Source organism: Myxococcales bacterium (assembly GCA_016717005.1).
GTDB lineage: Bacteria > Myxococcota_A > Polyangia > Haliangiales > Haliangiaceae > UBA2376.
Map to the genome: position 1 here is coordinate 57,672 of JADJUF010000007.1, position 57,028 is coordinate 114,699.

Consider the following 57,028-nt stretch of genomic DNA (forward strand, 5'->3'; position numbering starts at 1 on the left):
GCCGTCGAGGCCGGGGTGCGCCAGCCGGGCGATCGTCGCCTCGGGCTCGCCGCCGGTGGCCTGCCACACGTCGATGATGTGGTCGGCCTCGGTCCGACCGGTCTCGGCGATCGCGACCAGTGGCCGCAGGAGGTCGACCGCGTCTGGGGCCTGGCGCGCCAGCCCCGCGGCCGCGATCGTGACCAGCTCGCGCGCGAGCACGCCGACGGTGGTGCCGCCGACCGGCGTCGCCAGCCCGGCGCGCGGCACCAGCTCGGCCAGCTCCTGGCGAGCGTCCCAGTCGAGGCCCGCGGTCAGCGCGATCGCGGCCGCGCGCGCGTCGGTGTCGTACAGGAGGCCGCGGCACAGCGGCGCCAGCGCCGCGACCATCGGGAACGAGCCGCAGTCGCAGCCGCGCACCTCGAGGTACCGCTTCATGCGCGCGTCGGGGAACAGCGTCGACAAGTGCAGGGCCCAGTCGGCGTTGGTGGCGCGCGCGCCGTCGTAGCCCTCGCGCAGGAACCGCCGGAAGGTCAGGTCGGTCACCGTGCGGTAGCCGCCGCGATACAGGAAGTACATCGGCACGTCGAGCGCCCACTCGACGTAGGCCCGGTAGACGTCGTCGCGCTCGAACGCGAACCGCAGCAGCCCGGCGCGGGCGTTGTCGGTGTCGCGCCAGATGTGGGCGCGGTAGCTCTGGAAGCCGGACACCTTGCCGTCGACGATCGGCGACGACGCGAACAGCGCGGTCAGGATCGACGACACGCCCAGCAGGCAGCGGAGCTTGGCCGCGGCGTCGACCTCGTCCGACCAGTCGAAGTTGGCCTGGACCGTGGTCGTGCGCTGCATCATCTCGAGACCGCGGCTGCCCACCGTCGGCATGTACGCGCGCATGAAGTCGTAGCGGTGCTTGGGCATCCAGGGCACCTCGGCACGGGTGCCGAACGGCCGGAACCCGATCGCCAGCCAGGCCAGGCCCAGCGGCCGGCTGATCTCGGCCAACGTCGCCTGATGCTCAGCCAGCGCGGTCACGAGCTGCCGGTCATCGGCCAGCGGCCGCGACGCCAGCTCGAGCTGGCCGCCGGGCTCGATCGTGATCTGATCGTCGCCGCGGGTGAGCGCGATCACGTGGCCGCCCTCCTCGACCGGCGTCCAGCCCCGGGCCGCGAACCCGGCGAGGACCGCGCCGATCCCGTCGGCGCCGTCGTACGCGGGCGCCGTGCCGGCCGCGGGGCCCCGGGCCCGGACACCGATCAGCTCGTGCTCGCTGCCGACCCGCCAGGCCGCACGCGGCTTCTCGGCGTCGCGGAAGTAGGCGACGAGCTCGTCGACGTTGGCCAGGGGGACGGCGTCCGATTCGTCGACGAGGTGCACGGGGGCCGCACTCTACCCTGACCGGCTCGTCCGTCAACCGGACGCGCGCCCGCCCACGGCCGCCCGCGCGCGTAGCGCCGGCGTGGCTTCCGGGATAGCGTGTCCGCGTGTTCGACCGCGCGACCGTGTTCTCCGAGCCGGCGTTCGCCCACGGGCGCGACCGCCTCCTCGCGCTCCTGCGCCAGCACGCCTTCGCCGAGCGCGAGGTGGTGCTGGCCTCGGGTCAGCGCTCCAACTTCTACGTCGACTGCAAGCGGGTCAGCCTCGACGCCGAGGGCGCGTTCTGGATCGGCCTCTTGATCCGACGCGTCATCGACGAGCTGGTGCCGGACGCCGGCGCGGTCGGCGGCCTGACGCTGGGCGCCGACCCCATCGCCACCGCGATCGCGGTCGCCAGCTACCAGGCGGCGCGCCCGCTGCATGCCTTCATCGTGCGCAAGGAGCCCAAGGGCCACGGCACCGGTCAGTGGCTCGAGGCCGCGGCGCGCCTCGACCCCGCGCGCCCGGTGGTGATCATCGAGGACGTCGTCACCACCGGCGGCTCGACGATCAAGGCGATCGAGCGCGCCACCGCCAGCGGGCTCACGGTGGCGGCGGTCGTGGCCCTGGTCGATCGGCTCGAGGGCGGCCGGGCCGCGGTCGAGGCCCACGCGCCGATGTGCGCGCTGTTCGATCGCCGGGACTTCCTGCCGTGATCCGATCGGGATCGATCGCGCGCTGGCCGCTGGCGCTGGTGGTGGCGGCGGCGGCGTGCGCCCGCGCCCCTGGGCCGGTCGATCTCACGGGCGCGTGGCCGACGCAGGCCGGCGACTACGACGCCGTCAACCGTGCCTGGACCCGGCGCGCCACGCTGCGCGCCGACTTCTCACAGATGCTCGAGGTGATCGCGACGTTCCACGCGCCGCCATGGCACGCGGCCCGGGCCGCGCGCGCGGCCCGCCAGCGCGGCGGCCCCACCGACGAGATCACCGCGGCGGCCCGCGCCGACGCCGAGGGCGAGCTCGAGTTCGCGCTGGTGGTCACGACCCACGATCGCGACGAGAACGACCTCGACCGCGGCGAGCGCTCGGTGTGGCGGCTGGCGCTGGTCGACGAGCGTGGCGTCGAGACCCCGCCGAGCTCGATCGTGCGCGACAAGCGTCCGCCCACGGTGCTGCGCGCCGAGCTGCCGGAGTTCGGCGACTTCGCGGTCGCGTACCGGGTGCGGTTCCCGCGCACCGCCGCGGCGCTGGGCGCCGACGTCCGCGCCACCACGCTGCGCATGTGGAGCAGCCGCGGCGCGGTGTCGCTGCAGTGGCGCGCGGCCGGCCGCTAGGGCTGCGGGCGCGCTACTTCTTGCGCGGCGTGCCGCCGGGCCGGCGCGCCTTCTTGGGCTTGCGGCCGAGCATGCGATCCCAGAACGACTGCGGCTGGTAGCCGTCGTCGAGATCGGCGAACGACTCGGGGCTCGCGCCGGTCGGCTCGTGGCCGGCGCGGAAGAACGCCTCCTCGTCATCGGAGAAGGTCGCGGCGATCGAGCCGGCGGTCGCCTGCGCGTCGGCCCGGACCTTGTCGACCTCGCGATCGCGGCGCGGCGCCTCGGCCACCGGGGTCGTGCTCGTCACGGCCATCGCGGCGGCGACCACCGCGCTGGCGTCGCTCGCGGTCTGGGTCACGCTCTCGATGAGGATGCTCGGCCCGGCGGTGGTCCTGGGTGCGGCGTCCGCCTGCTTCACCGGGATCTCCCCCGACGCCCGGCGCTCGCGACGCGGGCGGGTCAGCTCGCCCGAGGTCGACGCCCCGGCCCCCGAGGCCTCGCCCTCGACGGCGTCCTCCTCTGGCCGCGCCTTGGCCTCGGCCTTCGTCTCCGCGGTCGCCTTCGCTTTGGCCTCGGCCTCCGTCTTGGCCTCGGCCTCCGCCTGGACCTTCGCCGCTTCCTCTGCCCGCACGGCGACCTCCGCCGTGGCCTTCGCGTCCTCCTCGGCCTTCGCCTTCGCGACTTCCTTGGCCTTCGCCTCTGCGTCCTCCGCGGCCTTCGCCTTGGCCGCTTCCTCCGCCTTGGCCTTCGCCTTCGCGTCTTCTTCCGCCTCGGCCTTCGCCTTGGCCTTCGCATCTTCCTCGGTCTTCGCCTTCGCGTCTGCCTCCGCCTTCGCCTCGGCCTTCGCCTTCGCGTCTGCCTCCGCCTTGGCCTTGGCCTTCGCATCTTCCTCGGCCTTGGCCTTGGCCTCTTCCTCGGCCTTGGCCTTCGCCTCTTGCTCCGCCTTGGCCTTCGCATCTTCCTCGGCCTTGGCCTTGGCCTTCGCCTCTTCCTCGGCCTTGGCCTTCGCCTTCGCCTTCGCCTCTTCCTCGGCCTTGGCCTCTTCCTCGGCCTTCGCCTTCGCCTCTTCCTCGGCCTTGGCCTTCTTCGCCTCTTCCTCGGCCTCGGCCTTCGCCTTCGCCTCTTCCTCGGCCTTCGCCTTCGCCTCTTCCTCGGCCTTCGCCTTCGCCTCCGCCTCGGCCTTCGCCTTCGCCTCTTCCTCGGCCTTGGCCTTCGCCTGGACGGCCGCCGCAGCCGCGGCCGCCGCGGCGTCCTCGCGCTCCTCGGCCTCGAACCCCGACAGATCGATCGTCGGCCCGCTGCCGGGGAAGAGCCGGTCGCGCTCGCCCGCGTCGGTGAGCGTCTCGAGCTTCTCCCGCGACTCGTCCCGCGACGCCCGGGGGCTGATCTCGCCGGCGAGGATGGCCGACGGCACCACCGGCGACAGCGCGCCGGTGTCCATGCCGATCGTCCGCGGCACCAGCGCGGCCCAGTCGACCTCGACGATCGCGTGGCCGCGCGGCTCGGTCGGACGCTTGCCCTTCTTGCCGCCCTTGCCCTTGCTCTTGCCGCCCCCGACCTTCTCCGAGCCCTCGCGCAGGATCGGCGTCGCGACGACGCCGGCGCCGCCGACCAGCCACTCCTCGAGGGCCAGCATCGCGCGGTGCGGCGTGCGCGGTCGCCCGGCCTCGCGTCGGCGCAGGATGCCGACCTGGGCCGCGCGCTCGGCGATGCGCAGCGTCTCGAACACCCGGTACGGGCTATCCTCGAGCGCGTCGGCCACCGTGCGGTGGCCGTCGAACAACCGCAGCACGCCGTGCACCTCGGTCGGCAAGGCCTTCGAGTAGACCTTCATGACCTCGCCGTCGTGCTCGTAGACCGCGGCCGGCGACAGCACGCCCGAGGCGGCGCGCAGATCGATCAGGAAGCGCTCGGCGCCGACCAGCAGCTCGTCGGAGCTCATCGGGATCTGCTGGCGCCGCACGACCAGCTCGTTGCGCAGCTCGAACCGGGCCTCGGTCCACAGGAGCAGCTGGTGCAGCGCGCCCTGCCCGTGGAGCCCGCCGACCTGCGCCGAGGTGACCTCGCCCTCGAAGAACCGGATCTCGCCGCGCCGCAGCCCGCGCAGCATCAGCAGCGTCCCGGTCGCGCCGATCGCCGCCAGCGCGCGCACCAGGTAGAACACGCCGAAGCTGTCCCCGAGATCGCCGTCCATCACCGAGCGGTTGCCCGGGCGCCGGCCGGCCAGGATCCGGCCGATCGTGACGACGTCGCGCACGAACGCCGGCCCGGTCATGACCGCGGTCGCGCCGGCCGACAGCGCCTGCTCACGCGAGACGCCGTTGCCGACGTAGAGGACCGGCGGCGCGCCGCGCGTGGCGCCGGCGGCGACGAGCCGCACGAGCATGTCGCGGGCCGCCTCGGCGCCCGCGGCGCCGGCGATCACGACGGCGGCGTGCTCGAGATCGGGCAGCACCGCCTCCACGTCGCCCGCGACCACCGGCATGCCCTCGCGCTCGAACCCCAGCCGCACGCCGTCGGCTGCGCGCGGATCGCCATGGACCACGATGACTTTGGGAGTATCGGTCATGACCTCGGAAACCGGCCTGGAGTATAACCACGGGGCCGGCGACCGCACTCGGGTTCGCGCGCAAAACCACCGCCGTCCGTCGACGACCCCCGTGCTCACCCTCGAGATCATCAGCGGCACCTCGCCCCGGCCCAGCTACGAGCTCGCGGCCGCGGTCGTGACCCTCGGTCGAGCCACCACCAACACCGTGATGGTGACCGACTACCACCTGTCGGGTGAACACGCCCAGCTCGTCCGCGACGGCGCCGGCTACCGCTTCCGCGACCTGCGCTCGACCAACGGCTCGGCGGTCGAGCGCGCCGGCGTCCGGACCACCGTCGACGGCAAGATCGGGCACGAGCTGGCGCTGGCGCCCGGCGACCTCCTGCTCCTGGGCGATCCCAAGAGCCCCGTCGTCATCCGGGTCGGGTTCGCCGAGACCGCGGCCGAGGAGCCGTCCGCTGGCGACGACGAGCTGGCCGATCGCCTGATCGCGTCGCGCTCGATCATCGACCTGCCGGCCGTGCGCGATCAGATCGAGCACGATCCCGGCAGCGCGCTGCGCATCTACAAGGCGCTGCAGCCCCTGTCGGGCCGGCTCGAGCACGCCGCGGTGCTCGAGGCCATCACCGAGGCCACGTTCGAGATCCTGACCCGCGCGACCCACGTGACGATCCTGCTGCGGTCCGAGGCCGACAAGGATCGCTTCACCCTGGCGACCCAGCGCGCCCGGCACGAGCAGCGCCCGAGCGACCCCGGCATCGATCCGATCCGCGCCAGCCGCGCGATCCTGCGTCGGGTGCTCACCGACCGCGCCGCGATCCTCACCGCCGACGCCCAGCACGAGATCTCGTCGTCCGAATCGATCATGGGCGGCCACATCAAGAGCGTGATCGCGGTGCCGCTGTGGCGCGGCGACGAGATCACCGGCCTGCTCGAGGCCGACCACCGCCAGGCCGCGGGCATGTTCGACGAGGGCGACCTCGAGGCGGCGCTCTTGATCGGCGCCCAGGCGGCGCTGGCGCTCGACAACGCCGGGCTGGTGTCGCGCCTCAAGCTGGCCGAGGAGCGCGCCCGGGGCGAGAACACCTACCTGAAGAAGCGCGAGGAGCGGCAGCGCTTCCCCAACATCATCGGCGACTCGCCGGCGATGCGGGCGGTGTTCAACCAGCTCGACAAGGTCATCGACACCCGCGCCACGGTCTGCATCGACGGCGAGACCGGCACCGGCAAGGAGCTGATCGCCTCGGCCATCCACTACAAGTCGGGCCGCAAGGACAAGATGTTCGTGGCCCAGAACTGCGCCGCGCTGCCGGAGAACCTGCTCGAGAGCGAGCTGTTCGGGCACAAGCGCGGCGCGTTCACCTCGGCGGACGCCGACAAGAAGGGCCTGTTCGAGATCGCCGACGGCGGGACGCTGTTCCTCGACGAGATGGGCGAGATGCCGCTGGCGCTGCAGGCCAAGCTCTTGCGGGTGCTGCAGGAGGGCACGATCCGCGCGGTCGGCGCCACCAGCGAGAAGCAGGTCGACGTCCGGATCCTGTGCGCGACCAACCGTGACCTCGCCGCCGAGGTCGAGAAGGGCCGGTTCCGCCAGGACCTCTACTACCGCCTGATGGTGTTCCCGATCCGGCTGCCGCCGCTGCGCGAGCGCAAGGAGGATATCCCGGCCCTGGCCCGTCACTTCCTGGCCCGCTACGCCGAGGAGTATCGGGTCGAGCTGACCGGGTTCACGCCCGAGGCGCTCGACGCGCTCACCACCTACGGCTGGCCCGGCAACATCCGCGAGCTCGAGAACGAGGTCCAGCGGGTCGTGATCCAGGCCGAGCCCGGCGTGCCCATCGAGGCCACGGATCTGTCGCCGCGGCTGCGCAAGATCGAGGGCACGGTCGCCAAGGCCCAGCCCAAGAAGGGCACGCTGCGCGAGATGATGGATCAGGTCGAGCGCTGGCTGATCACCGAGGCGCTCCGCGATCACAACGGCAACAAGACCCGGACCGCGGTGACGCTCGGCATCACCCGCGAGGGCCTGCACAAGAAGCTCGACAAGCTCGGCCTGTAGCGGCCCGGGCGCGCCAGGCCGACGGGCCGCGCGCCGATGACGGTCACCGTCACGGCGGGTCGTCGGGATCGGCCTGCATCGTGACGCGCGCGAGGCCGGCGCCGCGCAGCAGATCGAGCACCTCGACCACGCGCGCGTACGGCAGGTCCGACGACGACCGCACCATCGCCTCGGCGGTGTCGTCGGCCCGCGCGCGCGCCCGGGCCAGGTCGCGCAGCTCGTCGTCGGCGTACCAGGTCCCCGCGACGACCGCGCCGTCGTCGCGGACCTCGACCGTGAGCACGTCGTCGTCGTCCTCGTCCGGTGGCGGCGGCAGATCGATCGCCACGTCGCCCGCGCGCGCCTGGTGCGCCCGCGCCTCGGTCCGCGCGTACCGCTCGAGCGCGTCGCCGTCGTCGCGGTCACCGCTCGCGCCGCCGCCCGCGAGCAGGCCGATCGCCAGCGCCAGCCCGGCGATCCCGAGCGCGACGTACCCCGGCCAGCGCGCCGCGATCACGGCGACGCGCCGATCGCCAGCGCCAGCCCGGCGATCCCGAGCGCGACGTACCCCGGCCAGCGCGCCGCGATCACGGCGGCGCGCCGATCGCCAGCGCCAGCCCGGCGATCCCGAGCGCGACGGAGCCCGGCCAGCGCGCCGCGATCACGAGCCGCCGGCCGTGCCGATCGCCAGCTTGGTCAGCCCCGCCGCCTTGGCCCGCTCCATGATGTTCACGACCCGGCCGTGGACCGCGCCCTTGTCGGCCTGGAGCACGACCTGCGTGTTCTTGTCGCGCGTGAACGCGGCCCGGAACAGGTTGTCGAGATCGGCGTCGCGCACGATCTTGCCGTCGACGGCGAGGTCGCCCTCGACCGGGATGACCAGCACCAGGCTGGCCTTGGTGACGTCGATCTCCTGGGCCGCGCCGGTCGGGAGGCTGACGTTCAAGCCCGAGCGCTTCTCGGCCTCGACCTTCTCGCTGACCTCCTGGGCCTTCTTCTTGTCGTTGTTGGCCTCGGCCTGGACCGCGAGCGCCGACACCATGAAGATGATCACCATCACCAGGAACACGTCGGTGAGCGGCGTGATGTTGATCTCGGCGAACAGGCCGGCGCCGTCGTCGTCCTCGGCCGCCGCGTCGTCAGGCAGCTTGACGGCCATCGTCCTTGCCCTTGGCGGTGGTGCGGGTCCGGGCCTCGCCGTCGCCGACCTCGGTCGACTCGGGCGGCGCGTCGGTGAGCAGCTCGAGGAACTCGTCGGTCAGGAGCTTCAGCTCGGTGCCGATGCGCCCGGCCCGCTGGTTGAAGTAGTTGAACAGGATGACCGCCTCGACCGCGACCAGGATGCCGGCGGCGGTGACGACGAGCGCCTGGGAGATGGGCTTGGACACCATCCCCATCGTGACGACCTCGTCCTTCTTGAAGCTGCCCATCGCCGCCATGATGCCGATGACGGTGCCGAACAGCCCGACGAACGGGGCGGTCGCGCCGATCGTGCCGAGCATCCACAGCCGGGTGCGCAGGTCACCGGCGACCCGCTGGCGCTCGCGGTGGACCGCCGGGGCGAGGTGCTCGAGCTTGCCGCGCCCGAGGCGCTCGTAGCCGACCAGGAACACGTCGGCCAGCGGCGACGGCGACCGCTCGCACGCGCTCCGGCCCTCGTTGACCGCGCCGCGCACCAGGCACCGGTTGACCGCGTCGGCCAGGGCCCGGGCCCGGGTCGTGAACTGCCACTGGGCGATCGCCCGCTCGATGGCGACCGCCATGGCGACCACCGAGAACGCCACGATGAGCCACATCGCGTAGCCGCCATGGCCCATGAGCTCCCAGACCGAACTATCCATCTCGCAGATCCTGCGTCGTGGTCATGGCAGATGCAAGCTTGGACGCGGGCGACCCGGGTCGGGTTGCCCGGCCCCGCGGCTCACATCGGCGAGAACGGGGCGCGGTAGCCGTTTCCGTCGAAGTCGATGAACACCGGGGCCGCGAACGCCGTCGCCGGCACGCCGCCGGTCGACAGGATCGCGTCGACCTCGGCCGGGGTGCCGCTGACCAGGACCGGCAGCGTCGTGTCGTCGATCAGGTCGCCCTGGAGCAGCGGGAACACCGCCTTGGCGCCCCGGGCCCGGAACACCAGCCACGCGTCGGTGCCCGTGGCGCCGGTCATGCGCGGGATGTCGCCGACGTCGATCGTCACGGTCACGGTCGCGCGCAGGAACCGGGCGTTGCCCGGCCCCGGCACGGTCACCGACTGCACCGTCATCGCCTGCGGCGCCAGCGCCGCTGCGGCGCACGGATCCGTGGCCGGCAGCCCGCCCAGCGCCCGGGTGGTCCAGCACGCCACCGGGGTCAGCGCGCTGGTCACGCCGTCGGGCACCGGCGAGATCGGCGCGGCGTTGGCGAACACCTCGAGCGTGTCGACGTCGGCCCAGGTCGGCGACGTGACCGTCACCGTCAGCGTGACGGCGCCGCCGACCGCGGCGACCTGGCGCCCGATCGCCGGCATGCCGCTCGACGTGATCGCCATCATCGGTCCGTTGGTCACGACGATGTCGCGGGCGGTCTGGCTGCCCTCGAGGGTCTGCATGACCTCGTCGATGGCGCTGCCGTCGACCAGGGCGGCGCCGCTGTCGTCGGGCACGCGCACCATGTTGCGGGGTGACCGAGAAGCCGTTCCAGATCTCGAGCGCGTTGAAGCCGTCGTTCCAGAGCGACTGGTCGGGCAGGCGCAGCCACGAGTTGGGGACGCTGGCGCCGTTGAAGTCACCGTCGACGGTGCGGGTCGTGTAGTCGTACTTGAGGTTGGCGCGGTCGAAGTACTGCTGGAACGTGCCGAGCGCGCCGGTGCCGCGCGGGTGGTTGACCTCGACCACGCGCGCGCCGCGGGCCCGGGCCGCGCTGAAGATCTCGCCCGGCGTCATCGCGAAGCCGGCGCCGCTGCCGCGGCCCCAGTCGATCGCGCCGCCGTTGGCGTTGGGCAGCGGCGTCATCGGGTAGGCGTTGAAGTGGCCGTAGGCGAACGGCGTGACCTCGATGCCGGGCACGACCCGCAGCAGGTCGTCGGCGGCGAGGTTCTCGACGTACGGCTGCAGATCGCTGACCACGTCGTGGTCGGTGACCGCGAACAGCTCGACCCCGGCCGACAGCGCCGAGCGGACCCGCTCGTCGGAGCCGACCGGCGAGTCGGGCGAGCCGACCTGGTGGACGTGGAACTCGGCGGCGAGGTAGCCGGCGGTGTCGATGACGTGCTGCAGGTGCAGCGTGACCGAGCCCGACGCGGTCCCCGCGAACGGCGCCGACGTCATGCTCCACTCGGTGCCGCGCGACGCGTAGACCTTGTAGGTGCCGCCGGCCGGCAGGTACACCGGCGGATCGGCCAGGGTCCCGGTCGACGTGCCCTGGACCGCGTGCACCGACCGGACCACGCCGGCCAGGCGATCGTAGGTGTCCCAGACCCGCTTGTCGGGGAACGCCGGGTGAGTGCCGATGACGAGGACGCGGCCGGGGATGGTATTGCCGGTGGCGTCGTCGACGATCTGGTAGTCGAGCCGGACCGGGGCCGGGATGGCGAGCGCGCGGCCCGCGCCGGCCGGGGCCACGTCCGAGCGCCCGACGTCCTTGACCTCGGCCCGCAAGAGCAGCGCGCCCGCGGCCGGGACCTTGCCGGCGAACGCGCCGGTGGCGTCGACGTCCAGGTAGCTCAGCACGATGTCGGTGTCCTCGATCGTGCCGTTGCCGTTGTCGTCGAGGAAGACCCCGACCCGGGCGCCGGGCGCGGGCGCGGCGTCGGAGTACGCGACGGTGCCCGAGACGTCGGTCAGGCTCTCGCCCTTGCCCGCGCGCCAGGCCTGGTCGACGTCCTCGGCGTCGGTGCCGAGCACCACGTCGACCCGCTGCAGCTTGCCGGCCTTGGGGGCGAGCACGAGCTGGTAGGTCGGGATGTCGAAGATGTCGAGCAGGTTCTCGGCGCCGAACAGCACGATCGAGACGCCGGCGATGATGAAGCCGGCGCTGCGGGTCGCGTCCTCGAACCGCGGCACGATGCCGTAGGCCGGGCCCGGGCCCTGGTAGACCACGTAGTCGATCGGCGCCGGCTCGGACAAGGACGCCAGCGCGCCGATGCCCGCCCGCTCGAAGCCGCGGCCGTTGGACCAGGCCTCGGTCTCGCCGCCGGTGTCGTTGAGCATGCCGAACGGCGCCGACACCTTGAGCGTGGTGCCGTTGAACACCGACCAGTACACCTCGAGCTCGGTCGCGCCCGGCTGCAGGATGTACGTGGTCGCGCAGTCGAGGTTGTCCTCGATGTCGGGGTTGATGTCGTCGTTGATCGGCAGGATGCCGATGCCGCGCATGTTGATGAAGTCGTTGTTGCCCGACGTGCCGATCGCGCGGACCACGGCGGCGCCGCCGGCCGAGCCGTCGGCGACGATCTCGAGCCGGGTGTGCTCGCAGGTGCGGCCGGCCTTGTAGATCATCGACAGCTCGCCGAAGTGATCGGGCAGCGGCTGGCCGTCGACGATCAGCGCCGCGTCGATGACGTTGCCGCCCTGGGGCACGACCCCGAGCACGCGCGCGGGCGCGCTGATGACGAAGCGCGCCCGGTCGTTGCGCAGGTAGAAGTCGCCGATCTGCCCCTGGGCCGCGGGCCCGGTGAGCAGCTCGCCGGCGGTGGCCGCCGTGATCTCGCCGGTCCACACGCCCTGGGCGCCGCCGGTGGGCGGCAGCGGCGGATAGAAGTCCTCGAGCGAGGGACCGCTCGATCCGTCGTCGCCGCAGGCGACCGCAAACACGAGGGCGCACAGCCCCCCGACGCGAAGCATGCTCATCGCGGCAGCGTACTCCAAGCCGTCTCGATCCCGTCACCGAACCGACACCGAGGTGGGACGGACGCGTGACCGCCGCCACGCCTTGCGGACCGCCGCAAAGGCTGCTCAAGTCGGCCCATGCCACGCATGGTCAAGTGCCAGAAACTAGGCGGCGAACACCCGGGCCTACCCTACAAGCCGTTCGCCGACGCGCTCGGCCAGCGCATCTTCGAGAGCATCTCGGCCGAGGCCTGGCAGCAGTGGGTCGAGTTCTCGAAGAAGCTCGTCAACGAGTAACGGCTCGATCTCACGCTCAAGAAGTCCCACGAGGTCCTCAAGGAGCAGTGCGAGCAGTTCCTGTTCGGCGAGGGCGGCGCGCTGCCGCCGGACTACGTGCCCGAAAAATCCTGACCCGCCGACGCGCCGTCAGGGCCTGAGCCGCCGGGGCCGCTCCGCGCCCAGACCACGCCCCGAGCCCCGACGACACCGACGCCGGCCCCCGCGGCGCGGTGGCGGTGTTCGACGCGATCCCGGCGCTGGCGGCCCGGGTGCCCTGGGTCCGCCTCGGCCAGTGGCCGACCCCGGTCGAGCGGATCGCCGGCCCCGGCGAGATCTGGGTCAAGCGCGAGGATCGGACCGCGGCCAGCTACGGCGGCAACAAGGTCCGCACGCTCGAGGCCGTGCTCGGGCGCGCCCGCGCGGCTGGCGCCACGCGCATCTGGGCGACCGGCGCCTACGGCTCGAACCACGTCGTCGCGACGCTGATCCACGCGCCCGCCGCGGGCCTGACCGGCGGCGCGCTGCTGTTCCCGCAGCCGCCGAGCGCGCCGGCCCTCGCCAACGCGCGCGCGATCATCGCCGCGGACCCGGCCTTCGCGCTGATCTCGTCGGTGGCGCTCTTGCCCCTGGCGATGCGACGGCTGCGGCGCCAGCCCGGCGCCTACGTGATGCCGCCCGGTGGCGCGACGCCCGAGGGCGCGCTCGGCGCGCTGTCGGCGGCGTTCGAGCTGGCGAGCCAGGCCCGGGCCGGCGCGCTGCCGTGGCCGCAGGTCCTGGTGGTGCCGGTCGGCAGCGGCTGCACCACCGCGGGCCTGCTGGCAGGTCTCCACCTCGCCCACCACCTCGGCCTGGCGCCGCCGCCGCCGAAGGTCCACGCGGTGCGCGTGACGCCGTGGCCGGTGACCAGCCGCTGGCGCCTCGCGCTCCTGGCCGCGCGCACGGTCGCGCTCGTCGACGACCTGCGCGGGCGCGCGAGCGGGATCGGCGCGGTGGCCCTGCGGCGCTCGCTGGTCGTCGACGGTCGGTTCCTCGGCGCCGGGTACGGCCACCTCACCGCCGCCGGCGAGGCCGCGGCGGCGCGCCTGGCGACCGCCGGGCTGCCGGCCGTCGACGGGGTCTACGCGGCCAAGGCCGCGGCCGCCCTGCTCGACCTCGCCGACCGAGGCCACGCCCCGCTGCTGTTCTGGCTGACCAAGTCGTCGACGCCCCTGCCCCAGCCCACCGGCGACCAGCTCGCGCGCGCGCCGGCGGTCCTGCGCCGCTGGCTCGGCGCCTCCGCTACTTCGAGTTGACCGAGTCCTCGAGCGGCGAGTCGGGCTCGGTCGCGACGTTCTTGGCCTTCGCCGGCTGCTTGGCGCGGCGGGCCTGATCGACGTAGGCCTTGCAGCTGCGCACCGCCCGGTCGTTGGCGACGGCCGACGCGTAGTAGTCCGGCGCCTTGCGCGCGATCTCGGCGCCGATCTGGCCGGCGTCGGTGCAGCGGCCCTGGTTCACCAGCTTGACCATGCGCGCGTGCTGATCGCGGGCCCAGGCGAGCATGGCGTCGTCGGTGGACCGCTTCGGCACCGCCGCCGTGGGCGCGTCTGCCGGCGGCTGGGCCAGGCCACCGCCGCCGCTGGCGATGGCCTGCTTGCCGACCGGGGCCGCGGCGCCGGTCGCGACCGACTCGTTCGCCGGCGCGCCGTCGCCGTCCTCGGCGTTGCGGAGCGCGACGTTCTCGCCGCGCGCGGCCTTGTCGACCTCGAGGAAGGCGTTGTCGGCGCCCTTGGTCGCGGCGCCGCGGGCCACGCCCGTCGAGCCGGTGCCGCCGGTGGGCTTGGCCGCGCGGGTCGCGTCCTTGGCCGACTCGCGCTCCTTCTTGAGCGCGCGGCCGTCGAGCTTGGCGGTGAGCCCCTCGACCTCCGCGCCCTGGGCCCGGCCCTCATCGGCGGCCGCCGCGGGACCGCGCTCGTCGAGCGTGACCGCGTAGCCGTCCGCGGCGCCCGGGGCCGCCTGCACCGGCGGCGGCGGCGCGATCGCCGGCGCGGCGCTCGAGACCGTCGGCGCCGGCGGCTGCACGACCTCGAGGGTCCCGCGCCGCATCATCAACGTGCCCGCGCCGATCACGATCAGCATCGCGGCGGCGGCCGACATCGCCGGGTGAGCGGCGATGGGCCGGAACAGGCCGGCCAGAAATCCGAACACGCCGCCCGCGGCGATGCGCGGCGCCGGTGCGCGGCGGGCCGCCTCCTGGATCAGCCGCGCCGAGATCGCGCTGGGCGGCTCGGCGGCGCCGAGGAACTCCCGGGCGCCGTGGTCGACCAGCAGCGCGCGGGTGCTGCGCAGCCCGTCGAGCGTGGCCCGGTCGGCCGGATGGCTCGCGAGGTGAGCGTCGAGCCGGGCGCGGTCGTCGCCGTCGAGCTCTCCGTAGAGAGCGCCGATCAGCAGCGCGTCGATGTCCAGGCGGTCGCCCATGGCTCTTGGTCCTTATACTACGTCGGGTGAGATTTGCCTCCGACGCGAGACCGGGCCACGAGCACACTACGTTAGCTGACGCGGACTTCGCCGCGCTTTGCGTGTGCCTCGTGACGGTTCGTCGTCGGTACGAGTACACACGCAGGAGCTGACACGGCGATCTATCGATTCGCTGTCCCCCGCCGCCGCCACTGCCCAACCACTTGAATTCGTATCACTTACCGATGGGGGCGCGCCGGGATAGGCGCGCGCTCCGCTCACGGGTTCGTCGGGGCGGCCGCCGGCGGCTCCGGCTGACACGACCACAGCACGTCGTCGATCACCCAGCCGTCGTTGCCGCACACCGCGGCCGAGGCGTTCGCCGCCTGGGACTGCGTGGTCGCCAGGGCGAACGCCGAGCCGTGCTGGTGCCGGTGCGCGCGCTTGGTCCCGGGCGCGCAGGTCACCGTCCAGCTGACCGAGCACGCCACCGCGACCTCGCAGGTGTTCGCGATCACGAGGTCGACTGACTCGTCGACCCGGTCGACCTGCTCGAAGCTGGTGCAGTCCGCGATCGACGCCCGCGGCGCGCGCGCCTTCTTCTTCTTCCTGTCGGCGAGGGCGGGCTGAGCGGCGAGGGCGAGCACGAGGGCGCACGCGGCGCCTCGCGCCCAGCGGTTGGGCTGCGACATGACATTTCCTCCGGGCCGAGGGCGAGCGGGCGCGACGGACCTCCGGCGCGCGCCGTCGCCGCGATCGCCGCGCCCTCGCCGTCACCGGCTCGAAGGGCGCCGCGTCATCGTCGGCACGTCTCCATGACACCAGCCCGCGCGGTCGGTTTCGTTTTTCTGCGGGCGGGTTACCGTCGCGCCATGACCAGCCCCGACCCGCTGTCGCTGTACCGCCCCGACGCCCTCGCCGGCCACGTCGCGATCGTCACCGGCGGCGCCACCGGCATCGGCCGGGCGATCGCCCGCGGGTTCGCGCGGCTCGGGGCCGACGTGTGCATCGCCAGCCGCAAGGCCGACGTGCTCGAGCGCGCGGCCGCCGAGCTGTCGACCGAGACCGGCCGCGCGGTCCTGGCCGTGCCCGCGGACGTCCGGAACCCGGACGACGCCGCGCGGGCCGTCGACGCGACCGTCGCGCGGTTCGGCAAGCTCGACACCGTCGTCAACAACGCCGCCGGCAACTTCCTGGCCCCGGCGGCGACGTTGTCATCCAACGGCTTCCGCACCGTCGTCGACATCGACCTGGTCGGCACGTTCCACATGTGCCGGGCCGCGTTCGCGGCGCTGACCGCCAGCGGCGCCGGCGCGATCATCAACATCACCGCGACGCTCCACTACCACGGCACCCCGCTGCAGCTGCACGCGTCGGCGGCCAAGGCCGGCGTCGACGCGCTGACCCGCAACCTCGCGGTCGAGTGGGGCGGCGCCGGCATCCGGGTCAACGGCATCGCGCCCGGGCCGATCGCCGACACCGAGGGCATGCGCCGGCTGGCGCCCGGCGACGCCGCGGCCCGGGCGCGGACCGGCATCCCCCTGGGCCGGTTCGGCACCACCGACGAGATCGCGGCCGCGGCGGTGTTCCTGCGCTCGGGCGCCGCCAGCTGGGTCACCGGGACCGTGCTGGTGGTCGACGGCGGCCACTGCGTGAACCAGCCGATGATGTTGATGACCAGCCCGCCGAGCGCGCCGACCGGGTGATCGAAGGCCGCTTACGGCGCCGAGGCGCGCCAAGGGCATGACCGGGCGCGAGCGATCAACTCGCCAGTGATCCTGGCAACTTGCACGATTGCGCGGGACCGACGCGTTTTGACGTAACCGACCCGAACCGATCGCGCACCATCTGAGCGGTGACTCAGGCCGCCTACCTGGAGGACGTCAACCTGGTCGAGCGCTGCCTCGGCCGGGTCAGCGGCGCCCAGGAGGCCGCGGCGCGGGATCTGTTCCGGCGCTACCGCGGCCGGGTCCACGCCGCGCTGTTCCGCATCCTCGGCGGCAACGCCGACATGGAGGACCTGCTGCAGGAGACCTTCGTCCAGGTGTTCGCGTCGCTCAAGTCGTGGCGGGCCGAGGCCAGCCTCGCCACCTGGATCGATCGCATCGCGGTGCGCGTGGCCTACCGGGCGATCGGGCGCCGCCGGGCCCGGCCCGAGCACCTCGCGCTCGACGGCGAGACGCCCGAGGTGGTGGTCGCCACCGACGGCCCGGCCGCGGTGCTCGCCAAGGACGGCGTGCGCCGGCTCTACGCCGCGCTCGACCGCCTGCCGCCGGCGGCCCGGGTCGCGTTCGCGCTGCACGAGATCGACGGCCGCTCGATGGCCGAGGTGGCCGAGGTGACCAACGCCACCGTCACCGCGACCAAGCTGCGGGTGTGGCGGGCCCGGCGCACGCTCGAGGCCGCGGCCGCCAGGGACCCGGTCCTGCGCGAGTTCCTGCGCGACGACGGAGGAGCCCGATGAGCCTGCGCGAGCGCGTCGTGGTCGAGGACCTGGAGCCCGAGGCGTGGCGGCACCTCGAGCAGCGGGTGGTCGCGCGCGTCGGCGACGCGGTCGCGACCCCGACGCCGCGGCGGTGGTGGCCGGCCCTGGCGGCGGTCGCGGCCGCGGCCGCCGTGGTCGTGGCGATCGTCGCCACCCGCGGCACCACCGCGCCGGCCCGGCCGATGGTCGTCGCCGCCGACGGCCGCGGCGCCCACGTCGATCTGGGCGACGCCGTGATCGACGCCGAGCCCGGGACCCGGTCCGAGGGGACGCGCCCCGACGGCGGCGTCCGGATCGCGCTGGCGACCGGCGCGATCGCGCTCGAGGTCGCGCCCCGGCGCGGCCGCCCGCCGCTGTGGGTGGTCGCCGACGACGTGACCGTGCGGGTGATCGGCACCGCGTTCACCGTGCGTCGCGCGCCGGCGATCGAGGTCGCGGTCAGCCACGGCGTGGTCCAGGTCGAGCGCGGCGGCGCGCTGGTCGCGGTCCGCGCCGGCGAGCGCTGGTCGACCGCCGACGGCGTGGTCGCGGTCGCGCGCGCCGCGAACGCGGGCGCGGGCACGGGCGCGGGCGTCGGCCCGGCCGGCACCATCGGCGCCACGACGCCGGGCGCGGGCCTCACCACCGGGCCCGGGGTCGCGTTCGACCCCCTCGCCGAGGCCCACGTCGCCGCGGCCCCGCCGACCTCGCCGACCGCCCCGCCCCCGCCTGCCGTCGCCACCGGCCACGACCACCCGCGCCCGGGGCGGCCGCGGCCACCCACGCCGCCCGCCGACGCCGCCACCGATCTGCGCCGCGCGCTGGCCGCGCAACCCGTCGCGGCCGCGCCGCCGACCACCGCGACCACGGCCGCCGCCGCGATCGCCGAGTTCCAGCGCGCGTCGGTCACCAGCCGCGGCGCCGCCGCCGCGAGCGCGCAGTGGGGCCTGGCCCGCACCCAGTGGTCGTCCGGCCGCGCCCGCGACGCGCTGCGCAGCCTCGACGGCTACCTGCGGCGCTTCCCGACCGGCGCCGAGTCCGACGCGGTGCACTGGCTGCGGCTCCGGCTGCTGTGCGCGCGCAGCTTCGACGACACCTGCCGCGCCGCCGCCCACACCTACGCCGACCGCACCACCGACCCGACCCGCCGCGCCCTCGCCCTCCGCGTCACCGACACCCGCTGAGCGTCACGGCGCCGCGACGACCCCGTCGCGATCACGGCACCAGCGGCGGGCCGATCGGCGCCGCCGGCGGCTGGGCCGGGTTCCAGATGATCGCGCTCTGGTACTGGTTCGAGTCCATCAGCGCGAACCCCACGAACAGCGCCGCCGCCAGGATGCCGCCGGCGACCATGACGCTGTGGAACAGCTTGTCGTAGCGCAGGTGCATGAAGAACAGCAGCACCAGCGTCGCCTTGACCGCCGCGATCGCCATCGCCAGCGCGAGGTTGTAGCTCGCGCCGAGGTCGATCTTGGTGGCGCCCACCGTGATCACGGTGAGGACCATCAGGATGCCCCAGGTCCCGAGCAGGACCCGGACCGGGGCGACGTGGGACAGGCCGTGCTCGTGGTCGTCGTGGTGTGCGTGGTCAGCCATGGTGGGCTCCGATGGAGGCAGCGCGCCAGCGCGGCGCGGGGTGAGGTTCGACTCGGGGACCCGGCTCAGTGGATCAGGTACAGGAGCGGGAACAGGAAGATCCAGATCAGGTCGACGAGGTGCCAGTACAGCGCCGCGTAGTCGATCGGGCCGAAGTACTCGGGCGTGAAGTCGCCGCGGATCGCGCGGATCAACAGCCAGATGAAGACGAACACGCCCACCAGCACGTGGATGCCGTGGAGCCCGGTCATCGCGAAGTAGATGCTGAAGAACATGTTGGTGTGCTCGGGCGGCGGGCCGCTCGCGAACAGGTGATCGCGCTCGTGCTTGGTCGGCTTCGTGCTCGGCGCGAAGGTCCGCGCGCCCGCCGCCGGCGCGTGGACCGGATCGGCGAAGGCGTCGGCCGGGCCCGCGGGCGCCGCCGGCGCGGCCTCGCACGAGACCTCGACCTTGTCGTGGTGGTGGCCGTGATCACCGAACTGCACCAGCGCGGCCGGGCCGGCCGGGCAGACGTAGTGGTTCTCGACCAGATCGAAGCACGGGAACCCCTTCGGGCGGCTGTGCGGATCCTCGCCGTCGCGCTCGCAGGCGCCGATGCCGACCCCGTTGGCCGAGACCTGGCACGAGCCCTGGATGCCGGGGCGATCCGGCTCGAGATCGTAGTTGCCCTCGAGGCAGCCGCTCGCGGCCTTCTTGGCGCCCGCGTCCCACTCGACCGACGACCGGACGCCCGGGCAGTTGTTGCCCTTGTTGAGCAGGTGGTTGCCGGCCGACGCGACGCACGGGTCGAAGTACTTCCCCCACAGGATGTGCTCGTGGATCTTGTGCGTGTACTCGATCGTCTTGATGCCGAGGAACCCGAGCGCGCACACGATCGTGATCGCGAGGCACGCGATCAGGCCCTTGCGCTGGTTGAGCTGCGCGCACCGCACCGCCCACGCCGCCGACAGCGACGACACGATCAGCACCGCGGTGTTGATCGCGCCCCACTTCACGTCGAGGTAGTGGTGGGCGTAGGCGTAGATCTCGGGGTGGTGGTGGCGGTACAGGATGTACGCGACGAACAGCGCCGAGAAGAACAGGATCTCCTGGACCAGGAAGAACCAGATCCCGAGCTTGCCGGCGTCGAACTGGTGCTGGCCGTCGTCGTAGTGGTGCTGGATGAACCGCGAGCCGTGGTGGCCGTGGTCGTCGTGGTCGTCGTGGTGCTCGTCGTGGCTGGGCTGGCTCATGCGCCCCTCGGCAGGCTACGGAGGTGGATCGAAGCGGGGATCGACGTCGGCATCGGTCAGTGGTCCGCCGGCGGCTTGGCGCCGGTCCGCGGCTTGCGCACGAACCCGCCCTCGGGGAGCTCCTCGAGGTCGTCGTAGTTGTAGAGCTCGTGCAGCTCGGGCGGCTCTGGGAAGTTGAACACCGTCGGCGGCGTCGGCGCGTCCCACTCGAGCGTGGTGCCGCCCCACGGGTTCTGCGGCGCCTTGGTGCCGTACTTGAGCGACCACATCAGGTAGCAGACCACCGAGAACAGCGACAGGCCGAGGATGAAGGCCCCGACCGTCGACAGCTGGTGGAAGATCTTGAACTCGGGGTCGTAGTCCCAGTAGCGGCGCGGCATGCCGCGCGAGCCCATCACGAACTGCGGCAGGAACGTCAGGTTGAACCCGATGAAGACGCCGACCGCGGCGATCTGGGCGACCCGCTCCGGGTACATCTTGGCGGTCAGCTTCGGCCACCAGTAGTGCAGCGCGCCCACGAACGCGATCAGCGTCGAGCCCATCATCACGTAGTGGAAGTGGGCCACGACGAAGTAGGTGTCGTGGAGCTGGACGTCGATCGACAAGATCGCCAGGAAGATGCCGGTCAGGCCGCCGATCGTGAACATGATCAGGAACGACAGCGTGTAGAGCATCGGCGTCTGCAACCGGATGTCGCCCTTGTAGAGGGTCGAGGTCCAGTTGAAGACCTTGATGGCCGACGGGATGCCGACCGAGAACGTCAGCGCCGAGAACACCATGTTGGCGAGCTTCGACTGACCCGACACGAACATGTGGTGGCCCCAGACGAGGAACGAGAACAGCGCCAGCGCGATGCTCGAGTACGCGATGAAGCGGTAGCCGAAGATCGGCTTGCGCGAGAAGGTCGTGATCATCTCGGAGATCACGCCCATCGCCGGGACGATCATGATGTAGACGGCCGGGTGCGAGTAGAACCAGAAGAAGTGCTGGAACAGCACCGGGTCGCCGCCCAGGGTCGGGTCGAAGATGCCGATGTGCATGAAGCGCTCGACGAAGAGCAAGAGGAGCGTGATGCCGAGCACCGGCGTCGCCAGCACCTGCATCAGCGCGGTCGAGTACAGCGCCCACAGGTTGAGCGGCATCTGGAACCAGCCCATCTGCTTGGGCCGGAACTTGTGGATCGTCACCAGGAAGTTCAGGCCGGTGAAGATCGACGAGAACCCCAGCACGAACGCGCCCATGACCGCCGGGATGACCGCGGTCTTGGTCTCGAGGCTGTAGGGCGTGTAGAACGTCCAGCCGGTGTCGAGGCCGCCGGACGCGACCGACACCAGCAGCAGCGTGGCGCCCAGGCACCACAGGTAGAAGCTGGCGAGGTTGAGCTTGGGGAACGCCACGTCGGGCGCGCCCAGCTGGATCGGCAGGACCATGTTGCCGAGCGCGGCCGGGATGCCTGGGATGATCACCAGGAACACCATCACGGCGCCGTGCAGGGTGAAGAACTTGTTGTACATGTCCTTCCCCGCGATGGTCTCGCCCGGCGACCACAGCTCGGCGCGGACCAGGAGCGCGAAGGCACCGCCGAGGAGCAGCGCCCCCAGGATGCCGAACAGGTACATCATCCCGATCCGCTTGTGATCGAGGGTGAAGAGCCAGCTCTTCAGCCCCTTGGTCGCGGTCAGGTAGGAAGCGTTGGTATCGACGGCGGCGGACATGTCGGCCTCGCTACTTGAGCGTCTTGAAGTACTCGATCACACCCTCGATCTCCTTCGGGGAGAGCGGCGTGACCGGCATGCTCGGCGGGAAGCCGGCGTGGATCTGGGACGTGGGGGCCTCGATCGAGCGCTTGATGTAGGCCTCGTCCATCTTGACGGTGCCGCCGCCCTCGAGGGGGATGTCGGTGCCGAACGAGCCCTTCCAGGTCGGGCCGATGCGCGGGCTGCCGTCGATCGAGTGACAGGCGATGCAGCCCTTCTTCTCGTAGATCGAGGCGCCGAGCTTGTCGCCCGACAGCGCCGCCTTCTTGGCGTAGGCGTCGGCCAGGTACTTCTCGTACATGCCGGGCGCGTGCACGACGACCTTGGTCTTCATCTGCGAGTGGTCGGTGCCACAGTACTCCGTGCAGTAGACGCGGTAGACGCCCGGCTTGGTGGCCTGGAACCACAGGTACGTGTAGCGGCGCGGCACCACGTCCTGCTTGACCCGGAACACCGGGATGAAGAACGAGTGCAGCACGTCGCGCGAGGTCATCACCAGCTTCATCGGCTGATCGACCGGCGCGTGCAGGGCGTTGTCCTCGAGGCCGTTGTAGTACCGGAAGCTCCAGTTCCACTTCGAGCCCTCGACGTAGACCACGTTCTCGGCGCGCGGCTCGGGGACGGTCACGTTCTGCAGGTAGGTGCGCCAGCCGTAGACGAACAGGATCACGCAGATGATCGTCGGGATGACCGTCCAGGTGATCTCGAGCGCGTCGCTGTGCGACGGCGACGGCTGCGCCTTGTGGCCCGGCCGGTGCCGGTACTTGATGACCAGGTAGATGATCGCGCCGGTGATCGCGAAGAAGAAGAACGCCGACATCCCGATCATCGCGATGTAGAGCATGTCGGGGCCGTGGGCCCCGGTCGACGCCGACGGCGGCAGCCAGTAGTTGCCGTTGTGCTCGTACTTCGCGTCCTTGATGTCGCCGACGAGCACCTCCCACCACGGCGTGGCGCCGGGCGCCTCGGCGGCGGGCGCGGGCGCCGCGGGAGGCGCAGGCGGTGCGGCCTGATCGGGCGCCGCCGCCGCGGGATCGGGCGCCGCCGCCGCGGCCGCAGCCGCGGTGGGATCGGGCGCCGCCGCCGCCGCGGGATCGGGCGCCGCCGCAGGTGCGGGGTCGGGCGCGGCCGCGGCTGGCGCGGCCGCGGGATCGGGCGCCGCCGCGGGCGCGGGGTCAGGGGTGGCAGGGGCCGCCGGCGCAGGTTGCGCCGCGCTCGAGACCGCGAGGCCGGCGAGGAGCGCGAGCGGCAGCAGCGTCTTCGTGACGATCTTCATTATAGCTTCACTCCAGGTCGGCGGCGGTTCCGCGCGACCAGCACGCCCGCGACGGTGGCGCCGAGGACGAGAAACATCAGGGCCGCAAACTTCATCACGGTCCCGCCCCAGCGATGGCTGTTGGCCTTCGCGTCCCAGTGCAGGCACGCCATCACGAACCCGGTCGCGCTCGACGGCTCCGCCAGCCCGGCCCGGGTGATGGTCTCGTCGAGCTCGTCGGGGACGACGTCGACGCCGTGGATGTATCGGGTGACCACGCCGGACGGCGCCAGCGCGATCGTCACCGCGGGGTGCGCGTACTCGCGCTGGGTCTCGATGTAGCGGTAGCCGAAGCCCACCGCCTCGGCGACCCGATGGATCTGGCGATCGTCGTCGGGCTGCTCGGCGACCAGGAACCTCCACCCGTCCGGCTCGACCTTGGCGCCGAGGTCGGCGAGCGCCTCGAGGTAGTGCCCGCGGGTGCGCGCGGCCTCGGCCGGCGCCTCGTCGGGCGCGAGCACGATCGTCACCAGCTGGACCTGCCGGCCCAGCACGAACCGACTGGCCGCGAGCGCCTTGACCAGGCCGTTGAGCTGCAGGCTGCACAGCGACGGGCAGTTCGAGTAGTTGAACGTCAAGAGCGTCGGCAGATCCCCCGCCAGCACGGCGCGCAGGGTGGTCGGCCGACCGTCGGCGTCGCGGAAGCGCGCGTCGAGCGGCACCACGGCGCCGAGCCGCTCGTCGACCTTGATCGCCTCGGTCAGGGCCGCGGGCGGCCGCGCCAGCTCGGACTCGCCCGAGGGACGGCCCGGCGCCAGCTGCGCCGAGGCTGCGCGGGCCAGCCCGAGCAGGGCCACGCCTGCGACGACGATCGTGAGCGAGCGAGACAACATCGTGCGCTATTACCGTGAGCCGCTCGCCGCGGGAACGGTCGGCGTTGTCGCAGGGGCCGGCGCCGCGGCGGGCGTGGGCGTGGCACCGTCGGCGGGCGTGGGCGTGACACCGTCGGCGGGCGCCGGGGTCGCGCCGTCGGCGGGCGCCGGCGGATCGACCGGCGGATCGACCGGCGGCGGCGCGCTGTGGCCGATCGGCTGCGGCGCCGACAGGTTCTGCGGGCGGCCGAACGCCGGCTTGATCGTCGTGAACTCCGACCGCGACACCGCCGGCACCAGGTTGGCCGGATCGACCGCGACGTCGCGGAGCACGAGCTGCTTGGCCGTGTCGATCGGCACCACGTACAGCTGCGTGCCGTTGGGCGCCTTCGGGCCCAGCCGCGGCTCGGTGATCTTGCCGATCTGCTCCGCCTTGAGGGTCTTCTTGGTCTCCTCCTGGCGGCCGAACTGGGCCGTCTGGTCGACCCGCGACGACTCGTTCAAGTAGATCGCCTCGATCCCGATGATCGACAGGTACACGACCGCCGCGCCCGCAAAGCCGACGGTGGCGATGCTGACGGTGTTGAGCTTGTCAGGGTTCTTCTTCTCGCCGTGGGCGCTCATAACAACCTCGATGGTGCAGTCGTTCGCTCGGTATCAACAACACCGCGCGCAGGAGTCAGGAGTCAGGAGTCAGGAGTCAGGAGTCAGGAGTCAGGAGTCAGGAGTCAGGAGTCAGGAGTCAGGAGTCTCTAGGCTTCCGAGTCCGCCCCACCGCGCGGGGCCATCAGTCTGATCGTTTCGGGAGGGGGGCCCCACCGTTTGGGGTCGGGAGTCTCGCGTCTTGGAGGGGGGCCCCGTCGGGGCTTGCCCCCGGCGGGGGGAGGGCTGGCGACAGCCCTCCAAGGAATTCAGTAGTTCTCGAACCCGAGGCACGCGCCCAGGGTCGGGTCGTTGACCGGGACCAGGTTGCCCTTCATCGAGCGCCCGACGCCGGCCAGCCACAGGCCGATCAGCGCGAACAGCAGGGTGAGATCCATGAAGTGGAACCCGACCTTGTACATCTCGGGATCGCCCTGGAGCGGCCCGCGGTTCCAGCCGGCCTCCATCGTCCAGGTCTGGTTCGGCATGATGTTCCAGTACAGATCGATGTAGTGGAAGACGAGCTGCCACACCGCGAAGAACGCGAGCAGCGGCAGGATGCGCTTGGTCCACCGCGTCACGAGGGCGGTGTACGGGAACGCCCAGTGCCCGACCAGGACCAGGATGCTGACGATCTGCCAGCCGCCGAACAGCCGGTACGTGTACCAGACCGTCTCCTCGGGCATGTTGCCGTACCACTGCAGCATGAACTGCGAGAAGCCGGTGTAGATCCAGAAGAACGTCCATCCGAACATGTACTTGCCGATGTCGTGGTAGTGCTCGACGGTGATCGAGTGCTGGAGCCGGCCGCTGCGCTGGATCGCCATGCTCATCAGCGCCAGCGTGCAGTAGGTCGCGAGCATCGCGCCCGAGAAGTAGTTGACCGAGTAGATGGTCGAGAACCACATCGGCTGCAGCGTCATGAAGAAGTCCATGACCGCGAACACGGTGGTCAGCGAGTAGATCAGCACCGCCAGCCCCGACCAGACGCGCTGCTTCTCGGCGCGGCCGTTGTCGCCCTCGGTGTCCGACGCCAGGCTCTGCTTGCGGAACCACGTCGACATGACGATGTAGACCGCGAAGAAGAAGGCGTAGCGACCGGCGAAGAACACCGGATCGAGCCACCCCAGCTTGTTGTGCATGTGGTGGTGCAGCGGGTGGTTCGGGTCGTGGAGCTGGTGGACGTTCCAGAAGTAGAGCTGCTCGCTGCCGGCCAGCACCGGGATCAGGAACACGAGGCCCAGGATCGCCACGAGCGGGAAGGCGCCGGTGATGAACTCGGCCTGCCGGCGCAGCACGATGCCCCACTTGGCGCGGGCGAGGTGGTGGACGATCACGAAGAACAGCGAGCCGACGCAGATCGAGAACACGAACGACCACGCCGTCAGGTAGGCGTGGAGGAAGTGCCGCCAGTGGTCGCCCTTGTTGGCGCCCAGCGCGATCGAGATGCCGAGCAGGACGGCGCCAGCGGTGGCGCCGACCTTGAACATCTGACCGCCGAACTTGTCGGCCTTGATCTTCTCGTCGGGATGAAGCTTCTTGGTCGCGCTCATGGCTGCCTCACCGGACCTGGGCGCCGGCCGGGAGTTCGGCCTGGGTCGCGTTCTGGCCGCGCTGCAGGGCGCGGACGTACAGGAGAATGGCCCACCGATCCCGGACCGGGACCTGGGCGGCGTAACCCATCATCGTGTTGTAGCCGTTCGAGATCGTGTTGAAGAGCTGCCCGTTGGGCATCTTGATCACGACCGAGTCAGACGAGACCAGGTTGCGCGCCTCCCAGGCGCCGCCGCGCAGCGCGACCCGCTCGGGCACGACGCCGTGGCCGGCGCCGTCGAAGCCGTGGCACGGCGCGCAGTAGATGTTGAAGCGCTCCTGGCCGCGATCGAGCAGCTTGGCGTCGACCTCGAGCGTCGTCGGCAGCTCGGTGATCCACTGGCCGTCGCGCAGGCCGCGGTAGTAGGCGTCGTCGGCGTTGAGGCTGCCGCGCGCGATCGTGCCCTCGATCTCGCCGCGGTTGGCGCGGCCGTCGGCGAACTCGGCGAAGGCCTGGTCGCTCTTGGCCTTGGGCTGGAAGTCCATGTCCGAGAAGACGTGCCAGTGCGGGTCGCTCGACTTCGAGGCCCGGGCCTTGAAGGCCAGCGCGAACGGGATGATCGCGACCACGGTGGCGACGGTCATCGCGCCGTAGATCCACTTGGGCACGGTCCGGGCCTCGGGCCGCGTGTCGACGTGGCACTCCTCGACGTGGGTGGCGCCGGCGGCCACGAGGAGCTGCTTGGTCTGCTCGAGCTCGAAGCGCTGGTCCGAGGCCTCGATGCCCAGGAACATGCCGTCGTCGGTGACGCGCGCGAATCGATCGAGCCGGAAGAACGGGTGCCAGACCTGCGGCAGCTTGTTGGCCGCCCACATCCCGAAGAACGTGGTGAGCACCGACAGGAGGATCGTCGTCTCGTAGGCGATCGGGACGTTGGCCGGGATGCTCCACGTCGGCTTGCCGCCGATGTTCCACGGCCAGTTGTGGGCGTTCATCCACCACTGCATCAGCACGCCGCCGGCGAGGCCGGCGAGGCCGCCCGCGAACACCACCAGCGGCAAGCGCGTGCGCTTGATGCCCATGGCGTCGTCGATGCCGTGCACCGGGAACGGGCTGTAGCAGTCGAACTCGGTGTAGCCGGCGTTCTTGACCTTGCGGGCGGCCGAGATCAGCGCGCCCGGGGTCTCGAACTCGGCGAGCAGGCCGTGCAGCTCGGTGTCGGGGCCGCCGTGCGCACCCTCGGCGTCGCCGCCGTGCGCGCCGCCGTCGCCGTGATCGGGGTCGCCGCCGTGATCGCCGCCGTCGCCGGGATCGGCGGGGCCAGCGCTGGCCGCGTCGTCATGCTCGTCGTTGGTGTGGGTGTCAGCTTCCATGAGCTTGTCTCCGCATGAAGCGGTCAGAGTCGCTGGGTGGTTCGGGAGGTACGGGGCACGGCTCGGACATGGGCCGGGGCGCGGCGCCGGGGCGCCGCGTCGTCAGCTCAGTGATCTTCCTTGCCGGCGTGGGCGGCGGGCGAGACCGCCTTGACCTCCGCGATGGCGACGACCGGCGCGAACCGGACGAACAGGAGGAACAGCGTGAAGAACAGGCCGAAGCTGCCGAGCAGCGTCAGGAAGTCCCACTTGGTCGGCGAGAAGTAGCCCCAGGCGCCGGGCAGGTGCTGACGGGCCAGCGAGCTCACGATGATGACGAAGCGCTCGAACCACATGCCGACGTTGATGAACCCGCACAGGATCCACACGAAGATCAGGTTGGAGCGGAACCGCTTGAACCAGAAGAACTGCGGCGCGATGACGTTGCAGCTCACCATGATGAAGTAGGCCCAGGCGTACGGCCCGAGGATGCGGTTGCGGAACGTGAACCACTCCCACAGGTTGCCGGAGTACCAGGCGGTGAACAGCTCGATGCCGTAGGCGCCGCCGACCATCGTGCCGGTCGCGACCGTCACCTTGCACATCGCGGAGATGTGGGCCTCGGTGATGATGTGCTCGAGCTTGAACAGCTTGCGCAGCGGGATCATCAGCGTCATCACCATCGCGAAGCCGCTGAAGATGGCGCCGGCGACGAAGTACGGCGGCAGGATCGTCGTGTGCCAGCCCGGGTTCTGGGAGGTCGCGAAGTCGAACGACACGACCGAGTGGACCGACAGCACCAGCGGCGTCGACAGGGCCGCGAGGATCAGGTACGCGCGCTCGTAGCGGTGCCACTGTCGGGCCGAGCCGCGCCAGCCCAGCGACAGGAGCCCGTAGACGACCTGGCGGACCTTGTCCTTCGACCGGTCGCGCAGGGTCGCGAGGTCGGGGACCATGCCCATGTACCAGAACAGGATCGAGGTGGTGGCGTACGTGGAGATCGCGAACACGTCCCACATGAGCGGGCTGCGGAACTGCGGCCACATGCCCATGTCGTTGGGGTGCGGGATCATCCACCACGCGAACCACGGGCGGCCGGTGTGGATGATCGGGAAGATGCCGGCGCAGGCCACGGCGAAGATCGTCATCGCCTCGGCCGAGCGGTTGATGCTGGTGCGCCAGTCCTGCCGGAACAGGTAGAGCACCGCGCTGATCAGCGTGCCGGCGTGGCCGATGCCGACCCAGAACACGAAGTTCGTGATGTCCCAGGCCCAGCCCTGGATGTTGTTGTTGCCCCACACGCCGATGCCGTTGCGGAACAGGTGCGTGACCGCCACGACCAGGCAGCCGAGCATCAGCAGGGCCACGCCGAAGGCGGGGTACCACCACTTGCCGATCGGCTTGAGCGCGACGTTGGTGACGTCGTCGGTGATCCCGCGGAAGACCTCCCGCGCCGACTTGCCGTCGCCGTGACCGTGGTCGTCACCGCCGGAGGCGTGGGCTTCGATCTCGCTGGCCATGGCTCAGTGATCTCCGTGCGTGCCGGCGGCGGACGCGAGGGCCGGGTTGGGGTTGCGGACGCGGGCGAGGAAGCGCGTCCGCGGCTTGTCGTTGAGGTCGCTGAGCAGCTCGTACTGCCGGCGATCGCCGTGCAGCTTCGACACCCGGCTCTCCGGGTCCGACAGGTCGCCGAACACGATCGCCTCGGTCGGGCACGCCGCCTGGCAGGCGGTGGTGATCGTGCCGTCGGGGAGCGGCCCGCGGTTGTGCGCGTTTTTCGCGTTGATCTTCGCGGCCTGGATGCGCTGCACGCAGTACGTGCACTTCTCCATGACGCCGCGCTCGCGCACGGTCACGTCGGCGTTGAACAGCAGCCGGCGGACCTTGTTGCGCGCGTCCTTGAGGTCCTTGTGCCAGTCGAGGAAGTTGAACCGGCGCACGCGGTACGGGCAGTTGTTGAGGCAGTAGCGGGTGCCGACGCAGCGGTTGTAGACCATCTCGTTCAGGCCCTCCGACGAGTGCAGCGTCGCACCCACCGGACAGACCTGCTCGCACGGGGCGTTCTCGCAGTGCTGGCACGCCACCGGCTGCGACACGACCTCGGGATCCGCGACGTCGCCCTTGAAGTAGCGGTCGATCCGGATCCAGTGCATCTCGCGGTTGCGGTGCACCTCCTTCTTGCCGACCACCGGCACGTTGTTCTCGGACTGGCAGGCCACCATGCAGGCGTTGCAGCCCATGCACGAGCCGAGGTCGATCGCCATCGCCCACTTGCGCCCGTTGTAGTGCTTCTCCTCGAACGGGGAGTAGCCACGGTGGTGCTCGTGGTCGTGGAAGTACGGCTCCTCCTCCTGGGCCTTGTAGGTCGCGCCCCGGTAGGTGCCGACGTCGGTCTCCTTGATGATCCGGTCGATGCGCTCGCGGATGCCCTTGTCGCCGACGCCGGTGATGGGCGCGTCCGACAGCGCGTGGCCCTGGCGGATGTCCCAGTGGTCCTGGGTGGTGGCGATCGTGTAGCTGCCGCCGGTCTTCTCGACCCGGGCGCCGGTGGCGATGTCGAGCGCGCCGACGGTGCGGAGCGCGTAGGTGTTCCAGCCGCCGCCCTTCCACTCACCGCCCTTGTTGCCGACCGAGCCGGCCTTGGTGCGGCCGCCGCCGAGCATGATCGCGATCGAGCCGCGGGCCTGGCCGGGCATGACCAGCGCGGCGCACTCGAGCTTGCGGTCGCCGACGGTGATCCGGACCATGTCCTGCGAGTGGATGTGGAGCGCGTCGGCCGTGTCCTTGGCGATCAGCGCGACGTTGTCCCAGGTGACCTTGGTCAGGAAGTCCGGGGTCTCCTGCAGCCAGCTGTTGTTGGCGAACCGACCGTCCCAGGTCTGGCTCGACGGGCTGAACGTCACCTCGAACGAGCCGTTGGCGCCGTTGCTCGGGGCCTTCTGGCTGTCGGTGAGCGTGGACGGCGGCAGCGCGCCGACCGACGCCGTCGTCGGGGTCCAGGCCGAGCGCGCGACGAAGCCGTCGTGGACCGAGGCCCGCCACTGGCCGCCGCCGGCCTCGACCTGCTCCCGCACGAGCTGCTCGGCCGAGCGGGTCTCGCCGAGGAGCTCGGCCAGGAGCTCGATCGTCGAGATGCCGCCATAGAGCGGCAGGATCAACGGCTGCTGGACGCTCCAGGTGCCGTCCCAGGTCCGCGCGTCGCCCCAGCTCTCGAGGAAGTGGGCCTTCGGGACGTGCCAGGTGGTCTTGGCCGAGGTCTCGTTGGCGTACTCGGACAGGTGGACCGAGGTCTTGGCCTGCGCCAGCGCCGCGCCGAAGTCGAGGTCGGCCGGCGCGTCGTAGACCGGGTTGCCGCCGATGATGATCAGCGTCTCGACCTGGTTGGCCTTGAGGTCGCGGACCAGCGCGCCGATCGCGTCGGCGTGATCGAGCCGCTGCGGCTCGGGGTCGTCGAAGTACGACACCAGCGCGCCGCCGAGCGCGCTGTTGATCTTGGCGACCAGGGCGTGGACCGCCGCGGGCTGGCGACGGCCGGCGACCAGCACCGCCGCGCCGCGGGTGGCGTTGAGGTCGTCGGTCAGCGCCTTCAGGAAGGCGGCGACCTTGGCCTCGCGCACGACCTCACCGCTGGCGGCGCCGCCACCGGTGAGCCCGGCGTCGAGCGCCTGCAGGAACGTGAGCACGTGCTCGGACCGGATCGGGAGGCGGTGATCCGCCAGCACGCCGGTGTGGGTGTACACGCTCTCGATCGCGTACAGCCGGTTCATCTTGCCGGGGCCGAGCGAGCCACCGTCGGGCTTGCGGCTCCGGCCGAAGTCGCGGGCGTAGGCCGCCGCGGCGGGGTGCTCGGTGAAGATGTCGCAGTCGAGCGAGACGATGGTCTGGGCGCGGTCGAGGTGGGCCATCGCCCGCATCGGCCGACCGAACGCCTGGCGCAGGCCGGCGCGCTCGTTGTCGAACGACACCGGCTCCCACTCGTACCAGGCGGCGCCCGGGAACTGGCTCTGCATCCGTCGGCGCAGCTCGGCCACCGTCGGCGACGACGACGCCTCGGCCAGGATCCGCACGCCGTTCCAGTTGGGGTTCTTGCGCAGGCCCTCGGCCACGAGCTGCCAGTCGGCGAACGTCGCGCCCTTGCTGCCCTGCTGCACGCCCTGCGACCGATCCGGGTCGTAGAGGTGGAGGATCGAGCCCTGGGCGAACACCGACGAGCCGGCGTGGCGCGCGGTGCCGGCGACGATGCCGCCGCCCGCGAACGGGTGCTCGGGGTTGCCGTCGATCTTGATCGGACGGCCCTCGTACGAGGTCACCACGACCGCCTGGGTCATGCCGCCGAACTCGAACACCGAGGCGTACTGCTGCGTGACGCCCGGGACCATGTCCTCGGGGCGCCGCGACAGCGGCACGATCTCCTCGCGGTCGTAGCGGTGGCAGCCGGCGCCGGCGACGCCGGCGAGGGCCATCGACGCCCCCATGAGCTGCATGAAGTTGCGCCGGTTGAGCGGGTCGACCGCGTCGCCGCCACCGTCGTCGGCGGCGGGCGCCACGTCGGCCGGCTCGAGCTCGGCCATGCTCATCCAGTAGCCGTGCTGCGGGCTGGCCGCGGCCCCGTCGGCCAGCGTCCCGTCGGCCAGCGGCACGTCAGGGCTCGTCGTGTTGTTCAGCGATGACATGTGGAGCAATCCGTCGGCGGGTTGATGCGGAGATCGGCCTTCACCTTCGCGCCCTCACCGGGCTGGGGCTTGTACCCCATCACGGTCACGTTCTCGGGGTTGCGCAGGTTGGGCTCCGGGTTGCGGTGGCAGTCCAGGCACCACTGCATCGTCAGCGGCGCGGCCTGGAACACCGTCGGCATCTGGTCGATGCGGCCGTGGCACGACTCGCAGCCGATGCCGCGGGTCACGTGCGCGCTGTGGTTGAAGTAGACGTAGTCAGGCAGGTCGGTCACCCGCGTCCAGCGCACCGGGATGTTCTCGAAGAACGCCTGGCGCACCGGAGTGAGCTTCTCGCTCTTGGGCAGCACCGTCTGGTGACAGTTCATGCACGTCGCCGCCGGGGGGACCGCCGCCTTCGCCGACCGGTCCACCACGTTGTGGCAGTACCGGCAGTCGAGGCCGAGCTCGCCGACGTGCAGCGCGTGGCTGTACGGCACCGGCTGCTTCGGCATGTAGCCGATGCGCAAGGTCTGCGGGTCCTTCACCACCGCCGCGAGCGCGACGATGTAGACCGGCCCCAGCAAGGCAGCCGGTGTGATGACGTACTTCTTGAGTGGTTGGGTCCACTCCGGGAACAGGAAGCGAGCCATATCGGTTCCTACAAGACCGCCCCGCCGGGGGAGCTGTTGAACGAGGGCGCGTACGGGTTGTACGGGCGTGAGGTTTTCATCACGAACAGGAGCGTTATCGCAAGGTTCGGAGGCAGTCGATTTGTCGCGGAGGATCTGCTGCGCCTGGGCCGGCCGGGGAGGCCGCCCGGACGACGAGATGCATGGAGTGCCAGAACTTCCGCACGATTGGGCTGCGGCAGTAGAGCGCAGGAAGCAGATCCTGCGCGAGGGTTCGCAGGCTTTGCGATCGCTTCGCGACAATACGCCGCATCCGATCGGCGCTCGCCAATGCGGTGGAATGACGCAGGTGGATGCGCGAAGCTCGAACGATGACCACCACGAAGCCACCGGCAGACGACGCGGCCGAGGTCGTGGTGGTGCGCCCCGAGGACGCCCCGCCCGCCCCTGGCGGCGCGATCGATCGTCAGCCCGGCTCCCGCGCGCTGTCGAGCGACGACGACCTGCCGGTCGTCGCCAGGCTGGTGATCGAGATCCGCTCGGACGGCACCCGCACCGTGGCCCGCGGCGCGATCGAGGACGCCGCCACCGGCCAGAAGACCGCCGTGATGGCCCGCGGCGGCTCGCCCCTCGCGCTCGCCGCGAGCCTGACCCGCGGCCTCGCCCGCGGCCTCACCGCCCTGCCCCTCGCCGCGACCTCGGCCGCCCTGCGCCGCCTGCTGCGCCGCTGAGCGGCGCCTGGCGCCGGGTGCCGGGTGTCAGCCGATCGGGCGCCGGCCGCGCCCGAACCCTGGCGTACAAATGCCGACGGGCGCCGGTTGAAGGGCGCCCGTCCAACGTCAGGGCCGCGTGGGCGGCCCATCGACTGCGTCGACTACTCGTTCGCCTCGTCGATGTCGCGGTCGCCCCTGCCCCCGCCGCCCTTCTTCTTGGGACCGGCGATCTTGCCCAGCTTGCCGCGCATCAGGTCGCCGAGGGTGGCGCCGCCCGCGTTGGCACCGGCGTAGCCCTGCGCCTCCGACATCTCCTTGGCGCGGTTGGCGCCCTTGATGGAGAGGGCGATCTTGCGCTCGGCCGCGTCGGTCGCGAGGATCTGGACCTTCACGTCCTGGCCGGGGTTGAGCACCGCGCGGGGATCCTCGACGTGCTCCTCGGAGATCTCCGAGACGTGGACGAGCCCCTCGATGCCCTTCTCGAGCTCGACGAAGGCGCCGAAGTCGAGGACCTTGAGGACCTTGCCGTCGACGACCTTGCCGATCGGGAACTCGTACGGGATGCGATCCCACGGGTCCGCGACCAGCTGCTTGATGCCGAGCGAGATCTTGGGCTTCTCGCCGTCCGAGGTGTCGATGTTGAGGAGCACGGCCTCGACGTCGTCACCCTTCTGGAACAGCTCCGACGGGTGCTTGACCCGCTGGGTCCACGACATGTCGCTGATGTGGACCAGGCCGTCGATGCCCTCTTCGATCTCAACAAAGATACCGAAGTCGGCGATGTTCCGGACCTTGCCCTTGACCACGGTACCCGGGGGGTACTTCTCGGTCAGCTGCTCGTACGGGTTCGGCTCGAGCTGCTTCATGCCGAGCGAGATCCGGTTCTGCTTGACGTCGACGTCGAGCACGACCGCCTCGACCATGTCGCCCACGGCGACCATCTTCGACGGGTGCTTGACCCGGCGGGTCCACGACATCTCGGAGATGTGGACGAGGCCCTCGATGCCCTCCTCGAGCTCGATGAAGGCGCCGTAGTCCTTGAGCGAGACCACCTTGCCGCGGACGACCGTGCCGGGCACGAACTTCTCGGCGGCGCGGCTCCACGGATCCTCGGTGATCTGCTTCAGGCCGAGGCTGACGCGCTCGGTGTCGGCGTTGAACTTCAACACCTTCACGCGGACGTGGTCGCCGACCTGGAACAGCTCGGACGGGTGGTTGACCCGGCCCCAGCTCATGTCGGTGATGTGCAGCAGGCCGTCGATGCCGCCGAGGTCGATGAACGCACCGTACTCGGTGAGGTTCTTGACGATGCCCTCGACGATCTGGCCCTCCTTGAGGCGCTCGAGCGTCGACTCCTTCAACGCGGCGCGCTCCTTCTCGAGGAGCACGCGGCGCGACAACACGATGTTGCCGCGCTTCTTGTTGAACTTGATGACCTTGAACTTGAAGGCCTGGCCGAGGAACGCGTCGAGGTTGCGGACGGGGCGGAGGTCGACCTGCGACCCCGGGAGGAACGCCTTCACGCCGCCGCGGATGGTGACCGAGAGGCCGCCCTTCACGCGCGCGGTGATGGTGCCCTCGATCAGCTCGTCGCGCTCGCACGCGGCGCTGATCTCGTCCCAGACCTTGAAGCGATCGGCCTTCTCCTTCGAGAGGACGCACATGCCGGCGTCGTTCTCGCGGGACTCGAGCAGGACGTCCACCTGGTCGCCGACGACGACCGCGATGGTGCCGTCTGCGCCGCGGAACTCCTCGAGCGCGACCTGACCTTCGGACTTGTAGCCGATGTCGACGATCGCGAAGTCCTTGCCTACCGAGATCACAGTGCCACGGAGGATCTCGCCCTCCTTGGCATTCTCTTGCGCGATGCTCTCGGCGAACAGCGCGGCGAAGTCGTCATCCTGAAACGTGGCGGCGTCAACCATGATGGAAAGTGGCTCCTCGGACGAATTTGCGACGGGCTCTCCCGGCGCAGGGGCGAAGGATTACTAGCGGGCGCCCCCCGTTGTCAACGGCTGGTTTGGCCGCTCGGGATGGATTTTCGGGGGGGTAGCGGCCCCTACCCGCCGTCCAAGGCCGGTTCCGGCTCCGCCTCAAGGCGCAAGGTCCCCGCGCCCGCGATCGCAGATCAGCGGATCCCCTCGCCCACCCGGCTCCGGCTCGGCCCGACTCGACCCGACTCCGGGCCCGCGGCGCCCCGCCCGCCCGGCTCCGCTCCGGCTCCGGCTCCGGCTCCGGCTCCGGCTCCGCCCGGCCCCGGCTCCGCCGGCTCCGGCTCCGCTCCGGCGCGGCTCCGGCTCCGGCTCCGGCTCCGGCTCCCTGTTCAGGTCGCGCGGCGCGAGACCTCGGCCGCGAGGCGGTCGATCACGTCGTCGAGGCCGACGTCGGAGCTGTCGACGAGGACCGCGTCGTCGGCCGCGCGCATGGGCGCCACGTCGCGGCTGGCGTCGCGCTCGTCGCGCTCGCGGATGTCGCGCAGGGTGTCCTCGAAGCTGGGGGCGTCGCCGCCGTTGGACTCGAGCTCGGCGTGCCGCCGGCGGGCCCGCTCCTCGTCCGAGGCGGTCAGGAAGAACTTGGCGCCGGCGTCGGGGAACACCACCGTGCCGGTGTCGCGGCCCTCGACCACGACCCCGCCGGCCCCGCCGAGGCGCCGCTGCAGCTCGAGCAGCCCGGCCCGGACCGCCGGGTGGCGCGAGACCCTCGACGCGCCCTGCGAGGCCTCGGGGGTGCGGATCGCGGTGGTCACGTCGGCGCCGCCGAGGCGCACGTGGTTGACGTCGCCCTCGAAGTGGAAGTCGATGTCGAGGCCGGCCGCGATCGGGGCCAGCGCGGCCTCGTCGTCGAGGTCGATCCCGCGCGCGAGCGCGGTGATCGCGACCGCGCGATAGATCGCCCCGGTGTCGAGCAGGCGGTAGCCGAGGCGCCGCGCCAGCCGGCGCGCGACGGTCGACTTGCCGGCGCCGGCGGGACCGTCGATCGTGACCACGAGAGGAGTCGACATCGCGCGGACACTACACACTGCGGTTACCGGCGGCCAGTGCTACCGTGGCGCCATGGCGACGCCCGCCGCACCGGTCCCGGAGCGCCGCTGGCGCCGGTTCGCCGACGTGGTCGCGCTGACCCTGGGCGTGAACGTGTGGCTGTCGCTGGTCGTCATCCCGTCGGCCCAGGTCGGCGCGCTCGGCACGACGACGCGGATCGCGCTGGTGCTCCTGCCCCTGCTGGTGCTCGGGCTCGGCATCGCCGCGCGGTCCGAGCTGGTGCTGCTCGGCGTGTTCCCGTCGACGCTGCTGGTGCCGATCTCGATGACGCCGGCGATCGCCGCCCCGCACCTGTTCGGCCCGGTCCGGTTCTTCGTCGTCGCGCTGGGCGTCGTCGCCTACCTGCTGGCCGGCTCGTTCTTCATGTCGTTCCACGAGCCGGCGACGCCGCGATCGGCGCGGCCGCTGGCGTCGTCGACCGAGCCGCGGGCCGACCGATGGCGCCGGCGCGAGCGGCTGTACTGGGGGCTGACCGCGCTGTCGATCGTGTGCCCGATGCTGGGCCTCTACTGGGTCAACTACGACCCGGCGATCAACGCGTTCCTGGCCCAGATGTACGCCGGGCGGGTCGCCTCGATGTCGACCCTGCTCAACGTCACCGTGCTGGCCCTGTGGCTGGTGCTGTACCTGCACGTGTTCCTCGGCGTGCTCAAGCCCCACCGCACCGGCGACCGCGCGCTGGTGACCGACCTCGCGATCACGCGGACCCAGGCCCGCAGCGGGCGGCCGCGCCTGCGCTTCCACCTGGCGGTGGCCGCGGCGCTGGTGCTGATGGCGGTGCTGATCGTCATGCGCCGCGGCTGATCCAGCGCGCGATCGCCCGCGCGGTCGATGGCAGGGGCCGACCATTCACGCTACGCTCGGGCCACTCGTGAGGCGCTACTTCTTCGAGGTGCTGGCGCTGGCCTTGATCGGCGGCAGCATGTTCTTCTTCAAGGAGTCGATCGACTACCTTGCGCGGCGCGACTACGTGGCGTCGCTGATCGTCATGCTCATCGGGTTCGCGGTGATCACGGTCGGCAAGGAGATGGCGCGGCTGGCCCTGGTCCAGCGCGACTAGTGCTCCGACCGCGTGATTCTGAACCGCCACGCCGCCGACCCCCCCCCGGGGGCGGTGTTCCCCCCCCCCGAGCGGGGGGGGGCGGGCCGCGGCCGCTGCGCTCGCCCTGGGGCGCCTCGACGCCGTGGACGGATCACAATCACCCGGTCGGAGCACTAGGGCCATGCGCGCCTGGCCCCGGATCCGGTCGTCGGCCCTGGTGGGCGGGCTCGCGCTGATCGCCGTCATCGCGGCGGCCGGCTGCGGCGGCGGTGGCGAGGCGCGGCCGGCGCCAGTGGCGGGGCCGCCCGACCTGACCGCGCAGCCAGCCGGCCCCGACGATCTGGTCGTGGCGCGGGTCGACGGCCGACCGGTCTACGGCTCGTGCGTCGCGGCCCAGGCCGCCGGTCGCCACGTCGATCGCGCGACCGCGCTGGCCGACTGCGTCGACCTCGAGCTCCTGGCCGGCGCCGCGCTGGCCCGTGGTCTCGATCGCGATCCGGCCGTCGCCGCCGAGGGCCGCGCCGCGGCCGCGACCCGGCTGGTCGACGTCGAGCTGCGCGCGCGGGTCCAGCGCTGGGCCGACCTGCCGCGCGACTTCCGCGATCCGCTGCTCGAGAAGAACCGCGTCCGCATGAACCGCCCCGAGTCGCGGGCGTCGTTCTACGGGCGGATCAAGGTGGCCAAGGACGACGTCGGTGGGCCGCGCGACCAGCTCGCCGAGCAGGCGAGCCGCGCCGCCTACGCCCAGCTGGGGCCCCGCGACGACCTGTTCAAGGCCGACCTCGACGCGGTGGTCCACGCCGCCGCCGCCGCCGCCGACCCGACGCTCGAGGTCGAGATCGGCCGCGGCGCCCCCACCGAGCAGGACTTCGGCCTGCGCGAGTACTACCGCCAGGCGCTGTTCTCGGTCGACCGGCCAGGGCAGGCGGCGGCGCCGGTGCGCAGCCCGTGGGGCTGGGACATCATCCTCTACTCCGACTTCCGCCGGCCGCCGGCGCTGACCGAGGACGAGTTCACGGCCAAGCTGTTCCCCGCGGCGCGGCTCGAGTACTGGAACCGGTGGTCGGGCGGCCTGGCCCGCGGCCACCAGGTCTCCGTCGCCGACCCGGCCGTGCTCGATCGCCTGTGGGGCGGCGCCGTCGACCCGCGCGAGGACCGGCGATGAGCCCGTTCGCGCGCATCCTCGAGCGCGCGATCGCCGAGACCCCGGGCGCCATCGGCGGGGCGTTCGCGGCCTCCGACGGCGAGATGGTCGACTTCGTCGCGTCCGGCGACCCCACCGACCTGGCGATCCTCACCGCCCACTACGGCGTGATCCTCGCCAACCTCGAGGCCCTGCTCGACACCCAGCACTTCGGCGGCGCCGAGTACTTCGTGATCGAGAACAGCGGGCTCGACGTCGTGGTCCACACCGTCGACGACGGCTACTACGCGCTCCTGGCCGTGCCGCCGCCAGCGCCGATCGGCCAGGCCCTGGGCGCGCTCGCGACCGCCGCGATCGCGCTGCGCCGGGAGATGCGCTAGTGCGCGGCCGCGCGCGCGCGGCGGCGCTGGCCGTGGCGCTGGGCCTCGTGCTCGCGGCCGGGCCCCCGGTCAGCGCCGACGAGCCGCCCACCGGCGGCGGCGCCGCGCTGGCCGACTACGATCCGTCGAGCAAGGCCTGGAACGGCATGGCGACGTTCGTCAAGCTCGCGGCCGGGCTGGGCTACGAGGTCATCCCGGTCGGCGCGCTCGAGTGGGGCGACCTCGACGAGCGCGACATCCTGGTGCTGGTGTACCCGCTGCAGCGGGTCGATCCGTCGAACCTCGCCGCGTTCATCCAGGCCGGCGGCCACGCGGTCGTCGCCGACGATTTCGGCGACGCGTCGGCGGCGCTGTCGCGCCTGGGCCTGCTGCGGGCCGAGGTCAACACCGCCGAGGCGCCGCGCTACTACCGCTCGCGCATGTACGCGCCGATCGCCACGCCGATCGCGACCGGCCACCCGCTCACGCGCGGCGTCGTCGAGGTCATCACCAACCACCCGGCGGTCCTGACCGAGGTCTCGGGCGCCACGCCGATCATCGGGTTCGGCGCCGGCGGCGCGGTGGTCGTGGCCGGCGAGCGCGGCACCGGCCGCTACGTGGTCGTGTCCGATCCCAGCATCCTGATCAACCGGATGCTGCAGTTCCCCGGCAACCTCAACCTCGCCGTCAACATGCTGCGCTGGCTCGATCGCGGCGGCCGCGCCCGCCGGGTGATCCTCTTGCGCGGCGACGTGCCGATGTACGGCGCGCCGCGGCCGTTCATCGACGACGCCAGCCTGACCGGCGTCGGCCGCGACATGGCCAACATCAACCGCTGGCTCGAGGGCCGCAACGAGTGGCTGCTGACCCCGATCGCGATGCGCGTGATCGGCGCGCTGGTCGCGCTCGCGCTCGCGGCCCTGGCGCTGGTGGCGATGCCGCCGTGGCGCCGGCGGGTCATCGACGGCGCGTGGCTGGGCCCGCCCCGGCGCGAGCGCCGCGATCTGGCGAGCCGGGTCGTGGCCGAGCACGACCGCGGCGCCAAGAACTTCTTGATCCCCGCCGTGGTGCTGCGCGACTCGATCAACGTCGCCCTGGCGCGCGCGGTCGATCACGTCGATCCGCTGTACCAGCTGCCCGAGCGCGAGCTGGTGGCGCGGGTCGCCGATCGGGTCGGCCGCGACGCCGCGGCCGCGGTCGCGCGCCTGGGCCCGCGCCTGCGGGCGCTGCCGACCCGGGTCCACGCCGCCGCGGCCTGGGCCCGCGGCCGGGTCAGCGAGCGCGAGCTCACCGATCTCTACGACGCCACCGCCGACCTGTATCGTCACCTCGGCGAGGCCCCCCTCGAGCCCGCCGTCCCCGACCGCCCCACGGAAGCCTGAATGCCCTCCACCATCGCACCCGAGCAACTGTCCCAGGTCGGCGTCATCAGCCGGTCGATCCTCGAGGAGGTCGGCAAGGCCTTCATCGGCCCCGGCACGATCACCGAGGCGATCCTGACCGCGCTGATCGCGCGCGGCCACGTGCTGATCGAGGGCAACCCCGGCGTCGCCAAGACCACGCTGGTCAAGGCGTTCGCGCAGACGCTGTCGATGAACTTCCGCCGGGTGCAGTTCACGCCCGACCTGCTGCCGTCGGACATCACCGGCACGTACATCCTCGACATGCGCACCAACACCTTCGTCCTGCGCGAGGGGCCGGTGTTCACCAACGTGCTGCTCGGCGACGAGATCAACCGCGCGCCGGCCAAGACCCAGTCGGCGCTGCTCGAGGCGATGCAGGAGCAGCAGGTCACGATCGAGGGCGAGACCCGCCCGCTGGGCTCGCCGTTCATCGTCCTCGCGACCCAGAACCCGATCGAGCAGGAGGGCACCTACCCGCTGCCCGAGGCCCAGGTCGATCGGTTCCTGATCAAGCTGAAGATGACCTACCCGGAGCCCGCCGACGAGAAGCGCATGCTCCAGACCTACGACAAGCCGCCGCCGCCGGTGCGCGCGGTGGTCGGCCCCGACGAGGTGCTGCGGCTGCAGGCGCTGGCGCAGGAGGTGTTCGTCGCCGAGGAGCTGGTCGACTACGTCCTCGCCCTGACGCACTTCACGCGCAGCCACGGCCGGGTCTACCTGGGCGCGTCGCCGCGCGCGGCGCTGGCGCTCCTGCACGCGTGCAAGGCCCTGGCGCTCCTGCGCGGCCGCGACTACGCCCTGCCCGACGACATCCGCCAGCTGGCGCCGCTGGTGCTCGCCCACCGCATCCTGATGACGCCCGACGCCGAGCTCGAGGGCGGCACCGGGGTCGCGGTCGTGACCGAGGCCCTGGGCAAGGTCGGCTACAAGACCCCGCGCCGATGATCCCGTCGCTCGCCACCCGCGGCAAGCTGGTGCTGTCGGCCGCCGCGCTGATGGTGCTGGTCGGCGCGTTCCGCGGCGCGCCGCCGCTGGTGGCGCTGGGCGGCACCGTGCTGGTCGCGCTGGCCGCCGCGTACCTGGCGTTCTTCCCGACCGCGGTGCTCCTGCGCCGCAAGAAGATCGAGCTGTCGTGGTGGGTGCCCCCGGGCGATCAGCCCGGCGGCGCGCTGGCGCCGGATCGCCCGTTCCAGCTGCACATCGCCTACCGCAACCACGGCAGCCGCACGCTGCGGGTGCTGGCCACGCGCGTGCTCGCCAACCCCGGGCTCGAGGTCACCCCGTGCGTCGCGGCCTCGGTCGCGCCCGGCCACCAGATCGAGCACACCACCGACGTGCGCCCGTCGACCGCGGGCTACCAGGTGTTCCACGGCGCGGTGCTGGTGCTGGGCGACCTGCTGGGCCTGTTCGAGGTCCACGCGTACTTCCCCAACCCGATCGCGATCAAGGTGTTCCCGCGCCGGCGGCCCGCGGTCGCGCCGCCGCTGCGGGCGGCCGGCGGCTCGCACAGCGATCAGGTCGGCCAGCACCACGTGCGCCGGCGCGGCCTGGCCGGCGAGCTGCGCGAGCTGCGCGAGCACGCCCACGGCGATCCGTTCAAGTACATCGCGTGGAAGGCGACCGCGCGCCGCGGCAAGCTGATGGTGCGCGACCTCGAGAACGAGCTGGTCGCGACCCACGTGGTCTGCGTCGACATCGGCACGTCGATGCGCAGCGGCCCGCCCGGCCGCGCGCCGCTGGACTGGGCGATCGACAGCGCGTCGGCCCTGGCGCTGGCCGCGCTCGAGGGCGGCGATCGGGTCGGCCTGGTCACGTTCGACACCCGCGCGGTGCTCGAGCTGCGGCCCGGCGCCGGCCACCACCACTGGCTGCAGCTGGTCGATCGCCTGCTCGACGCCAAGACCGTCGTCGATGAGGACCTGACCGATCTCACGCCGGGCGAGCTGGTGGCCGCGGTCGCCAACTACCTCGCGCACCAGGAGGCGCTCGACGTGCGCCTGCGCCACGTCCCGGCGATGGACGACCCGCGCTGGGGTCAGATCCAGGCCGGCCCCGACGGCGTGCTCTACGACCTCGGCGCGATGCTGCGCATGGTGACCAAGCTGATCGAGGGCCTGGGCGCGCAGAAGTCGCTGGCGCCGCCGTGGTGGTGGTCGCGCGTCCACCTGGTCGACGGCGCCGATCCGCAGATGGCGCCGCTGCGGCTGTTCTGCCGCCTGCGCGGGATCGAGCTGCCATACCGCCAGGAGGTGGTCGTCGGCCGGCGCTCGCACGGTCTGGCCACCGCGCTCGAGCGCGCCGTCGCCGACCTCCGGCCCGATCACGTGATCGTGCTGTCGGATCTGGCCGGGGTGCTCGACGACGAGGTCCGGGTCGGCAAGGCCTTCGCCCGGGTGCGCCGCCGCGCCGGCGCGATGACCGTGGTCGTGCCGGCGACGCCGGAGTTCGCGGCGGCCGGCGAGACCGAGGTCGGCCGGATGGTGGCGTCGATCATGACCCACGACCACCGCCGCGAGCTGACCGCGGCCCGATCGCTCTTGGCCCGCCACGGCGCCCGGGTGGTGGTGGCGACGCCGCGCGACACGCCGGCCCGGCTGCTGGCGAACCGCCGCCGCGCCGCCTGACGCTCTGACAAGGGCGCGGGTCTGCGGTAGCTTCCGCGGCGTGAGCACGATCGCGATCGTCGTGAACGGCACCGCCCGCACCATCGCGGCCGGCGCCACCATCGCCGCCCTGCTGGCCGAGCTGGGGCTGGCCGACCGCCGGGTCGCGGTCGAGCGCAACCGCGCGGTCGTGCCGCGGGCCCGCCACGCCGAGACCGCCCTGGCCGAGGGCGACCAGCTGGAGCTCGTGGCCTTCGTCGGGGGCGGCTGACCCGACTCCGACTCCGACTCCGACTCCGACTCCGACTCCGACTCCGACTCCGACTCCGACTCCGACTCCGACTCCGACTCCGACTCCGACTCCGACTCCGACCCCGACCCCGAGGCAGCCATGACCGACACCTCCGACACCTGGGCCCTCGCCGGCCGCACGTTCCGCTCGCGCATCATCATCGGGACCGGCAAGTTCGCGTCGCACGACGAGACCCGCGCCGCGATCGACGCGTCGGGCGCCGAGATGGTCACGGTCGCCCTGCGCCGCGTCGACCTGTCGGGCGCGGGGCCCAACCTCCTCGACGCCATCGATCGCGCGCGGCTGGTGCTCCTGCCCAACACCGCCGGCTGCTACACGGTCGAGGACGCGGTCCGGACCTGCCACCTGGCGCGCGAGCTGGGCATGGACGAGTTCGTCAAGCTCGAGGTGATCGGCGATCCCAAGACCCTGTTCCCCGACAACGCCGCGACCGTCGAGGCCGCGCGGATCCTGGTCAAGGAGGGCTTCACGGTCCTGCCCTACTGCGGCGACGACCTGATCACCTGCAAGCGCCTGATCGACGCCGGCTGTCCGGCGGTGATGCCGCTGGCGGCGCCGATCGGCTCGGGCCTGGGCATCCGCAACCCGCACAACCTGAAGATCATCATCGACGAGATCGGCGCGCCGGTGATCGTCGACGCCGGCGTCGGCACCGCGTCCGACGCGGCGATCGCGATGGAGCTGGGCGCGACCGCGGTGCTGATGAACACCGGCATCGCCGCGGCCCGGCAGCCGGTGCTGATGGCCGAGGCCATGCGGCTGGCGGTCGACGCCGGCCGCAAGGCGTTCCGGGCCGGCCGCATGGCCATGAAGGCCTACGCCAACGCGTCGTCGCCGGTGGTCGGGCTGATCGAGTAGTGGCCGCGGGCGACGCCACCCGGCTGGTCGCGATCACCGACCTGGCGCTGTGCGACGGCGACGCGCTCGACGCCCGGATCGCGGCGATGGCGGCGGCGGTGCCGACCGGCGCGCTGGCCGTGCAGCTGCGCGCGAGGACCCTGGGCGGTCGGGCGCTGTGGCAGCGCGCGGCGCGGCTGCGGGCGGTGACCGCGGCGGCTGGCGCGACCTTGTGGATCAACGATCGCCTCGACGTCGCGCTGGCGGTCGGCGCCGACGGCGTGCACCTGCCCGAGGACGGCCTGCCCGCGGCGACGGCGCGGGCGCTGGCGCCGGGCCTGGCGATCGGCGCGTCGCGCCACGATCCCGGGACCGCGCTCGACGTCGATCGGATCCAGCTCGGGCCGATCTGGCCGACGCCGTCGAAGGCCGGGCTGGGCGCGCCGCTCGGCGCGCCGGCGCTGACCGCGCTGCGGGCGCGCTGGGCTGGCGCGGTGACCGCGGTCGGCGGGATCGATGGCGCGGACCGGGCCCACGCCGCGGCCGCGGCCGGCGCCGACGCGGTCGCCGCGATCCGCGCGCTGTGGCTGGCGACCGATCCCGGCGCGACCGCGCGGGCGCTGGTCGACGCGGTGATCGCCGGCGTCCGGTCGCGGACGGAATGATCGGGGTGGCGCGCGCGTTGGGGCCGCGATGAGGCTCGCGCGCGTGCGCTGGAGTTCGATCGCGACCTGCGCGCTGGTCGCGTGCGGCCGCTCGGCCGCCCCGCCGGCGCCGACCACCGCGCAGGACGACGCCGCCGCGGCGCGCGCCGCCGCCCCGCCGCACACCCCCGCGGCCGAACCCGCGCCCACGCCGTGCGACGGCCAGGTCCGGATCCTGGCGCCGGGGGTCACCGGCGAGCGCCACCGCGTGGCCGCGGCCAGCGCGCTGCCGACGGTCGAGCCGTGCCTCGACGTCGTGCGCGTCGATCTCGCGCGCCACCGCGTCCACCTGATCATGGCGTCGCGCGACGGCGCGCCGCGGCCGGTCGCGCGCTGGGCCGACGAGGTCGGCGCGGTCGCGGCGATCAACGCCGGCATGTTCGGCGACGATCACCGCGGCCTCGGCGTGCTGCGCGACCGCGGCCACGTCGATCGGGATCGCGACAACCCGCGCTACGGCGGCTGGCTGGTGTTCGATCCGATCGCCGCGACCGATCCGCCGGTGCGCGTCGTCGGCCGCGCCTGCCCTGGCGTCGACGCCGACGCGGTGCGGGCCCGCTACCGCGGCGCGATCCAGAGCTACCGCCTGCTCGGCTGCGACGGCGCCGCGCTGGCCTGGGCCGACGACAAGCGCTACTCGGCGGCGGCGTTCGGCGTCGATGGCGCCGGCCGGCTGGTGCTCTTGCACACCCGCGCGCCGTTCCGCATGGGCGACCTGGCCGCCGCGCTCGCCGACCCGGCGCTGGCCCTGACCGGCGCGCTCTACGCCGAGGGCGGCCCCGAGGCGACGCTGGTCGCCGGCGCGGGACCGGCGCGGTGGGTGCGCCTCGGCAGCTTCGAGACCGGGTTCTGGGAGGACGACTCCAACCACACCGGGTGGGACGTGCCGAACGTGCTGACGGCGATCCCGATCGTGCCGTAGGTCCGGCGGCCGACGCCGGCCCCGATCCAGTTCCGATTTCCGACGCCGGTTGCGATTCCGATCCGGGTTTCGGGTCCGACGCCGGCCCCGATCGCGACTCCGATCCCGATCCCGACTCCGATCCCGATCCGGATCCCGGCTCCGGTTCCGGTTCCGGCTCCGGCTCCGGTTCCGGCTCCGATCCCGGTTCCGGTTCCGGTTCCGGCTCCGGTTCCGATCCGGATCCCCCGGTTCCGGTTCCGGTTCCGGTTCCGGTTCCGATCCCGGTTCCGGCTCCGGCTCCGGTTCCGGCTCCGGTTCCGGTTCCGGCTCCGGTTCCGGTTCCGGTTCCGGTTCCGGTTCCGGCTCCGGCTCCGGCTCCGGCGCTGGTTCCGCCCCCGACGCCGCCCCCGGCGCCGGCTACTTCGTCTTGAGCGGCGTGGGCGGGCCGCCGACGTTGGTCCACCGCTCGAACAGGCCCATGAAGTGCGCGTTGCCGTCGCCGCTCCAGTTGGTCGGGCGCATGCGGTCGCGCGGCCCCGGGACCACCAGCGAGCCGACGTAGTCGCCCTTGGCGTAGACCCGATCGATCTGCGCGGCCATCCGGTCGATGTCGCTGGCGTCGACGCCGCCGGTCGCGGTCGCCTGGTAGAACTGCACGGTCACGCGCACCGGGAAGCGCGCGTCGCGCTCGATGGTCTTGCCGTCGAGCTCGGTGAACGGCCCGGTGGTCTCGCCGTGGCCGAGCACCGCGGTGTCGATGTCGCGCTCGCGCCGGCTGGCGCTCGACCGCGCGGCGCCGTCGCCGTCGCCGCCGCTGGCCGCCGACGGCGCCGCCATCTCGGCGTAGCCCCCAGCCATCGCCAGGCCGCGCCGCGGCGGATCCTTCTGCTTGAGCGGCACCTGGATCAGCATCAGCAGGTTGGCGTCCTCGCCCAGCGTGTCGGCGCGCTCGCCGTTGGCGGTGGTGCCCTTGGCCTGCACGTCCTTGAGGCGCTCGGCCAGCAGCGGCGCCTTCTCGCCGTCCTCGTTGAAGTACAGGCGCTGGCCCCAGCTCCCGCCGGTCGTGGTGTCGCGGGCGTTGTCGACGATCGTCATGCTCGTGCCCTGGCGGGTCACGAGGATCGTCAGCACCGCCGGGTTGTCCTGGTACGACTGGTAGTTGAAGATCACCGGCCAGAAGTTGACCTTGCCGTTCTTGGGCACTGGCAGGAACGCGTGCTGCGCGCTCACGAGCGCGTGGCCGTCGCGCTTGGCCAGGAGCGAGCCGCCCTTGATCTTGCCGGCGTCGGCCTTCGACAGGTAGCGCCCGGGGTCGGCCAGCAGCTTGGTGAGCGAGATGGTCTTGAGCTTGCCGCCCTTGTGGTTGCCGACCGGCACGAAGATGCGATCCATGCGCACGTCGGCGGTCTTGTCGCTGAAGTTGCTGTTGCGGATGACCGGCATCAGGAAGGTCTGGCCCGGGGCGGCCTCGACCTCGATCGTGACGTCGCTGATGTTGGGGCCGACCGCGCTGCCCTCCCAGCGCCCGGTGTCCTCCCACATGACGTTGACCAGGTTGAGCTGCTTGGCCGCGACCATTTGGCTCAGGTGCTCGTCGCCGATCATGCTGGCGACGTTGCCGACCACGGACACGAAGTCGTCGTTGGGCGCGGCGATCAGCGGTCCGCCGGGGCCGATCGGCTGGGCGGTGGCGGGGCCGGCGAAGGTGGCGGCGGCGGCGAGGGCGGCGGCGGTGAGGCGGTGGGCGAGGCGGCGAGAGAGGGTCATGGGGGATTGCACGCACCACGTCGCCGCCGGGTCTGGCCTGCGGTAAGAACGTCGGATGCTCGATCTGTCCGGCTGGGAGCCGCTGACCGTGCCGGTCGCCGGCGACCTGCGCGACGCCAGCCGCGAGCAAGCGGCGGCCGCGTTCGCGGCCCTGCACGACGCCCGCGCCCAGCGGATCGCGGCCTTGACCGCGCTGGCCGCGCGCCACGACGTCGCGCTGGCCGGCGACGACGCCGCCGAGCGCCTGGGCGCGTGGCTGGTGACCGCCGCGGCGGCGGCGGGCCCCGAGGCGATCGGCGGCGCGGTCTGGACCGGGCTCGCGGCCGACGTGACCCTGTGGCTGGGCGAGCGCGTGATCGCGGCCAGCGGCGGCGCGCTGCGCTGGGACCTGTACACCGCGCACAAGAAGGCCACGGGCTACCAGCGCGCGGTGCTGGTCGGGTTCGCCGGCGTCGACGACCCGCGCTACTACGTCGACCTCGCGCACTTCGTCGCGAGCTGGCTCGAGCTGGCGCTGCGCCGACGCCCGGCCCGGCCCGACTTCCTGGCGGTGATCGCCCGCACCACGCTGGCCGACGCGGGGCCGCGATGATCGGCCTGGTGCTGTCGTGCGAGCACGCGTCGTGGACGCTGCCCCCCGGCGTCGACCTCGGCGTCGACGACGACGCGCTGCGCGGCCAGGCCAGCTGGGATCCGGGCGCGTTCGCGATCGCCGCCGACCTCGGGCGCGGCCTGGGCCTGGCGGTCCACACCGGCGCGTTCTCGCGGATGTGGGTCGATCTCAACCGCGCGGCCGATCACGCCGACGCGGTCCCGCGGGTCAGCTACGGCCAGCCAGTGCCGGGCAACGCCGCGCTGACCGACGCCGACCGCGCCGCGCGCCTGGCCACCTACCACGCGCCGTACTGGGCCGCGGTCGAGCGCGACGTGCGCGGGCGCCTGCGCTCGATCGGCGCGTGCCTGCACCTGTCGTCGCACAGCTTCGATCCCGCCCTCGATCCCGAGCGCCGGCGCTTCGACCTGGGCGTGCTCTACGATCCCGCCCACGCGTTCGAGGCCGCCCTGGCCGAGCGGATGCAGTTCGGCCTACGCGCGGCCGGGTTCGCGGTCCGCGCCAACCAGCCCTACGGCGGCACCGGCCCGGCGCTGTGCACGTCGCTGCGCGAGCGCCTGGTGCCGGCGCGCTACGCCGGCATCGAGCTCGAGACCTCGCACGCGCTGGTCGACACGCCCGACGGCTGCGCCCGGGTCGCGGCCGCGCTGCTGCCGCTGCTCGACGAGCTCCGGACGACCGGCTGAGCGCGCGCTCGGCCTCAGCGCGCCGGGCCCCAGGTCCCCAGGAACACCTCGAGGAGGGCGCCCACGTCCTCGGGCGCCGCCTGGCACGCGCACGCGACCTGCGCCGGCGCGAACCGCGTGCGCAGGCAAGGGCCCGCGCGTGAACAACTCGGTCGGTCTCGCGGCCGATCCATCCCGGCTGGCTGCGTTGCCGGCTCCGGTCCTCGGGTCACGTCCAACGAGGACGCTCCCCTCCGGTCCTCGCCGTCGCCTTGCCATCCGGGCGCCTCGTCCGCGATCCTCGATCGACTTGTTCACGCGCGGGCCCTGAGCGCGCTGGTCACCCTCGAGGTCGGCCACCCCGCGCGGCCCCTCGGCCGGCGTCACCAGGCGTCGTCGGACAGCGCCATCAGGCCCAGCTCGCCGCGCTCGATGATCCCGCGCGAGGTGCTGATGCCGGGCAGGATCTCGAGCGCGAAGAACCGCGCCGCCGCGACCTTGCCGTCGTAGAACGGCCGCTCGCGCTCGGGCGCGGTGGCCCGGGCCGCCAGCGCCACCCGCGCGTTCACGGTCAGGCGCCAGCCGATGATCAGCTCGGCGAGCGCGAACAGGATCCGGTTGCCGTGCAGGCCGACGTGGTACGGCGACTGCCCGAGCTTGCCGAGCATGCCCATGAAGATCGCGCCGACGTCGGCGGCGGCCTGCGTGAGCGCGGCGCCCTCGGTGGCCAGCTCGGCCGGCAGCCCGGCCACGTCGGCGGCGAGGTCGGCCATCACCGCCTGCAGCGCCGCGCCGCGATCGCGGCCGACCTTGCGGAAGAACAGGTCGAGCGCCTGGATGTGGGTCGTGCCCTCGTAGAGCGTGTCGATCTTCTGATCGCGGATGTACTGCTCGATCGGGTAGTCGCTGCAGTAGCCCGAGCCGCCGAAGCACTGCAGGCTGACGCCGAGCAGCTCGAAGACCTTCTCCGACGCGTAGCCCTTGCACAGCGGCAGCAGCAGATCGTTGCGGGCGTCGAGGGCCTTGGCGTCGGCCGTGCCGTAGCCGCCGGCCAGCATGACCCGATCCTGGACGTGCGCGGTGTAGAGGATCAGCGCGCGCAGGCCCTCGGCGAAGGACTTCTGCAGCATGAGCATCCGGCGCACGTCGGGGTGGCGGATGATCTCGACCCGGGGCGCGGTCTTGTCGGCGGCCCGCGCCAGATCGGCGCCCTGCTTGCGGATGCGGGTGTAGGCCAGGGCGTTGCCGTACGCGGTCGACAGCGCCGCCATCGACTTGGTCGCGACGCCCATGCGCGCGTACTCGATGACGTGGAACATCTGGGCGATGCCCTCGCGGACGTTGCCGACCAGGAGGCCGCGGCACGGCGTCGTCGCGCCCAGCGTCAGCTCGCACGTGGCCGAGCCCTTGATGCCCATCTTGTGCTCGACGTTGGTGACGACCGCGCCGTTGCGGGCGCCGAGCGAGCCGTCGGCCTCGACCCAGAACTTGGGCACCAGGAACATGCCCAGGCCCTTGGTGCCGGGCGGCGCGCCCTCGGGCCGGGCCAGCACCAGGTGGAGGATGTTCTCGGGCTGATCGAAGTCGCCGTTGGTGATGAAGCGCTTGACGCCCTCGAGGTGGTACTCGTCGCCGCCGACGTGGACGGCCTTGGTCGTGCCGGCGCCGACGTCGGAGCCGGCGTCGGGCTCGGTCAGCACCATCGTGCCGCCCCACTGCCGGTCGAGGAGGTTGCGCAGGTAGCGCGCCTTCTGCGCCTCGGTGCCGAGCTCGTCGACGACCTTGGCGTGGAAGTTCCCCAGCAGGTAGAAGGTCAGGGCCGGGTTGGCGCCCGACAGGAGCTCGAAGGCGGCCCAGGCCACCGACGGCGGCGCGCCGTAGCCGCCGAGGTGCTCGGGCAGCTCGAGCTTGTTCCAGCCGTCCTGGTAGTAGGCGCGCAGGGCCGCGGTGAAGCTGGCCGGCAGGGTCACGGCGCCGGCGCCGTCGAAGGTCAGGCCGACGGTGTCGCCCTCGACGAAGCAGCTCGCGAACTGGGTCTGGGCGAACTCGGCGAGGCCCTCGAGCGAGGCCCGGGCGCTGTCGGCGTCGAACGACGCGAACGGTCCGTGCCCGAGCACGTCTCGGTCGATGCCGAGGACCTCGAACAGGTTGAAGAAGACGTCCTTGAGGTTGGGGATGTAGTGGCTCGGCGCGGTCATCGCGTCGGCAGTCTACTCCGCGTCACGGCGTCGGGCAGCCGGGGATGAGCGGATCGAGCGCGAGCAGCTGCGGGGTCAGGGTGGTGGTGAGGCCGCCGGCCCGGACCGCGAACTGCGAGTTCCGGGTCCAGCACGGCGCGGCGCCGACGGCGCCGGTGATGATCATCGCGTGCTGGCCGGCCAGGACGTCGGTGGCGGTGACGTCCTGATCGGTCGCGATGCAGCCGTAGCTGGCGCCGGCGCAGTCGCTGACGTAGGTGCCGGCCGGCTGGCTGGCGCCGGCGGCGATCGCGAAGGTGGTCGGCACGCACGCGCCCGAGCCGTCGCGCAGCTCGAGGGTCGTGGCCGTGATGCCGGCGCCCTGCATCGCGACGTCGGTGCAGTTGCCGTTCGTGCCGGTCGAGATGCGGAACACCAGGGTCCCGGTCGGCTCGACGTCGAACGCGATCGGACCGATCGCCGTGACCTGGCCCGACTTGACCTCGACGTCGCGCATGATCTCGGGGCCATCGAGGAGCCCGCCGCCGGTGACCGACACCCGCACGTCGTAGAGGCCGATCTCCAGGGGGCGGGTCGTGCCGCTGCCGGTGGCGCAGCTCCAGCCGTCGACCTCGCCGAACGCGGCCCCGACCGGGATCAGCTCGGCCGTGACCCCGGTGGCGCCGACCGACCCGCAGGTCTGGGGCGCCCCGGCGTGGGCCAGCATCCAGGTGATCGAGATCTGGCCGGGCGCCGCGGCGTCGATGGGCAACCGCGCGTCCGGCAGGCCGACGTCGTCGCTACAGCCGACGCTCGCCACCACGATCGCGACCACGAACACGAGACCAGCGCGCATGCGCCGCAGGATACACCCGCGGCCGGCCCGTGCGCCCCGACCCGCGCAGGTCAGGTCACGTCAGGTCACGTCGCGGGCAGGTCAGGCCACGTCGCGTCAGGGCAGATCAGCGTCGTAGGCATTTCGGTCGAGCACCGAGCTACGCGCCGGGAGGCTCGCGTCCTGGATGGGAGGCTCGGCGGGGCTTGCCCCTCGAGATGCCTGGCTGGTCCGGACGAGACCTCGGACGTCCGGCGCACCCCCTGCACCTGCCTGGCGACCAACCCTCGGGGACTCAAGCCAGCGTCTTGTGCATGCGGACGAGGTGACACGGCTGCGTGGCCAGGCCCTGGTCGAACGGCGCGGTGCCGACCTCGCGGTAGCCCTGGCTCTTGTACCAGGGGCCCAGCTCCTGGCGCAGGTTGACGATCGCGAGCTCGGCGGCGGTGCAGCCGACCGCGACGCACAGCGCCTCGGCCACCGCGACCAGCCGCCGGCCCAGGCCCCGGCCCTGGCAGTCGGGCGCGACCGCCAGGACGCCGATCGTGCCGCGATCGTCGTCGATGCGGACGTAGACCGCGGCGACCAGCTCGCCGTTGGCGCCGTCGAGCACGAGGAAGTGACCGCGCTCGCGCTGGGCGGTGAGCTGGTCGACGTCGGTGCGCTCGCCCGCGACGAACGACCGCTCGACCGCGTAGGCGCGGTTGATGAGCCGGGCCAGCGCCGGCAGATCGACCGGCTGGGCCCGCCGGACGCTCGGCGACACCGCTCGCGCCCCCGGCAGCGGACCGCGGCCAGCGCGGGCCATCGGAGTGCGAGAGATCGCGGACGGCAGCGCGAGATCGATCATCGCGCGGTCAGTACCACATGGGTCCGACAGTCACGCGCGCGCGATCACTGCGCGCAGCTCGGTCCGCCGCTGCGCAGCGTGGTCGGCGTGCCGATCGCCGGCGCCGCCAGGTAGCTCGCCACCGACGCGTCGTCGCGCAGGTGCCGCTCGAACCACGCGGTCGTCACGCGGAAGGTGATCGTGTGGACCGTGGCCTCGGGGGTCTGGCCGTTCGAGCACGCGAAGCACGCGAGGCCGCAGCTCGCGCGGTCGCCGATCCAGTCCATGTGATCGGCCATGCCGATCGTCACCTCGAGCGCGGTCGGGGCGTTGCACGCCGCGTTGTAGAACTGGGTGTAGTTGTCGGCCGCGGGCGCGCAGGACATCCCGCCGAGCCCGCCCGACGCGTCGGTGGTCTCGCCCAGCACCGCCAGCGGTACGCGCAGGTTGCCCATCAGCTCGGGCGTCACCGACGTCGAGCCGTCGTTGCCGAACGGCGGCAGCGCGTCGACCGGATCCCAGCCGACCACGGCCTTGACCCGCGGGTCGAGGATCGCGGCGTTGATGCTGACCTTGCCGCCGAGCGAGTGCCCGGCGACGCCGACGCGCGCGGCGTCGATCCGCGCGGCCAGGCCGCTGGCGGCGCCGGTGGCCCAGTCGATCACCCGGCCGACCTCGGCGGCCTTGGCCTGGTGGTTCCCGCTGCCCGCGTAGTCGCGGGTGACCACGACGTAGCCCCACGTGGCGAGGTGCTCGCAGTAGATCTGGTACTGCGCCCGCGCGAGCTGGTAGCCGGGCGAGATGACGACCAGCGGGAACGGCCCGGGCGCCGGGGTCGCGCCGTCGGTCGACGGCGCGCACACCGTGCCGGCGATCGTGCCGCTCGCGACCGGGATCGAGACCGAGGCGGTCACCAGCGCGCGGTACGTGCCGGGCAGGCCCGGGTCGCGGGCCCCGCTGGCGTCGGGGCCGGGGCCGGGCGCGTCGGGCGCGGTGCCGCCATCGGGATCGAGCGCGCCGTCGGGGGAGACCGCGGCGTCAGGGCCAGGGACGTCGTCGCCGCTGCCGCCGCCGCCGCAGGCGAGCATGGACGTGAGCGACGCGAGCACGGCGAGCTTGGTCATCGATGGCTCCGGGGCGAGGGCGGACGGACGGGTGCGGGTGCAGGGGGCGAGGTCGGCCGCGCGACCGCGCGCAGCTCGTCGATGACCAGCTTGGCGCGCATCGCGACGACGAGACGCTCGCCGAGCCGGGTGGCGTCCCGGGCGATCTCGTCGAGCGGCCGCGGCGGCAGCGCCGAGCCGGCCAGGACCCGGGCGCGGAACAGGTCGAGCTCGGTCCGCACCAGCGCGCGCACCGCGCCGGCGTACGGGCCGAGGATCGCCATCGGGAACAGATCGCCGAGGCCGCGCGCGCGGGTCTCGTCGATGACCTCGAGCAGCTCGAGGTCGGCGCCGCGGTAGACCCCGTCGGCGTCAGGCGTGGCCAGGCCGGCCTCGACCAGGCCGGCGAGCTCGCCGTCGGAGATCGCCAGGGTCGCGAGCACCTCGGCGGTCGTGCGGGCCGCGGGGTCGTGGCCGCGCCGGGCCTGGGCGTCGCTGGCGCCGGCGCGGATCGCGGGCTCGAGCTCGCCGAGGTGCCGGCGCAGCGCGGCGTCGGCGTCGGCGCGGACCGCGGCCGAGGGCGCGGGCTCGAGGATCTCGTGGATCAGCTTGAGCGGCAGGAACCGACGGGTCTGGAGGTCCTTGATCGCGCGGACCCGCTCGGCCAGCCGGGGATCGTAGTAGGCCATGTTGCGGCTGGTGCGCGCGCTCGGGCGCGGCAGCAGGCCCTCGCGCATGTAGTGCTTGATCGTCGCCGCCGGCACGCCGGCCTGCCGCGCGAGATCCGAGATGCGCACCAGCGCGGGCGGCGGCGCAGCGCGGGTCGCCGGCGCGCGGGTCGCGCGCGGCGCAGCGGAGGAGGAAGAGAACGTGGCCCGGCCTTCGCGCCCAGGTTGGGTCGGGGGAGCAAGACGAGCGCGGGACCGGGCCACGGCCGGAACCTACGCGGAAGCCCGGACGGCCGAAAGTAGAAAGTTCGACTTTCCACTATCCGGACCCGACCGCGAGCGCGAACCGCGCGCCGCAGCCCGACGGCCCTACCCCGCCGCGGCCGCAGCCTCGACGGCGTCGTCGCCCGCGCGCGGCTGGTGACCGCGGCCCGCCGCGCCCAGCCGGGCCACAGGACCGCGGCCGCCGCGAGGACGAACAGTCGCCGACCGCTGTGGTGCGCTGCGCTCACGGCGATGAAACAATCGTCACGCTCGTGCGTCCTACGTTCACGATGTCCAAGCGCCTCGCGTTGCTGTTCGGGATCGTCGGCGCCCTCGCGTGCCGCGGCGAGGCCCGCGGCCAGCCCCAGGGGCGCCCCGCCGACCGGTCGGCCCCGACCGCCCGACCCGCGCCGCCCCAGGCGACGACCGCCGCGGTCGGCCGGGCCGACGCCCGCGGGCGCGTGGTCGCGGTCGGCATCGCCTCGCGGATCGGTGACGCTGGCGCCGCCGACGCCACGCCCAAGCGCGCGCGCGCCGACCAGGCGGTCACGCTGTACGCGGTGGTCGAGGTCGACGACGGCGGCGCCCGCGTGATCTACGCCGACGCGCCGCGGCTCACGTGGGGCAAGCGCACGTTCGCGCCGCGGCCGCTGGCCGAGGCCCCGGCCCTGACCCTGGCGTGGGCCAAGATCGAGCCGACCGAGGCCAACCTGTCGAACACCGCGTCGGGCTCGTTCCGCTACGAGGCCATCCCCTACGCGGCGACGCCGCTGCCCGCGCGCGGCGGGGCGCTGTCCGCCGACGTGCACCCGACGCTCACGCCCGATCACGGCCACGGGCTCGGCACCATGCGCTACCAGGTGACCGCGACCCAGGGCGATCACACCGTCGCCAGCCCCGGCGTCGAGGCCCGCCGCACCCGCGCCGCTGGCGGCCTGCGCGACGACGTCCACCGCGTCACCGTGCGCAAGGACGACACGTTCATCGGCTACCTGACCGAGATGTTCGGGCAGCCGTACATCTGGGCCTCGGCCGGCCCCAGCGACGGCGCGCACCAGAGCGAGCACCTCGAGGGCTCGGACTGCGCCGACCTGATGGTCTACGCCGCGCGCCGCGCCGGCATCAAGGTCCCCTACGGCTGGACCGGGTCGCTCAAGAAGGACGCGCGGGTGCTGGCCAAGGGCGCGCTCGCCGCCGACGGCATCTACCGCGACCGCGCGGGCGCGCCGGTGCCGTTCCCGCGGCCGGGCGATCTGATCCTGTTCCCGCGCCACGTCGGCGCGCTGACCCAGGACCGCGGCACGATCGGCGTCCTCGACGTCGACGACCTGATGATCCACACGCTGTTCGACTCGCCCAAGGAGCAGGCGCTGCGCGACTCCGGCTACGCCGACAACGCGATCGAGCTGCTGCGCTGGAAGGCGCAGCGCTGAGCTTCCCCAGGCGCTGAACTCCCCGGGGCGGCCTGACGCCGACCGGTCACGCGCGCAGGCCGATGTCGCGGCGCACCTGGCGGCCGGCGAGGTCGATCCGATCGACCGCGGCGTAGGCGTGGGCGCGCGCGGCCGCGACGTCGGCGCCGAGCGCGGTCACGCCCAGGACCCGGCCGCCGGCCGACACCAGCGCGCCGTCGGCGCGGGCGGTGCCGGCGTGGAACACCACGCGATCGTCGGCGTCGAGGCCGTCGAGCCCGCCGATCGGATCGCCGGCGCGCGGCGCCTCGGGGTAGCCGGCGGCGGCGACGACGACGCACACCGCGGTGCGCGGATCCCACGCGAGCGCGCCGGTGGGCATCGCGCCCGCGGCCGCGCCCGCGAGCACCGCGCCGAGATCGCCGACGAGGCGGGCCATGACCGGCTGGGTCTCCGGATCGCCGAAGCGGCAGTTGTACTCGATGAGCCACGGCGTGCCGTCGGGCTCGACCATCAGGCCGGCGTAGAGCACGCCGCGGTAGTCGATGCCCTCGGCCGCGAGCCCGCGCACGGTCGGCTCGAGGATCTCGACCCGCGCGCGCGCCACGACCTCGTCCGGCACCCAGGCCGGGCTGACCGTGCCCATGCCGCCGGTGTTGGGCCCGCGGTCGCCGTCGAGGAGCGTCTTGTGATCCTCGGCCGGCGCCAGCACCTCGAGCTGCGCGCCGTCGGTCAGCGCCAGGAGCGACACCTCGCGGCCCCGGATCTTCGCCTCGATCACCAGCCGACGCCCGGCGGCGCCGAAGCGCCCGTCGAGCATCGCGGCCGCCGCGGCCCGGGCCTCGTCGCCGTCGGCCGCGACCACGACGCCCTTGCCCGCGCACAGGCCGT

51 protein-coding genes and 1 pseudogene (2 of these 52 only partly in view) are annotated in these 57,028 nt (G+C 72.7%); 24 read left to right on the forward strand and 28 right to left on the reverse strand.

What is annotated here, in order from left to right:
- Positions 1–1,353 carry the 5' portion of a glutamate--cysteine ligase gene (locus IPL61_07220; GenBank protein MBK9031113.1) on the reverse strand. It extends 6 nt beyond the left edge of the window, so the window shows 1,353 of its 1,359 coding nt (coding positions 1–1,353); it begins with the start codon at positions 1,351–1,353; its stop codon lies beyond the left edge, outside the window.
- Between the two features lie 125 nt (positions 1,354–1,478).
- Here IPL61_07220 and pyrE point away from each other — a divergent pair, with 125 nt between their 5' ends.
- Entirely contained in the window at positions 1,479–2,048 is a 570-nt protein-coding gene (gene pyrE, locus IPL61_07225; GenBank protein ID MBK9031114.1) for an orotate phosphoribosyltransferase, read from the forward strand.
- Positions 2,045–2,668, forward strand: coding sequence for a hypothetical protein (locus IPL61_07230; GenBank protein ID MBK9031115.1), 624 nt, complete (start codon positions 2,045–2,047; stop codon positions 2,666–2,668). The genes pyrE and IPL61_07230 overlap by 4 nt, the downstream gene beginning before the upstream one ends.
- 13 nt (positions 2,669–2,681) lie before the next feature.
- Here the strand turns inward: IPL61_07230 and IPL61_07235 are convergent, their stop codons facing one another.
- Entirely contained in the window at positions 2,682–5,318 is a 2,637-nt protein-coding gene (locus IPL61_07235; GenBank protein MBK9031116.1) for a DUF4388 domain-containing protein, read from the reverse strand.
- Here IPL61_07235 and IPL61_07240 point away from each other — a divergent pair.
- On the forward strand, positions 5,311–7,260 hold the full coding sequence (locus IPL61_07240; protein ID MBK9031117.1) for a sigma 54-interacting transcriptional regulator: 1,950 nt from the start codon (positions 5,311–5,313) through the stop codon (positions 7,258–7,260). The two genes, IPL61_07235 and IPL61_07240, sit on opposite strands and share 8 nt — an antisense overlap.
- Before the next feature lie 49 nt (positions 7,261–7,309).
- Here the strand turns inward: IPL61_07240 and IPL61_07245 are convergent, their stop codons facing one another.
- The 4 genes from IPL61_07245 to IPL61_07260 form a co-directional block, all read right to left on the reverse strand.
- On the reverse strand, positions 7,310–7,756 hold the full coding sequence (locus IPL61_07245) for a biopolymer transporter ExbD (protein MBK9031118.1): 447 nt from the start codon (positions 7,754–7,756) through the stop codon (positions 7,310–7,312).
- Positions 7,757–7,900: 144 nt separating this feature from the next.
- Complete coding sequence (locus tag IPL61_07250) at positions 7,901–8,398, reverse strand: biopolymer transporter ExbD (GenBank protein MBK9031119.1); 498 nt, start codon at positions 8,396–8,398, stop codon at positions 7,901–7,903.
- Positions 8,379–9,080 carry a MotA/TolQ/ExbB proton channel family protein gene (locus tag IPL61_07255; protein MBK9031120.1) on the reverse strand — a complete coding sequence of 234 codons (702 nt, stop codon included), beginning with the start codon at positions 9,078–9,080 and terminating at the stop codon, positions 8,379–8,381. The genes IPL61_07250 and IPL61_07255 overlap by 20 nt, the downstream gene beginning before the upstream one ends.
- Before the next feature lie 21 nt (positions 9,081–9,101).
- Positions 9,102–12,062 (reverse strand): PHP domain-containing protein, encoded by a 2,961-nt coding sequence (locus tag IPL61_07260; GenBank protein ID MBK9031121.1) that lies wholly within the window; start codon positions 12,060–12,062, stop codon positions 9,102–9,104.
- 117 nt (positions 12,063–12,179) lie between these two features.
- Here IPL61_07260 and IPL61_07265 point away from each other — a divergent pair, with 117 nt between their 5' ends.
- From IPL61_07265 to IPL61_07275, 3 genes and pseudogenes are all read left to right on the forward strand, one after another.
- Positions 12,180–12,338 carry a Fe(2+)-trafficking protein gene (locus IPL61_07265; protein ID MBK9031122.1) on the forward strand — a complete coding sequence of 53 codons (159 nt, stop codon included), beginning with the start codon at positions 12,180–12,182 and terminating at the stop codon, positions 12,336–12,338.
- 3 nt (positions 12,339–12,341) lie between these two features.
- Positions 12,342–12,452, forward strand: a pseudogene (locus IPL61_07270) (Fe(2+)-trafficking protein).
- Positions 12,453–12,556: 104 nt separating this feature from the next.
- The gene (locus tag IPL61_07275) at positions 12,557–13,612 is read left to right on the forward strand and encodes a pyridoxal-phosphate dependent enzyme (protein ID MBK9031123.1); all 1,056 of its coding nucleotides are present in this window, start codon (positions 12,557–12,559) and stop codon (positions 13,610–13,612) included.
- Here IPL61_07275 and IPL61_07280 read toward each other — a convergent pair.
- On the reverse strand, positions 13,599–14,774 hold the full coding sequence (locus IPL61_07280) for a zf-HC2 domain-containing protein (GenBank protein ID MBK9031124.1): 1,176 nt from the start codon (positions 14,772–14,774) through the stop codon (positions 13,599–13,601). The genes IPL61_07275 and IPL61_07280 overlap by 14 nt on opposite strands.
- A gap of 257 nt (positions 14,775–15,031) precedes the next feature.
- Positions 15,032–15,445, reverse strand: coding sequence for a hypothetical protein (locus IPL61_07285; protein MBK9031125.1), 414 nt, complete (start codon positions 15,443–15,445; stop codon positions 15,032–15,034).
- 180 nt (positions 15,446–15,625) lie between these two features.
- On the opposite strand from IPL61_07285, the gene IPL61_07290 reads away from it, so the two are divergent.
- The 3 genes from IPL61_07290 (at position 15,626) to IPL61_07300 (ending at position 18,401) form a co-directional block, all read left to right on the forward strand.
- Complete coding sequence (locus tag IPL61_07290; protein MBK9031126.1) at positions 15,626–16,459, forward strand: SDR family oxidoreductase; 834 nt, start codon at positions 15,626–15,628, stop codon at positions 16,457–16,459.
- 149 nt (positions 16,460–16,608) lie between these two features.
- Positions 16,609–17,217: an RNA polymerase sigma factor gene (locus IPL61_07295; protein MBK9031127.1), complete on the forward strand. Its 609-nt coding sequence runs from the start codon at positions 16,609–16,611 to the stop codon at positions 17,215–17,217.
- Positions 17,214–18,401: a FecR domain-containing protein gene (locus IPL61_07300; GenBank protein ID MBK9031128.1), complete on the forward strand. Its 1,188-nt coding sequence runs from the start codon at positions 17,214–17,216 to the stop codon at positions 18,399–18,401. Before IPL61_07295 ends, IPL61_07300 begins: the two co-directional genes overlap by 4 nt.
- Before the next feature lie 31 nt (positions 18,402–18,432).
- On the opposite strand, the gene IPL61_07305 is transcribed toward IPL61_07300, so the two are convergent.
- From IPL61_07305 to IPL61_07355, 11 genes are all read right to left on the reverse strand, one after another.
- Positions 18,433–18,813: a cytochrome C oxidase subunit IV family protein gene (locus tag IPL61_07305; GenBank protein MBK9031129.1), complete on the reverse strand. Its 381-nt coding sequence runs from the start codon at positions 18,811–18,813 to the stop codon at positions 18,433–18,435.
- 65 nt (positions 18,814–18,878) lie between these two features.
- Positions 18,879–19,088 carry a cytochrome c oxidase subunit 3 gene (locus IPL61_07310; GenBank protein MBK9031130.1) on the reverse strand — a complete coding sequence of 70 codons (210 nt, stop codon included), beginning with the start codon at positions 19,086–19,088 and terminating at the stop codon, positions 18,879–18,881.
- Positions 19,089–20,101: 1,013 nt separating this feature from the next.
- Positions 20,102–21,760 carry a cbb3-type cytochrome c oxidase subunit I gene (locus IPL61_07315; protein ID MBK9031131.1) on the reverse strand — a complete coding sequence of 553 codons (1,659 nt, stop codon included), beginning with the start codon at positions 21,758–21,760 and terminating at the stop codon, positions 20,102–20,104.
- Positions 21,761–21,770: 10 nt separating this feature from the next.
- A complete protein-coding gene (gene coxB, locus IPL61_07320; GenBank protein MBK9031132.1) occupies positions 21,771–23,078 on the reverse strand; it encodes a cytochrome c oxidase subunit II in 1,308 nt (435 codons plus the stop codon).
- Positions 23,078–23,950, reverse strand: coding sequence for an SCO family protein (locus tag IPL61_07325; protein MBK9031133.1), 873 nt, complete (start codon positions 23,948–23,950; stop codon positions 23,078–23,080). The genes coxB and IPL61_07325 overlap by 1 nt, the downstream gene beginning before the upstream one ends.
- A gap of 9 nt (positions 23,951–23,959) precedes the next feature.
- Positions 23,960–24,553, reverse strand: a complete 594-nt coding sequence (locus tag IPL61_07330) for a hypothetical protein (GenBank protein ID MBK9031134.1) — start codon at positions 24,551–24,553, stop codon at positions 23,960–23,962.
- Positions 24,554–24,840: 287 nt separating this feature from the next.
- A complete protein-coding gene (locus tag IPL61_07335; protein MBK9031135.1) occupies positions 24,841–26,124 on the reverse strand; it encodes a hypothetical protein in 1,284 nt (427 codons plus the stop codon).
- A gap of 7 nt (positions 26,125–26,131) precedes the next feature.
- The gene (locus IPL61_07340) at positions 26,132–27,478 is read right to left on the reverse strand and encodes a DUF3341 domain-containing protein (protein ID MBK9031136.1); all 1,347 of its coding nucleotides are present in this window, start codon (positions 27,476–27,478) and stop codon (positions 26,132–26,134) included.
- 107 nt (positions 27,479–27,585) lie between these two features.
- Positions 27,586–28,977: a polysulfide reductase NrfD gene (nrfD, locus tag IPL61_07345; protein ID MBK9031137.1), complete on the reverse strand. Its 1,392-nt coding sequence runs from the start codon at positions 28,975–28,977 to the stop codon at positions 27,586–27,588.
- Between the two features lie 3 nt (positions 28,978–28,980).
- Positions 28,981–32,130 carry a 4Fe-4S dicluster domain-containing protein gene (locus IPL61_07350; GenBank protein MBK9031138.1) on the reverse strand — a complete coding sequence of 1,050 codons (3,150 nt, stop codon included), beginning with the start codon at positions 32,128–32,130 and terminating at the stop codon, positions 28,981–28,983.
- On the reverse strand, positions 32,118–32,762 hold the full coding sequence (locus IPL61_07355; protein MBK9031139.1) for a cytochrome c3 family protein: 645 nt from the start codon (positions 32,760–32,762) through the stop codon (positions 32,118–32,120). The genes IPL61_07350 and IPL61_07355 overlap by 13 nt, the downstream gene beginning before the upstream one ends.
- A 350-nt stretch (positions 32,763–33,112) precedes the next feature.
- On the opposite strand from IPL61_07355, the gene IPL61_07360 reads away from it, so the two are divergent.
- Positions 33,113–33,472, forward strand: a complete 360-nt coding sequence (locus IPL61_07360) for a hypothetical protein (protein MBK9031140.1) — start codon at positions 33,113–33,115, stop codon at positions 33,470–33,472.
- A gap of 143 nt (positions 33,473–33,615) precedes the next feature.
- On the opposite strand, the gene IPL61_07365 is transcribed toward IPL61_07360, so the two are convergent.
- The gene (locus tag IPL61_07365; protein MBK9031141.1) at positions 33,616–35,379 is read right to left on the reverse strand and encodes a 30S ribosomal protein S1; all 1,764 of its coding nucleotides are present in this window, start codon (positions 35,377–35,379) and stop codon (positions 33,616–33,618) included.
- A gap of 398 nt (positions 35,380–35,777) precedes the next feature.
- The gene (locus IPL61_07370) at positions 35,778–36,455 is read right to left on the reverse strand and encodes a (d)CMP kinase (protein MBK9031142.1); all 678 of its coding nucleotides are present in this window, start codon (positions 36,453–36,455) and stop codon (positions 35,778–35,780) included.
- A 52-nt stretch (positions 36,456–36,507) separates the two neighbouring features.
- Between IPL61_07370 and IPL61_07375 the strand changes: the two genes are divergently transcribed.
- The 11 genes from IPL61_07375 to IPL61_07425 all read left to right on the forward strand — a co-directional run bounded on the left by IPL61_07375 (position 36,508) and on the right by IPL61_07425 (position 45,822).
- Positions 36,508–37,299, forward strand: a complete 792-nt coding sequence (locus IPL61_07375) for a hypothetical protein (GenBank protein ID MBK9031143.1) — start codon at positions 36,508–36,510, stop codon at positions 37,297–37,299.
- 67 nt (positions 37,300–37,366) lie between these two features.
- On the forward strand, positions 37,367–37,555 hold the full coding sequence (locus tag IPL61_07380; protein ID MBK9031144.1) for a hypothetical protein: 189 nt from the start codon (positions 37,367–37,369) through the stop codon (positions 37,553–37,555).
- Positions 37,556–37,718: 163 nt separating this feature from the next.
- Positions 37,719–38,702 carry a hypothetical protein gene (locus IPL61_07385; GenBank protein ID MBK9031145.1) on the forward strand — a complete coding sequence of 328 codons (984 nt, stop codon included), beginning with the start codon at positions 37,719–37,721 and terminating at the stop codon, positions 38,700–38,702.
- A complete protein-coding gene (locus IPL61_07390; GenBank protein MBK9031146.1) occupies positions 38,699–39,061 on the forward strand; it encodes a hypothetical protein in 363 nt (120 codons plus the stop codon). The genes IPL61_07385 and IPL61_07390 overlap by 4 nt, the downstream gene beginning before the upstream one ends.
- A complete protein-coding gene (locus IPL61_07395) occupies positions 39,061–40,422 on the forward strand; it encodes a hypothetical protein (protein MBK9031147.1) in 1,362 nt (453 codons plus the stop codon). Before IPL61_07390 ends, IPL61_07395 begins: the two co-directional genes overlap by 1 nt.
- The gene (locus IPL61_07400; GenBank protein MBK9031148.1) at positions 40,423–41,388 is read left to right on the forward strand and encodes a MoxR family ATPase; all 966 of its coding nucleotides are present in this window, start codon (positions 40,423–40,425) and stop codon (positions 41,386–41,388) included.
- Positions 41,385–43,067 (forward strand): DUF58 domain-containing protein, encoded by a 1,683-nt coding sequence (locus tag IPL61_07405; GenBank protein MBK9031149.1) that lies wholly within the window; start codon positions 41,385–41,387, stop codon positions 43,065–43,067. The genes IPL61_07400 and IPL61_07405 overlap by 4 nt, the downstream gene beginning before the upstream one ends.
- Before the next feature lie 49 nt (positions 43,068–43,116).
- The gene (thiS, locus tag IPL61_07410; protein MBK9031150.1) at positions 43,117–43,317 is read left to right on the forward strand and encodes a sulfur carrier protein ThiS; all 201 of its coding nucleotides are present in this window, start codon (positions 43,117–43,119) and stop codon (positions 43,315–43,317) included.
- Positions 43,318–43,437: 120 nt separating this feature from the next.
- On the forward strand, positions 43,438–44,217 hold the full coding sequence (locus IPL61_07415; GenBank protein ID MBK9031151.1) for a thiazole synthase: 780 nt from the start codon (positions 43,438–43,440) through the stop codon (positions 44,215–44,217).
- Positions 44,217–44,861, forward strand: a complete 645-nt coding sequence (locus tag IPL61_07420; GenBank protein ID MBK9031152.1) for a thiamine phosphate synthase — start codon at positions 44,217–44,219, stop codon at positions 44,859–44,861. The genes IPL61_07415 and IPL61_07420 overlap by 1 nt, the downstream gene beginning before the upstream one ends.
- A 43-nt stretch (positions 44,862–44,904) precedes the next feature.
- Positions 44,905–45,822 (forward strand): phosphodiester glycosidase family protein, encoded by a 918-nt coding sequence (locus IPL61_07425; GenBank protein MBK9031153.1) that lies wholly within the window; start codon positions 44,905–44,907, stop codon positions 45,820–45,822.
- Between the two features lie 399 nt (positions 45,823–46,221).
- Here the strand turns inward: IPL61_07425 and IPL61_07430 are convergent, their stop codons facing one another.
- Positions 46,222–47,571, reverse strand: coding sequence for a hypothetical protein (locus IPL61_07430; protein MBK9031154.1), 1,350 nt, complete (start codon positions 47,569–47,571; stop codon positions 46,222–46,224).
- A gap of 55 nt (positions 47,572–47,626) precedes the next feature.
- On the opposite strand from IPL61_07430, the gene IPL61_07435 reads away from it, so the two are divergent.
- On the forward strand, positions 47,627–48,163 hold the full coding sequence (locus IPL61_07435; GenBank protein MBK9031155.1) for a hypothetical protein: 537 nt from the start codon (positions 47,627–47,629) through the stop codon (positions 48,161–48,163).
- Positions 48,160–48,870 carry an N-formylglutamate amidohydrolase gene (locus tag IPL61_07440; GenBank protein MBK9031156.1) on the forward strand — a complete coding sequence of 237 codons (711 nt, stop codon included), beginning with the start codon at positions 48,160–48,162 and terminating at the stop codon, positions 48,868–48,870. Before IPL61_07435 ends, IPL61_07440 begins: the two co-directional genes overlap by 4 nt.
- Before the next feature lie 362 nt (positions 48,871–49,232).
- On the opposite strand, the gene IPL61_07445 is transcribed toward IPL61_07440, so the two are convergent.
- From IPL61_07445 to IPL61_07465, 5 genes are all read right to left on the reverse strand, one after another.
- Positions 49,233–51,047, reverse strand: a complete 1,815-nt coding sequence (locus tag IPL61_07445; GenBank protein MBK9031157.1) for an acyl-CoA dehydrogenase — start codon at positions 51,045–51,047, stop codon at positions 49,233–49,235.
- Positions 51,048–51,069: 22 nt separating this feature from the next.
- Positions 51,070–51,882 carry a hypothetical protein gene (locus IPL61_07450; GenBank protein MBK9031158.1) on the reverse strand — a complete coding sequence of 271 codons (813 nt, stop codon included), beginning with the start codon at positions 51,880–51,882 and terminating at the stop codon, positions 51,070–51,072.
- Positions 51,883–52,156: 274 nt separating this feature from the next.
- Entirely contained in the window at positions 52,157–52,627 is a 471-nt protein-coding gene (locus IPL61_07455; protein ID MBK9031159.1) for a GNAT family N-acetyltransferase, read from the reverse strand.
- Between the two features lie 128 nt (positions 52,628–52,755).
- Positions 52,756–53,814, reverse strand: a complete 1,059-nt coding sequence (locus IPL61_07460) for an alpha/beta hydrolase (GenBank protein ID MBK9031160.1) — start codon at positions 53,812–53,814, stop codon at positions 52,756–52,758.
- Entirely contained in the window at positions 53,811–54,725 is a 915-nt protein-coding gene (locus IPL61_07465; protein ID MBK9031161.1) for a MerR family transcriptional regulator, read from the reverse strand. The genes IPL61_07460 and IPL61_07465 overlap by 4 nt, the downstream gene beginning before the upstream one ends.
- Positions 54,726–55,015: 290 nt before the next feature.
- On the opposite strand from IPL61_07465, the gene IPL61_07470 reads away from it, so the two are divergent.
- Positions 55,016–56,158 (forward strand): hypothetical protein, encoded by a 1,143-nt coding sequence (locus IPL61_07470; GenBank protein MBK9031162.1) that lies wholly within the window; start codon positions 55,016–55,018, stop codon positions 56,156–56,158.
- A 46-nt stretch (positions 56,159–56,204) separates the two neighbouring features.
- Here IPL61_07470 and purD read toward each other — a convergent pair whose 3' ends face one another.
- A protein-coding gene (gene purD, locus IPL61_07475) for a phosphoribosylamine--glycine ligase (GenBank protein ID MBK9031163.1) crosses the window boundary here: on the reverse strand, positions 56,205–57,028 show its 3' portion. It continues 427 nt past the right edge of the window; only the last 824 of its 1,251 coding nucleotides appear in the window; its start codon lies off the right edge, out of view; it ends in the stop codon at positions 56,205–56,207.

Excerpts from the sequence above, each read along its gene's own strand:
- IPL61_07250 (MBK9031119.1), bottom strand. The coding sequence starts at position 8,398 with ATGGCCGTCAAGCTGCCTGACGACGCGGCGGCCGAGGACGACGACGGC.
- IPL61_07255 (MBK9031120.1), bottom strand. The coding sequence starts at position 9,080 with ATGGATAGTTCGGTCTGGGAGCTCATGGGCCATGGCGGCTACGCGATG.
- IPL61_07260 (MBK9031121.1), bottom strand. The coding sequence starts at position 12,062 with ATGAGCATGCTTCGCGTCGGGGGGCTGTGCGCCCTCGTGTTTGCGGTC.
- IPL61_07265 (MBK9031122.1), top strand. The coding sequence starts at position 12,180 with ATGCCACGCATGGTCAAGTGCCAGAAACTAGGCGGCGAACACCCGGGC.
- IPL61_07280 (MBK9031124.1), bottom strand. The coding sequence starts at position 14,774 with ATGGGCGACCGCCTGGACATCGACGCGCTGCTGATCGGCGCTCTCTAC.
- IPL61_07285 (MBK9031125.1), bottom strand. The coding sequence starts at position 15,445 with ATGTCGCAGCCCAACCGCTGGGCGCGAGGCGCCGCGTGCGCCCTCGTG.
- IPL61_07290 (MBK9031126.1), top strand. The coding sequence starts at position 15,626 with ATGACCAGCCCCGACCCGCTGTCGCTGTACCGCCCCGACGCCCTCGCC.
- IPL61_07300 (MBK9031128.1), top strand. The coding sequence starts at position 17,214 with ATGAGCCTGCGCGAGCGCGTCGTGGTCGAGGACCTGGAGCCCGAGGCG.
- IPL61_07305 (MBK9031129.1), bottom strand. The coding sequence starts at position 18,813 with ATGGCTGACCACGCACACCACGACGACCACGAGCACGGCCTGTCCCAC.
- IPL61_07310 (MBK9031130.1), bottom strand. The coding sequence starts at position 19,088 with ATGTTCTTCAGCATCTACTTCGCGATGACCGGGCTCCACGGCATCCAC.
- IPL61_07315 (MBK9031131.1), bottom strand. The coding sequence starts at position 21,760 with ATGTCCGCCGCCGTCGATACCAACGCTTCCTACCTGACCGCGACCAAG.
- coxB (MBK9031132.1), bottom strand. The coding sequence starts at position 23,078 with ATGAAGATCGTCACGAAGACGCTGCTGCCGCTCGCGCTCCTCGCCGGC.
- IPL61_07325 (MBK9031133.1), bottom strand. The coding sequence starts at position 23,950 with ATGTTGTCTCGCTCGCTCACGATCGTCGTCGCAGGCGTGGCCCTGCTC.
- IPL61_07330 (MBK9031134.1), bottom strand. The coding sequence starts at position 24,553 with ATGAGCGCCCACGGCGAGAAGAAGAACCCTGACAAGCTCAACACCGTC.
- IPL61_07335 (MBK9031135.1), bottom strand. The coding sequence starts at position 26,124 with ATGAGCGCGACCAAGAAGCTTCATCCCGACGAGAAGATCAAGGCCGAC.
- IPL61_07340 (MBK9031136.1), bottom strand. The coding sequence starts at position 27,478 with ATGGAAGCTGACACCCACACCAACGACGAGCATGACGACGCGGCCAGC.
- nrfD (MBK9031137.1), bottom strand. The coding sequence starts at position 28,977 with ATGGCCAGCGAGATCGAAGCCCACGCCTCCGGCGGTGACGACCACGGT.
- IPL61_07350 (MBK9031138.1), bottom strand. The coding sequence starts at position 32,130 with ATGTCATCGCTGAACAACACGACGAGCCCTGACGTGCCGCTGGCCGAC.
- IPL61_07355 (MBK9031139.1), bottom strand. The coding sequence starts at position 32,762 with ATGGCTCGCTTCCTGTTCCCGGAGTGGACCCAACCACTCAAGAAGTAC.
- IPL61_07360 (MBK9031140.1), top strand. The coding sequence starts at position 33,113 with ATGACCACCACGAAGCCACCGGCAGACGACGCGGCCGAGGTCGTGGTG.
- IPL61_07365 (MBK9031141.1), bottom strand. The coding sequence starts at position 35,379 with ATGGTTGACGCCGCCACGTTTCAGGATGACGACTTCGCCGCGCTGTTC.
- IPL61_07370 (MBK9031142.1), bottom strand. The coding sequence starts at position 36,455 with ATGTCGACTCCTCTCGTGGTCACGATCGACGGTCCCGCCGGCGCCGGC.
- IPL61_07375 (MBK9031143.1), top strand. The coding sequence starts at position 36,508 with ATGGCGACGCCCGCCGCACCGGTCCCGGAGCGCCGCTGGCGCCGGTTC.
- IPL61_07385 (MBK9031145.1), top strand. The coding sequence starts at position 37,719 with ATGCGCGCCTGGCCCCGGATCCGGTCGTCGGCCCTGGTGGGCGGGCTC.
- IPL61_07390 (MBK9031146.1), top strand. The coding sequence starts at position 38,699 with ATGAGCCCGTTCGCGCGCATCCTCGAGCGCGCGATCGCCGAGACCCCG.
- IPL61_07400 (MBK9031148.1), top strand. The coding sequence starts at position 40,423 with ATGCCCTCCACCATCGCACCCGAGCAACTGTCCCAGGTCGGCGTCATC.
- IPL61_07405 (MBK9031149.1), top strand. The coding sequence starts at position 41,385 with ATGATCCCGTCGCTCGCCACCCGCGGCAAGCTGGTGCTGTCGGCCGCC.
- IPL61_07415 (MBK9031151.1), top strand. The coding sequence starts at position 43,438 with ATGACCGACACCTCCGACACCTGGGCCCTCGCCGGCCGCACGTTCCGC.
- IPL61_07430 (MBK9031154.1), bottom strand. The coding sequence starts at position 47,571 with ATGACCCTCTCTCGCCGCCTCGCCCACCGCCTCACCGCCGCCGCCCTC.
- IPL61_07435 (MBK9031155.1), top strand. The coding sequence starts at position 47,627 with ATGCTCGATCTGTCCGGCTGGGAGCCGCTGACCGTGCCGGTCGCCGGC.
- IPL61_07440 (MBK9031156.1), top strand. The coding sequence starts at position 48,160 with ATGATCGGCCTGGTGCTGTCGTGCGAGCACGCGTCGTGGACGCTGCCC.
- IPL61_07445 (MBK9031157.1), bottom strand. The coding sequence starts at position 51,047 with ATGACCGCGCCGAGCCACTACATCCCCAACCTCAAGGACGTCTTCTTC.
- IPL61_07450 (MBK9031158.1), bottom strand. The coding sequence starts at position 51,882 with ATGCGCGCTGGTCTCGTGTTCGTGGTCGCGATCGTGGTGGCGAGCGTC.
- IPL61_07460 (MBK9031160.1), bottom strand. The coding sequence starts at position 53,814 with ATGACCAAGCTCGCCGTGCTCGCGTCGCTCACGTCCATGCTCGCCTGC.
- IPL61_07470 (MBK9031162.1), top strand. The coding sequence starts at position 55,016 with ATGTCCAAGCGCCTCGCGTTGCTGTTCGGGATCGTCGGCGCCCTCGCG.